This window comes from Methyloglobulus sp., assembly GCF_964779595.1.
On the sequence record NZ_CBAROL010000018.1, the window covers coordinates 1 to 43,245 of the forward strand.

The 43,245-nt window shown below is 46.4% G+C and carries 38 protein-coding genes and 1 riboswitch; of the genes, 16 read left to right on the forward strand and 22 right to left on the reverse strand.

What is annotated here, in order from left to right:
- Window positions 1–675: 675 nt before the first annotated feature.
- The 12 genes from AC1YY3_RS08045 to rpsB form a co-directional block, all read right to left on the reverse strand.
- Window positions 676–900 (reverse strand): hypothetical protein, encoded by a 225-nt coding sequence (locus AC1YY3_RS08045; protein WP_481823369.1) that lies wholly within the window; start codon window positions 898–900, stop codon window positions 676–678.
- 114 nt (window positions 901–1,014) lie between these two features.
- Window positions 1,015–1,884 carry a hypothetical protein gene (locus AC1YY3_RS08050; protein ID WP_481823368.1) on the reverse strand — a complete coding sequence of 290 codons (870 nt, stop codon included), beginning with the start codon at window positions 1,882–1,884 and terminating at the stop codon, window positions 1,015–1,017.
- Between the two features lie 57 nt (window positions 1,885–1,941).
- Complete coding sequence (locus tag AC1YY3_RS08055) at window positions 1,942–2,145, reverse strand: hypothetical protein (RefSeq protein WP_481823367.1); 204 nt, start codon at window positions 2,143–2,145, stop codon at window positions 1,942–1,944.
- 197 nt (window positions 2,146–2,342) lie between these two features.
- Window positions 2,343–3,065: a DsbC family protein gene (locus tag AC1YY3_RS08060; RefSeq protein WP_481823366.1), complete on the reverse strand. Its 723-nt coding sequence runs from the start codon at window positions 3,063–3,065 to the stop codon at window positions 2,343–2,345.
- 149 nt (window positions 3,066–3,214) lie between these two features.
- A complete protein-coding gene (gene rseP, locus AC1YY3_RS08065; protein ID WP_481823365.1) occupies window positions 3,215–4,576 on the reverse strand; it encodes an RIP metalloprotease RseP in 1,362 nt (453 codons plus the stop codon).
- Window positions 4,576–5,760: a 1-deoxy-D-xylulose-5-phosphate reductoisomerase gene (gene ispC / locus AC1YY3_RS08070; protein ID WP_481823364.1), complete on the reverse strand. Its 1,185-nt coding sequence runs from the start codon at window positions 5,758–5,760 to the stop codon at window positions 4,576–4,578. The genes rseP and ispC overlap by 1 nt, the downstream gene beginning before the upstream one ends.
- Window positions 5,757–6,734: a phosphatidate cytidylyltransferase gene (locus AC1YY3_RS08075; protein ID WP_481823363.1), complete on the reverse strand. Its 978-nt coding sequence runs from the start codon at window positions 6,732–6,734 to the stop codon at window positions 5,757–5,759. The genes ispC and AC1YY3_RS08075 overlap by 4 nt, the downstream gene beginning before the upstream one ends.
- Window positions 6,735–6,751: 17 nt before the next feature.
- Complete coding sequence (locus AC1YY3_RS08080; RefSeq protein ID WP_481823362.1) at window positions 6,752–7,519, reverse strand: isoprenyl transferase; 768 nt, start codon at window positions 7,517–7,519, stop codon at window positions 6,752–6,754.
- Window positions 7,520–7,531: 12 nt separating this feature from the next.
- Window positions 7,532–8,089, reverse strand: coding sequence for a ribosome recycling factor (gene frr, locus AC1YY3_RS08085; RefSeq protein ID WP_481823361.1), 558 nt, complete (start codon window positions 8,087–8,089; stop codon window positions 7,532–7,534).
- 1 nt (window position 8,090) lies between these two features.
- Entirely contained in the window at window positions 8,091–8,813 is a 723-nt protein-coding gene (gene pyrH / locus AC1YY3_RS08090; protein WP_481823360.1) for a UMP kinase, read from the reverse strand.
- Between the two features lie 80 nt (window positions 8,814–8,893).
- Window positions 8,894–9,817, reverse strand: a complete 924-nt coding sequence (gene tsf, locus AC1YY3_RS08095; RefSeq protein ID WP_481823359.1) for a translation elongation factor Ts — start codon at window positions 9,815–9,817, stop codon at window positions 8,894–8,896.
- A gap of 114 nt (window positions 9,818–9,931) precedes the next feature.
- The gene (rpsB, locus tag AC1YY3_RS08100; RefSeq protein WP_481823358.1) at window positions 9,932–10,672 is read right to left on the reverse strand and encodes a 30S ribosomal protein S2; all 741 of its coding nucleotides are present in this window, start codon (window positions 10,670–10,672) and stop codon (window positions 9,932–9,934) included.
- Between the two features lie 311 nt (window positions 10,673–10,983).
- On the opposite strand from rpsB, the gene map reads away from it, so the two are divergent.
- A complete protein-coding gene (gene map / locus AC1YY3_RS08105; RefSeq protein ID WP_481823357.1) occupies window positions 10,984–11,757 on the forward strand; it encodes a type I methionyl aminopeptidase in 774 nt (257 codons plus the stop codon).
- The gene (gene glnD / locus AC1YY3_RS08110) at window positions 11,754–14,417 is read left to right on the forward strand and encodes a [protein-PII] uridylyltransferase (RefSeq protein ID WP_481823356.1); all 2,664 of its coding nucleotides are present in this window, start codon (window positions 11,754–11,756) and stop codon (window positions 14,415–14,417) included. The genes map and glnD overlap by 4 nt, the downstream gene beginning before the upstream one ends.
- Before the next feature lie 193 nt (window positions 14,418–14,610).
- Here glnD and AC1YY3_RS08115 read toward each other — a convergent pair whose 3' ends face one another.
- Window positions 14,611–15,726, reverse strand: coding sequence for a LuxR C-terminal-related transcriptional regulator (locus AC1YY3_RS08115; RefSeq protein ID WP_481823355.1), 1,116 nt, complete (start codon window positions 15,724–15,726; stop codon window positions 14,611–14,613).
- 305 nt (window positions 15,727–16,031) lie between these two features.
- On the opposite strand from AC1YY3_RS08115, the gene AC1YY3_RS08120 reads away from it, so the two are divergent.
- The 3 genes from AC1YY3_RS08120 to AC1YY3_RS08130 all read left to right on the forward strand — a co-directional run bounded on the left by AC1YY3_RS08120 (window position 16,032) and on the right by AC1YY3_RS08130 (window position 19,034).
- Window positions 16,032–16,868 carry a hypothetical protein gene (locus AC1YY3_RS08120; RefSeq protein ID WP_481823354.1) on the forward strand — a complete coding sequence of 279 codons (837 nt, stop codon included), beginning with the start codon at window positions 16,032–16,034 and terminating at the stop codon, window positions 16,866–16,868.
- 128 nt (window positions 16,869–16,996) lie between these two features.
- Window positions 16,997–18,151 carry an NHL repeat-containing protein gene (locus AC1YY3_RS08125; protein ID WP_481823353.1) on the forward strand — a complete coding sequence of 385 codons (1,155 nt, stop codon included), beginning with the start codon at window positions 16,997–16,999 and terminating at the stop codon, window positions 18,149–18,151.
- A gap of 676 nt (window positions 18,152–18,827) precedes the next feature.
- Window positions 18,828–19,034 (forward strand): hypothetical protein, encoded by a 207-nt coding sequence (locus tag AC1YY3_RS08130; protein ID WP_481823352.1) that lies wholly within the window; start codon window positions 18,828–18,830, stop codon window positions 19,032–19,034.
- Here AC1YY3_RS08130 and AC1YY3_RS08135 read toward each other — a convergent pair.
- Complete coding sequence (locus AC1YY3_RS08135) at window positions 19,029–19,208, reverse strand: hypothetical protein (RefSeq protein ID WP_481823351.1); 180 nt, start codon at window positions 19,206–19,208, stop codon at window positions 19,029–19,031. The genes AC1YY3_RS08130 and AC1YY3_RS08135 overlap by 6 nt on opposite strands.
- 49 nt (window positions 19,209–19,257) lie before the next feature.
- Window positions 19,258–20,475 (reverse strand): FAD-dependent monooxygenase, encoded by a 1,218-nt coding sequence (locus tag AC1YY3_RS08140; protein ID WP_481823350.1) that lies wholly within the window; start codon window positions 20,473–20,475, stop codon window positions 19,258–19,260.
- A 338-nt stretch (window positions 20,476–20,813) separates the two neighbouring features.
- On the opposite strand from AC1YY3_RS08140, the gene gltB reads away from it, so the two are divergent.
- From gltB to mutM, 3 genes are all read left to right on the forward strand, one after another.
- A complete protein-coding gene (gene gltB, locus AC1YY3_RS08145; protein ID WP_481823349.1) occupies window positions 20,814–25,433 on the forward strand; it encodes a glutamate synthase large subunit in 4,620 nt (1,539 codons plus the stop codon).
- A 27-nt stretch (window positions 25,434–25,460) separates the two neighbouring features.
- On the forward strand, window positions 25,461–26,903 hold the full coding sequence (locus AC1YY3_RS08150; protein WP_481823348.1) for a glutamate synthase subunit beta: 1,443 nt from the start codon (window positions 25,461–25,463) through the stop codon (window positions 26,901–26,903).
- Window positions 26,904–27,048: 145 nt separating this feature from the next.
- Window positions 27,049–27,864, forward strand: a complete 816-nt coding sequence (mutM, locus tag AC1YY3_RS08155; protein WP_481823347.1) for a bifunctional DNA-formamidopyrimidine glycosylase/DNA-(apurinic or apyrimidinic site) lyase — start codon at window positions 27,049–27,051, stop codon at window positions 27,862–27,864.
- A gap of 14 nt (window positions 27,865–27,878) precedes the next feature.
- On the opposite strand, the gene AC1YY3_RS08160 is transcribed toward mutM, so the two are convergent.
- Window positions 27,879–28,094: a hypothetical protein gene (locus AC1YY3_RS08160; RefSeq protein ID WP_482194404.1), complete on the reverse strand. Its 216-nt coding sequence runs from the start codon at window positions 28,092–28,094 to the stop codon at window positions 27,879–27,881.
- A riboswitch (cobalamin riboswitch) is annotated at window positions 28,059–28,281 on the forward strand. Its footprint overlaps the gene before it by 36 nt.
- Window positions 28,282–28,389: 108 nt before the next feature.
- On the opposite strand from AC1YY3_RS08160, the gene AC1YY3_RS08165 reads away from it, so the two are divergent.
- The 5 genes from AC1YY3_RS08165 (at window position 28,390) to AC1YY3_RS08185 (ending at window position 32,277) form a co-directional block, all read left to right on the forward strand.
- Entirely contained in the window at window positions 28,390–30,237 is a 1,848-nt protein-coding gene (locus AC1YY3_RS08165) for a TonB-dependent receptor domain-containing protein (RefSeq protein WP_481823346.1), read from the forward strand.
- Window positions 30,238–30,375: 138 nt separating this feature from the next.
- The gene (locus AC1YY3_RS08170) at window positions 30,376–30,618 is read left to right on the forward strand and encodes an addiction module antitoxin (protein ID WP_482194405.1); all 243 of its coding nucleotides are present in this window, start codon (window positions 30,376–30,378) and stop codon (window positions 30,616–30,618) included.
- The gene (locus AC1YY3_RS08175) at window positions 30,618–30,890 is read left to right on the forward strand and encodes a type II toxin-antitoxin system RelE/ParE family toxin (RefSeq protein WP_481823344.1); all 273 of its coding nucleotides are present in this window, start codon (window positions 30,618–30,620) and stop codon (window positions 30,888–30,890) included. Before AC1YY3_RS08170 ends, AC1YY3_RS08175 begins: the two co-directional genes overlap by 1 nt.
- A gap of 17 nt (window positions 30,891–30,907) precedes the next feature.
- Entirely contained in the window at window positions 30,908–31,477 is a 570-nt protein-coding gene (locus AC1YY3_RS08180; protein ID WP_481823343.1) for a hypothetical protein, read from the forward strand.
- A 209-nt stretch (window positions 31,478–31,686) separates the two neighbouring features.
- The gene (locus AC1YY3_RS08185; RefSeq protein WP_481823342.1) at window positions 31,687–32,277 is read left to right on the forward strand and encodes a DedA family protein; all 591 of its coding nucleotides are present in this window, start codon (window positions 31,687–31,689) and stop codon (window positions 32,275–32,277) included.
- 32 nt (window positions 32,278–32,309) lie between these two features.
- Here the strand turns inward: AC1YY3_RS08185 and AC1YY3_RS08190 are convergent, their stop codons facing one another.
- From AC1YY3_RS08190 to AC1YY3_RS08210, 5 genes are all read right to left on the reverse strand, one after another.
- Window positions 32,310–33,821, reverse strand: coding sequence for a phytoene desaturase family protein (locus AC1YY3_RS08190; protein WP_481823341.1), 1,512 nt, complete (start codon window positions 33,819–33,821; stop codon window positions 32,310–32,312).
- Entirely contained in the window at window positions 33,822–35,477 is a 1,656-nt protein-coding gene (locus tag AC1YY3_RS08195; RefSeq protein WP_481823340.1) for an aldehyde dehydrogenase family protein, read from the reverse strand.
- The gene (locus AC1YY3_RS08200; RefSeq protein WP_481823339.1) at window positions 35,420–36,943 is read right to left on the reverse strand and encodes a phytoene desaturase family protein; all 1,524 of its coding nucleotides are present in this window, start codon (window positions 36,941–36,943) and stop codon (window positions 35,420–35,422) included. The genes AC1YY3_RS08195 and AC1YY3_RS08200 overlap by 58 nt, the downstream gene beginning before the upstream one ends.
- 157 nt (window positions 36,944–37,100) lie before the next feature.
- The gene (locus tag AC1YY3_RS08205; protein WP_481823338.1) at window positions 37,101–37,625 is read right to left on the reverse strand and encodes a methyltransferase family protein; all 525 of its coding nucleotides are present in this window, start codon (window positions 37,623–37,625) and stop codon (window positions 37,101–37,103) included.
- Window positions 37,626–37,714: 89 nt separating this feature from the next.
- Window positions 37,715–38,179: a hypothetical protein gene (locus AC1YY3_RS08210; protein ID WP_481823337.1), complete on the reverse strand. Its 465-nt coding sequence runs from the start codon at window positions 38,177–38,179 to the stop codon at window positions 37,715–37,717.
- Window positions 38,180–38,313: 134 nt separating this feature from the next.
- On the opposite strand from AC1YY3_RS08210, the gene AC1YY3_RS08215 reads away from it, so the two are divergent.
- Window positions 38,314–39,012 (forward strand): ABC transporter ATP-binding protein, encoded by a 699-nt coding sequence (locus AC1YY3_RS08215; protein ID WP_481823336.1) that lies wholly within the window; start codon window positions 38,314–38,316, stop codon window positions 39,010–39,012.
- Window positions 39,013–39,016: 4 nt separating this feature from the next.
- Complete coding sequence (locus tag AC1YY3_RS08220; protein WP_481823335.1) at window positions 39,017–41,434, forward strand: ABC transporter permease; 2,418 nt, start codon at window positions 39,017–39,019, stop codon at window positions 41,432–41,434.
- A 62-nt stretch (window positions 41,435–41,496) separates the two neighbouring features.
- Here the strand turns inward: AC1YY3_RS08220 and mtnA are convergent, their stop codons facing one another.
- Window positions 41,497–42,531 (reverse strand): S-methyl-5-thioribose-1-phosphate isomerase, encoded by a 1,035-nt coding sequence (mtnA, locus tag AC1YY3_RS08225; RefSeq protein WP_481823334.1) that lies wholly within the window; start codon window positions 42,529–42,531, stop codon window positions 41,497–41,499.
- 59 nt (window positions 42,532–42,590) lie between these two features.
- On the opposite strand from mtnA, the gene AC1YY3_RS08230 reads away from it, so the two are divergent.
- Window positions 42,591–43,245 (forward strand): amidohydrolase family protein (locus AC1YY3_RS08230; protein ID WP_482194406.1); only part of this gene is annotated, 655 nt, incomplete at its 3' end.

Consider the following 43,245-nt stretch of genomic DNA (forward strand, 5'->3'; position numbering starts at 1 on the left):
GTTCGAACTACAATGACGAGTACGGATAGCGGGGAGTTCAATCTACGAGACAGGCTTTAAGCCTAAGGATGGGTACGACTTCCCCGTTACCCTCCCGATGATCAACCGGGGATTCTGACCTTTTGAGAGCTCAGAATCAAGATATAAGGGTGGGTTGGTAAACCCAGCAATCATGGCCTCCGTTGGGCTATGTGCTGGGTTTCCACTAAGGCTTCAACCAACTAATGAGCTGCCCACAGTTAAGAAATACGGAGTCAAAAAACATGTTTTTTGATTCCTTACAAACAGCGAATGCCGGAGTGCAAACCTAGGTTTGTGTTCCAGGTGATAGGGGGTCTCAATGCTTAACTGTGGGCAGTGACATCCAGCGTGGTGGGAATGAGTTTTGTACCGCTCCAGCGGTACGGGACGCAGAGCGTCCCTATCGGCATTCCCACGCCGGAGCGTGGGAACGATAAAAATCTCGGTATTTGACTAATAATACCAATTTCATAAGCAGTGCATTTGTCGTTTTTGGTGCATGGAATGCACCTGACAACCTGTAGGCTGGGTTGGTAAACCCAGCAATCATGGCCTCCGTTGGGCTATGTGCTGGGTTTCCACTAAGGCTTCAACCAACCAATGAGCTGCCCACAGTTAAGAAATACGGAGTCAAAAAACATGTTTTTTGATTCCTTACAAACAGCGAATGCCGGAGTGCAAACCTAGGTTTGTACTCCAGGCGGAAGAGGTCTCAACGCTTAACTGTGGGCAGTGGCGCTCCGGCGTGGAAATGCGTTTTGTACCGCTCCAGCGGTATGGGACGCAGAGCGTCTCTATCGGCATTTCCACGCCGGAGCGTGGGAACGAAAAATAACCATTTTTGGTTTGTAGGCTGGGGCAGCAATGATTCCGTAGCATTGTCTGCACTCCCACCATCCGTGGTGGTCGTTGGTTAACTCAGCAATCATGGTCTCCTGGACTATGTGCTGGGTTTCCCCTAAGGCTTCAACCCAGCCTACAGAACTACAGAGCTTAACGATGAACTCTACATTTTTCCGGCGTAACTGTCTTAATACTGTATTGGTCATATCGCGCTCTGTAGTTAGCTTTATGGAGGGTAGCTGTGTCAGGTGCGGCATACACTACCATGCCTCCTCGCCGTACAAAGTTACCCGTGAAGCCAGAAACAAAAGGAAAAGAACCCAAGCAGTCATCGTCTACAAAGAAAGTCATTTTACGAGTGGCAAAATTGGTCTCCACTGCCAGATTATGCCATTCGCCTAGCTCGATGCGTTTGCTGGCTAGAAAAACCGGAACATTATCGTTGCCAGTAGCCCCGTAGACATGCCCATCTGACGAAATCGTAATTTCACCGTTGCCCGTTGTATCTCCGCCATTAGTAGAGGCAATGTCTGCACCTCTGCTCCCGAAGCTGGCTGAGAAGAAGTTATTGCCACTAGTCAGCCGACCATCCACCCGAACATGCGCCGAAACGCGCACGGTCTTCGTTCCTCTCGTATCATAGTCAACCGTCTTCCGGTAAGAGCCTATGGCATCGTAATATCCTCCTGTGACTGAGTTAACAAAGTCCTGATGTATCAAATTTGCACCTGACACCAGCACTGACTGTTGCCCTTGGCGCGGCCTGTTAGTGGAAATGACTGCGGCGGTAGGGCTGAGGAGGCCTTCAGGAGTGCCTCCGACAACCCAGCCATCTTGACTCGGCAACGTCAGATTAGCCACAAACGGCGGATTCTCAAACCCCGTCTGGTAAATCGGGGCAGCCTGCGCGGTATTTGCCATGCCCAGTGAACCGAGCACACCCGCCAACGCAAGCGCGGCAAGGCTACGGCACTTGTGCTTGTCAGTGCCTGTTAGATTTGTTTTTATATTGATATTCATAGTATTAGCTCCCAAAATTATTAGTGTAATTAGTACATTTCGGTTATTTGTTTGTTTCTATGATTTGTTTTTTCCTCCTGTGACTACGGCATCAACATAACAAACAATCGTGTTGCTTACACCCACCCTAGGGGGGATATTGGGTGCAATTGGCAATAATTGGTTTAACTCTGCCCCCAATTGGCGCAAAATATTGATCGGATGGGTAAAAGCTGGGCTTCGTGCCCCAGCCTTGCCTACGCAATATGATAATTGCCACATTGCTCCCTCTCCTGCTGGAGAGGGTTGGGGTGAGGAGAATCAGGAATGTCGTGGTTTTTTAATCCCCTCATCCCAGCCTTCTCCCTCAAGGGGGAAGGGGTTAATCTGAAGTAGGCTGGGTTGGAGTTTACGGAAACCCAGCAGGGGCGGCGGCGGTAAACGCTGGGTTTCGTGCCTCAACTAAGCCTGAAAAAACTCTATCGTGCAGTTTTCTCGCTTTGCAATGCCTGAACCAATTCCTTAGCCGGCAAATAACCCGGATAGATATTGCCATGTTCGGTGACAATCATGGGGGTGCCTTTCACGTCAAATTCGGCAGCCAATTGCATGTGCTTATCAATTGGATTGGTGCAGGTTTTCTTTTCCAGCTTCTGGTCTTTTTTCGCTTCTGTTAACGCCGCGTTGCGGTCTTTAGCACACCAGACTGAGACGGCTTTATCGTAAGAATCTGAACCTTTGCCAGCTCTTGGGAAGAACAGATATTGGATGGTGATGCCTTCCGCTAGGTATTGGTCGATTTCGGAATGCAGTTTACGACAATAACCACAATCAATGTCCGTGAAGATAGACACCTTGTATTTGCCTATTTTGGGTTTGAACACAATCATATTGTCCACGCCCATTCTTTCTAATGCCGATTTACGGGTTGCACCCAGTTTTTGCTCTGTCAGATCCGTGCGGTTTGCCACATCAACCAAGCGCCCTTGCAGCAAATACTTGCCGTCTTCGGATACGTAATAGATGCTGGAGCCTAGTACAACTTCGTATACGCCTTTGATTTCAGACGGTTTGATGGATTCGATTTTTGCGGTCGGCATGGATTTGCCTAATGACTGCTTGATTGCCGCTTCGTCTGCGTTGGCAAAAGGAAGCATCAAGATTAACAGCAATAATCCGGTGATCTGGGTGATTTTTTTCATAGAGTTTCTCAGGTGAAAAGTGAAATGATTAGAGGCTAGGAGTTATTGGCTTGCAATTCGTTCAGATAATGACGATAAAATTTTGCACATATACGATCTAATTTTAAGTCCTTCAACATCAGAGCGAAAGGTAACTAATTCGGGGTTTTTTAATCAAACAAGCGTTGTACATCAACAACTACTGCCGTTACCATCAGCAGCATTAACAATGCCATACCAATTTGCTGGAAAAAAATTTGTATTTTTTCTGAAACTGGACTGCCTTTGATGGCTTCGACACCAAAAAACAGCAAATGACCACCATCGAGTACAGGTATGGGCAATAAATTTAGTACACCTAAACTTACGCTGACCAATGCCATGAATCTAATGAAATACACCAGCCCCATGCTGGCTGACTGTCCAGCAATTTGAGCAATGCTGATGGGTCCGCTCAAATTCTTGACAGATGCCTTGCCGATAAGCATTTTGCCCATCATCTTCAAAGTCATTATGGAATAATCATAAGTCGTTTTGAATGCTTCTGGTATAGCATCAAACGGTGATAAGGAATATTCGACCGTCATGGATTTCATCAAGCCTTCCGGCATAACGACGGAAGCTCCAATTTTACCTTCAGTTTCCTCGCCATTTTGCTCACTTTTTGGCGTTATCGGCAAGGTTAAGCGTATTCCTTGGCGTTCTACGATTACGCTGATCGTAATATCAGGGCGTTTTTTTACGTAATCTACCCATTGCATCCAATCGACTATCGGTTTGCCGTCTGCACTGATGATTAAATCGTCTTTTTTTAGGCCAGCAGCTAAGGCTGCGCCATTAGGAAGTACTTCATTGAGAATTGGCTTTATCTTCGGTGACCACGGCTTGAAACCTAAACGGTCGAAGAGCTTCTCGGAATCTTGTGTATCGTTTTCAGTAAATGTCAGAACTCGCTCATTCTGTTCATCAGCAAGGTTTTTTACCTTAACCTTAATGCTTGGATCGCCATCCATTGCAGAGGTAACGATAGTACCCATTGCCTCCGTCCAGGTTTTGGTGGCTTTTTCATTAACGGAAATGATCTCTTCGCCTTCAACAAATCCCGCTGTCGCAGCAAACGTGCCTTGTTTTACTTCACCTAACACAGGTTTCAGACCCGTTTCGCCCAGTACCAACACACCCCAAAACAGGGCGATTGCTAGTATCAGATTGAATGTCGGGCCTGCCGCGACTATCGCAGTCCTGACCCATAACGATTGGCGATTGAAGGCAAAAGGCAGGTCTTCCTGTTTGACTGCGCCCTCGCGTTCATCGACCATCTTAACGTAGCCTCCTAAGGGGATTGCGGATAAGACATATTCGGTATCATTGGGCGTTTTTTGGTGAGACCATAGCACTTTGCCAAAACCCACGGAAAACCGTAATACCTTTACCCCAGTTTTACGCGCAACCCAGAAGTGTCCGAATTCATGAAATGAAACCAGAATGCCTACGGCGACGATGAAAAAAAACAGGGTATGCAAAAAATCCATCAACTAACCATATCAGCAATAATCTGTTTGGCAACAACCCTAGCTTGTTGGTCGTGATCCAATATAACCGCCAAGGTGTCCGCTACTGCAACGGCGATAATATCCATACATTGCTCGATAATAACGGGAATATCAGTGAATTTTACCCGTCTATCCAGGAAGGCTTCGACGGCTATCTCATTTGCGGCATTGAGTACGGTAGGCATTGTCCCGCCTGCATTGATCGCTTTGTAGGCCAAGCGCAGACACGGGAAACGCTCAAGATTCGGCTCTTCAAAATCCATCCGTCGGACATCAAAGATATTAAGCGGCTTGGCACCTGAATCAAAGCGTTCCGGCCACGCCATTGCATGGGCGATGGGTATCCGCATGTCGGGATTGCCCATTTGCGCTAGCACAGTGCCATCGACATAATCGACCATGGAATGGATGACGCTTTGGGGATGGATAACGACTTGTATCTGGTCTGGCGACATATTGAACAACAAGCAGGCTTCGATCATTTCCAGACCTTTGTTCATCATGGTCGCCGAATCCACGGAGATTTTTTTGCCCATATCCCAGTTGGGGTGGGCAACGGCTTGTTCGGGCGTGACATCAGCCATAAGCTCTACCGGCATTTCGCGAAACGGTCCGCCCGATGCGGTCAACAGGATGCGCCTGACCTGTTTGCCGTCCGTGCCTGTTTGATAATGGGCTGGCATACATTGGAAGATGGCGTTATGTTCGCTATCAATGGGCAACAAATGTGCGCCTGATGCCGTAACCGCGTCCATGAAAATATCGCCGGACATGACCAAGGCTTCTTTATTGGCGAGTAGCACGGTTTTTCCGGCTTTTGCGGCGGCAAGACTGGGCAACAAACCCGCCGCGCCGACGATTGCAGCCATCACCGAATCCACCTCGTCCAGGGTAGCAACTTCTTCCAGTGCTTTTGCACCTGTCAGTACTTTAATATCGGCTACGGCAGAATTGCTGATTTTATTCTGAAATTCCTCAGCTTTGCCCTCGTCTACAACTACCGCATACTGAGGATGGTGTACGAGGCATTGTTCGAATAAATCATCAACGTTCGTGTTTGCCGTTAACGCTACAATTTTGTAAAGCTGCGGATGTCGCGCTGCAACATCCAGAGTGCTTACGCCGATTGAACCCGTTGCTCCCAAGATGCAAAGCCCCTTCATCCAGCCGCACCCGTGGCTTGAGCATCTTCAATTATTCTGTAAATCAAGTAGATACCGGCGTAGAAAAACGGTGTTGCGGCAATCAGGCTGTCTATCCTATCAAGAATTCCGCCATGTCCAGGCAATATTGAACCGCTTTCTTTCACACCACTTTGACGTTTGACCACGCTAAAGAATAAGTCACCGAATATTGAAATTAATACCGTCAATATCGACAGTAATACCACGTCAGAAGCGTTCATCAGTGGGAAGCCGTAAATCAGGCATAATAAAACGCCACAGACTAGACCTGCCACCAATGCACCATAAAAACCCGCCATGGTTTTGCCTGGGCTAATTTCAGGCGCTAGCTTTGCTTTGCCGAACTTTTTTCCGACGAAATAAGCGGCAATATCGGCTGCCCAGATCAGCACCAAGAAATACATCGTCATTTCTGCGCCGTAAAGAATTCTGAGACGGACTAAAAACAACCACGCAGACAGCAAAATAAACCAACCAATTAATGCCTTGTTACGCGGCTTTAATTCCAACTGAAGTACGCCTGTAGGCGAGTGTTTGATGAGTATCATAACCAACACCCAAAAAATCACCGCTGGAATCACAAACCACTCTAATACGCCCGAATATAACCTAACATCCGGTATATTAAGGTATTCCATGAACGTGCTAATGGATGTCCAACCCACTTTTTTGACGTATTGATAAATGTCTTGCTGTCCAGTTTCGATGACATATTGCAAGCCTTCAAGAAATTGTGTCCAGAAATGTAACCATAACATCGGCACAATTAGGCTTAGTAGAAATAAGTATTTCTTGTAAGGCGGGTTAATGCCAATAAGATGCGCCCATTCCCATGCGGCCATCAAAATAATAATGCCAAACACCAAAGTGAAATATTCCCCTGGCAATTGAAATACTGCCATGACGACTAAAGGCACCAAAATGGCGGCCGTAATTACGCGCTGTAATAACATTTTTTTATTGTCTAAGGTTAAAGTGAAGCGGATTTATTGAGTATTTGCTCACCCGTATGTCCAAAGCGCCGCTGGCGACCTTTAAAACTACTGATGGCATCGTCTAATGAATTCTGGTCAAAATCCGGCCAGAGTGTTTCTGTAAAATAGAGTTCTGTATACGCTAATTGCCATAGCAAAAAGTTACTTACCCGTTTCTCCCCCCCAGTTCTTATAAAAAGGTCAGGGTCTGGCAAGCCAGCGGTAGATAGGTGTTCGCTTATTAATGGTGAACTAATGGGTTGTTTGCTTAATTCTCCCGCCGCCATTTTATCAACAACTTTCTGAAACGCCTGGCACATATCCCAATGACCACCATAGTTAGCAGCAATCACTACAGTTAATGCTTGGTTGTTTTTTGTTTGCGCTTCCCATTCTGCCATTTTAGCTTGCAAAATATCGGGGAAAGCCGATCTATCGCCGATAAACCGCAAACAAATGCCATTTTTATCGAGCGTGTTGATTTCACTTTGCAGCGTTTCAACAAACAGCGACATTAACAAGGTGACTTCTTCTTTGGGGCGACGCCAGTTTTCGCTGCTAAAGGCGAACAAGGTTAGCACCTCAACTCCTAATTCAGCGCAGTGTTCAACGATTTTTCTGACCGCTTTAACACCCGCTTGATGACCGAACGCACGCGGCATAAATCTTTTTTGTGCCCATCTGCCATTGCCGTCCATAATAATCGCTACATGGCGCGGAATACCATTTTCGGTTGCCAAACTAGGATTATCAGCAGCAGCCATTGGTCTTCCTTGCTAAATCGACAACAGGTCGGCTTCTTTGGCTTCCAACAATTTCTCGACTTCTTTGACGTACTGATCGGTTAATTTTTGAATTTTTTCTTCACCACTATGGGCTTCATCTTCCGAAATCAGTTTTTCTTTCATTGCTTCCTTAATTTCTGCATTGGCATCACGACGAATATTTCGGATAGCAACGCGACCATTCTCGGCTTCATTTTTAACGACTTTTACCAGAGTCCGGCGGCGTTCTTCAGTAAGCGAAGGCAATGGGATACGAATCACCATGCCATTAGTGGCAGGATTCAAGCCCAAATCGGATTTTAATATAGCTTTTTCTATCGCCTGAACCATCGCTTTTTCCCAAGGCGTAATGGTCAATGTCCGCGCATCTTCTACCGCTATATTAGCAACTTGCGACAAAGCCGATTCGTTACCGTAGTACGAGACGGTAATTTGATCCAGCAAACTGGGGTGCGCGCGCCCCGTCCTGATTTTGGAAAACTCATGTTTCATGGCTTCAATACTTTTACCCATCCGAGTAGCCGCACTCTGTTGAATATCACTAATCATCTTACGTTCCTCGTTCAATAAGCGAACCTATCTCTTCGCCCAACATCAATCTTTTTATTGCGCCCTGTTCAAAAATATTCATCACCCGCATGGGGACGTTATTGTCTCTGCATAATACCAATGCCGTTGTATCCATAACGTTAAGTCGTTGATCCAACGCCTCATCATACGTTAAGCGCGGGTAAAAAATCGCATCTTTGACTTTTTCAGGATCGGCGGAATACACCCCTTTAACTTTAGTCGCTTTAATCATCAATTCCGCGTTAATTTCGATAGCCCTAAGACTGGCGGCGGAATCGGTGGTAAAAAACGGGTTGCCTGTACCCGCCGCAAAAATGACCACCCGACCTTTTTCCAAATGGCGCACGGCGCGGCGGCGGATGTAATCTTCACACACCTGATTGATTTTCAACGCCGACATAACTCTGACTTGCTGACCCAAATGTTCAATCGCATCTTGCATCGCCAAGGCGTTAATCACAGTTGCCAGCATACCCATTTGGTCGCCAGTTACGCGATCCAAACCTTCAGCAGCTTTTTGAGCGCCACGTAGAATGTTGCCGCCGCCCATAACCAAGCCCACCTGAATGCCCATGCTGGATAACTCTATGATTTCCAAAGCCAAGCGCTTGAGTATATCGGCATCAATGCTACCGCCAGCTTCACTCATTAACGCTTCACCGCTCAATTTCAGCAATATTCTTTGGCAGATCAATTTTGTCATAACATTTTCAGATGAATGTTTTGTGGTTTAGGATAAATTAACGTATTCAAGTGAACGGATCATGTTCTTAAAATCAACTATCAGTTACTATCGTCATCGTCAGTTGACTTTGCCTCTTCACTGGCTCTTACTTGCTCCATTACTTCATCAGCAAAATTGCCTTCTTTTTTCTCGATGCCTTCACCGACTTCAAAGCGGGCAAAACCGACGACTGAATTGCCTTTAGATGCCACTAATTTGGCGATTGTTAGCTTGTCGTCTTTAATAAATGGTTGACCTAACAAGGTAATTTCACCAAAAAACTTACTGATCCGGCCAGCCACCATTTTTTCAATAATGTCGGCAGGTTTGCCGCTTTCCGCCGCTTGCGCACGGAAAATTTCTTTTTCTTTTTCGATAGTTTCTGGTGAAACTTCGTCTTCAGACACACAAATAGGTTTACTAGCAGCGATGTGCATGGCGATGTCTTTGCCTAGCTCAGGATCGGCTGCAGTCAACTCAATAATTACCCCAATTTTGCTGCCATGTAGGTAACACGCTGTGCCACCGCTTGCGGTCTGGTATTTTTGAAAACGTCTGACGGTTATATTTTCACCTAATTTAGCAATCAGACTCCTGCGTAATTCTTCAACCGTCTGTCCATCAGCTAACGGCATAGACGATAACTCATCGTCAGTCTTAACAGATGCAGTTAACAGAGCAGTGGTGATACTGCCGACAAATTTAACGAAATCATCCGCCTTGGCAACAAAATCAGTTTCGCAGTTAACATCCGCCATAACGACTGTCTTGCCATCGTCACTGACTTTTACGCCAATAATGCCTTCAGCCGCTATACGACCTGATTTTTTATCCGCTTTGGCTAAGCCGGATTTACGCATATTTTCAATGGCTAATTCCATATCACCGTTGGTTTCAACCAAGGCTTTTTTGCATTCCATCATGCCGGAACCCGTCCGCTCACGCAGCTCCTTAACCATAACTGCACTAATTGTATTGCTCATGTTTGTAATCTCTCGTTATTCATCACTATAAAAACGCCCCCATAAGGAGGCGTTTTGAACTACATATCACCAGTCGCTTTAAGTTGCGATCTGAATAAACCGCATTAGCAAAACTTATTCTGCTATCGATTCTTCAACAAAATCATCAGCTTTAGCTGACAAGCCCAAGCCTGCCGATTTAGCATCCATGACCGTTGCAGAAACGCTTTCACAATAGAGCTTTACCGCTCTGATTGAATCGTCGTTGCCAGGAATGATGTAATCAATGCCTTCTGGTGAATTGTTGGAATCAACAACGCCAACCACGGGGATGCCTAATTTTTTTGCTTCACTGATGGCATTTTTTTCGTAACCGACATCCAGTACGAAAATAACGTCAGGAACGCCTTTCATGTCTTTAATTCCGCCTAAGCTGCGTTCAAGTTTTTCCAGTTCGCGCTCCATACCTAATGCTTCTTTTTTGCCAAAGCGTTGGTATAAAGTGCCATCTGCTTTCATGGCTTCAAGTTCTTTAAGGCGGGTAATTGATTTTTTTATGGTTTTAAAATTGGTTAACATGCCGCCTAACCAGCGGTGATTAACATAAGGCATACCGCAACGCGCCGCTTCTTCAGCAACCAGCTTACGTGCTGCTTTTTTGGTACCAACCAAAAGCACAGTGCCTTTGTTTGCTGTTACTTGACCGAGATAGTTCATCGCGTCATTAAACATTGGAAGCGTTTTTTCCAAATTGATAATATGGATTTTGTTACGGGAACCGAACAGGTAATTAGCCATTTTGGGATTCCAATAACGGGTTTGGTGTCCAAAGTGGACACCCGCTTCAAGCATTTGACGCATTGATACTGCTGACATTCATTACTCCTAAGATTATATTTCCGAAACCTTGATTTCGGGTTGGGTTAAGCCTCCGCTTATCCCGCCTGGTAACCAGCCTTAACCCAGTTAAGTCCAGCACCCTACCAAGCGTGACGATAGGCGTGAGTATTTGTTGTGTAAATCAACTCGTCTTTATACCATAAACCGCTTTTTACAACAAGCCGAACTCTGTTAAACTCAGGAGATTATTGGTACAAGGCACAGGATTTAAGGTTCAAAACAGCATGTTTTTTGCCTCATATCCTCCGCTTTGCACCCTGAACCTTGTACCTTGAAACTGTTCTTCCATGTCCATCATCATTAAAACCGAAAGTGAAATCGAGAAAATGCGTATCGCCGGAAAGCTGGCATCCGAAGTGTTGGAAATGATTGAACCACATGTTGTACCCGGCGTGACGACGGACGAGTTAAACGCCATTTGTCATGACTACATCGTGAATACCCAAGGCACTATCCCAGCTCCGCTTAATTATCGCGGCTTTCCGAAATCCATCTGCACATCTATCAACCACACGGTATGCCACGGCATTCCTAGCGATAAAAAAATAAAATCCGGCGATATTATCAATGTCGATATTACCGTGATTAAAGACGGTTATCACGGTGATACCAGCAAAATGTTTTGTGTCGGTGAAGTTAGCCCTCATGCCAAACGGCTGGTTAAAATCACGCAGGATGCCATGTATCTTGGCATTAAACAGATCAAACATGGTGCAACCTTAGGGGACATTGGCGAAGCCATACAACAATTTGCCGAAAGTAACCGTTATTCCGTCGTCAGGGAATTTTGCGGACACGGCATCGGCAAAAATTTCCATGAAGACCCTCACGTTTTACATTACGGTAAAGCTGGCGAAGGCGAAGTGCTTGAAGCCGGCATGATTATCACCGTTGAACCGATGCTTAATCTAGGTAAACGCCACGTTAAGGTTTTGGCTGACGGCTGGACAGCCGTCACCAAAGACCACAGCTTATCCGCACAATGGGAACATACCGTGCTGGTCACCAATAATGGCTACGAAATCTTGACCTTACGCCAAGAAGAAATGGATTTAGCATGAATACCGCCATTGCTTTCAACGGCTGTTCCGCGAGAGAAAAGTTGCAGGAATTCAAACAGCTTATTAAGCAAAACGATCTTAAACTACAGCAAAAATTTGACCCACACCTTTCGGTCAAAGACCTGCTCAATGAAAATTCCGATTTTATCGACGAAATACTGACCGCAAGTTGGCAGCATTTTCTTGGCAACCAAGCCGACAATCTCTGCCTAATCGCCGTTGGTGGTTATGGCAGACAAGAGCTATTTCCGCATTCCGATATTGATATTGTCATCATTTTAGATGACAAGAATGTTTCCGTTTACCAGGAAATGCTGACCAATTTCCTGACCTTCCTTTGGGATATTGGGCTAAAACCGGGGCAAAGCGTACGCACGGTTGGGCAATCGGTCATGGAAGCCCAATCCGACCAAACGATCATGACCAGCCTCATGGAAAACCGCTTGATTACTGGCAGCACAACACTGTGCCAAAAATTGAGGGCTGAAATTACGCCGGATAAAATCTGGCCTTCCGACCAATTTTTTGCGGCAAAGATGCTGGAACAACAGCTCCGCCATGCCAAATACCACGACACCGCTTATAACCTTGAACCCAATATTAAAGAAGGCCCCGGCGGCTTACGTGACATGCAAGTCATCACTTGGGTCTTCAAACGCCACTACAATTCCAAGACCTTACGGGAATTGATCCAATACGGCTTTTTGCCGGAATCCGAATACAAACAACTCATATCCGCCCTGCATGTATTGTGGCGGATACGCTACGCCTTGCACCTGCTTACAGGCCGCAGCGAAGATAGGCTGATATTCGACTACCAGCGCGATCTTGCCCAACAATTCGGTTTCAGTACGGAAAACCAGAAATACAACGAAGATGTCGAGCAATTCATGCAGTTTTATTTCAAGACCATCTTGGAGCTGCAACGCCTGAATGAAATGCTACTGCAATTGTTTAATGAACGCTTTGTCCTCGGCGAATCCAGCAAGGCAGCCGAACCACTGAACGACCATTTTGTCGTCATCAACCATTACATAGAAGCCAAAGATGATAAGGTTTTTGAACGCCAACCCTTAGCCTTGCTGGAAATCTTCCTCATCCTGCAAAAAAACACGGCACTTAAAGGCATTCGGGCGACAACTATTCGGCTTATCCGTAAGAATCTGCACCTAATTGACGATGCTTTTCGTGCAAACAAAGCGGCTAACCACTTATTTATGGAGATATTTCGGCAACCATACGGCATTACCACGCAACTTCGGCGAATGAACCGTTATGGTGTGTTGGCCGCTTATCTACCCTGTTTTGCCAACATCGTTGCCCGTATGCAATATGATTTGTTCCATATTTACACGGTGGATGAACACACACTATTCGTTATCCGCAACTTACGGCGCTTTTCGCTCGACAAGCATAAGCATGAACTACCGTTCTGCAATGATGTGTTCTCCTTAATCAACAAGCAGGAAATTCTGTTTATTGCCGCGCTATTCCATGATATTGCCAAAGGCCTAAAAGGAGACCACTCGACGATTGGCGAAGATATAGCTAGGGATTTTTGCCGCCAACACGACTTTTCGGCGTATGACACTAAGCTCGTTACTTGGCTGGTACGCAATCATCTGGTGATGTCCATGACAGCGCAGCGCAAAGACATCAGCGACCCTGACGTGATCCATGAATTTGCCCAAAAAGTCGGCAGTATTGAGTACCTAAACCATATCTACCTGCTAACTGTCGCCGACATCCGCGCAACCAGCCCGGAGCTTTGGAATGCTTGGAAAGATTCGCTACTTAAAGAGCTTTATTCAGCAACGCACAGCGCACTAAGACGGGGTTTGCAAAATCCATTAGCTTTAAAAGACCGTATTCTCGAACACAAAAAAGAAGCCCAAGATGCCTTGATTGAACTCGATTTCACTGAGTCTGTGGTCGAGCAATTATGGCAACACGTCAGCGATGACTATTTCTTGCGTTATTCTAGCGACGAAATCATCTGGCAATCATCTGCCATCGCATCAGCCAACGAGCGGGAATTGCCTTTGGTTATCCTGCGCTCACAAACCCGCCGAGGCAGTGCGGAAGTCTTTGTTTATGCTAAAAATGTGGGCGCGGTGTTTTCGTTAAGCACGGCGACATTAGACCAATTGGGTCTGACCATTCTGGATGCCCGAATTATGACCACTAACGATGATTATGTTCTGAACACCTTTCAAGTACTTGAACAATCAGGCGAACCGATCAACGACAGCTACCGGATCAAGCATATCTGCAACGTCCTGCGGACTAATTTGCAGCAGCAAAACGTAAAAGAGCAACGAAATATCCATCGTCAATCCAGGCAAGCCAAACACTTTCCTATCCCCACCAAAATCAAGTTCCACCCGGATCCGCTAAACAAACAAACTATCATGGAGCTCATTACAACCGACAGGTCCGGGCTGCTTTCCCAAGTAGGTAAAGTATTTAATAAGCAGGGCATTAACTTGCACAGTGCCAGGATCACCACCATAGGAAGCCGAGCTGAAGATATGTTTTATATCACTGACTTGCAGTTACAACCCATCTCTGATGCCAGCAAACAAGAACAATTGCGCGAGGAGCTTATCTATGTCTTGGATAACATCAAGCCTAAGAAAGCGGCCTATGCCGTCAAATAATTAGCCGCTTAGATTAATGGCTTTTTTTTATATCTAGCCATGTATCGTAAGCGAGATGCGCCAAAAAACCCACAAAACCAATCATCATCACAGCAAGCAAAATACTATTCATTTTCCAAATCCTCCAACAACCGTTTTATTTGTTTGTAACTCCAAAACGCAAAAGCCAAACTACAAAAAAAACCCATTGCCGCTACCTGACCAGTCTCGTAGTTTGATAATGGCTTTGCTTTTCCAACGCCAGCAACAAAGGCAACAACTCCTCACGCCGATAAATATTCAGCTTAGCAAATATTTTGCTGATGTGCTCTTTCGTCGTAGACAGCTTGATATTCAGGCGTTCCCCGATTTTCTCGTTGGAAACTCCCTGTGCCAACAACACGGCGACTTGTTTTTGGACGGGCGACAGCGGCAAACATTGCAGCGCACGTAAAATTTTAAGCACCAACGGTTCTTGATGCTCAATGGTCATGCTGATTAACCTGTCCTGCTCATTATTTAATCGGTTCAACCAGGAGGCACGGAAGGTGAAGCGGCCACGGTCATTGGTATGGCACCAGGACGGCGGCGCGGCGTGTTTACCTTGAAATATGGCTTGCAGGTCTCGGCACAACTGCGTCAGCTTCGATAATACCTGGTCTTCCTGGTTACGTGCATCTAGGGACAATATCGGTTGACAGGCCAGTGCCAGCAAACTCTTGGCCTCGTTGGTCAAATAAAGAATCGTTCCCTGCGTATCCATGACAATCATTCCCAACGATCCGTTGTCACTGTATTGAGTGCCATTGCCTCCGCCCCGCAGAGCATGAGCCACATAAGGCAACAATCGTGCGAGCAGCACTTGCTCGTAAGCATCGAAGGGTTTTTGTTGGCGTGAACGATGTAAGCCCAGCATACCGACTGGTTTACCATCTACCATAACGGGGGCATATAGCGCATGATGCTGGTCAAAGCGGCGATAGACCAAGTTATACAGGTCAGACATAAAAAACGTCTCATCCACTAGTTTCCAGCCTGATAACACTGGCTGTTGCCTGAACCATACCGCAGCAAGACTCAAACGTTCCGGCGTAAGATAACCGGCAAGCACTAGGGGAGTTACTTCATCTAATTCGTCAACGACAAATTCGGCAATGTGGTAAGTCGGGTTTAATTTTTCATCAACCCCAGAAAACGTGTTGCTACCAGACGGAATCACGGTTTGCACGGCGCGGAGAAACTCCGTGATCACGGTTTCCTTGTCCAGCCCAGAACAGCACAACTGACGAAGATAAGCGATGGCGTTGCTGTGTTTCGGGTTTTGCTTCATAACTTGCACTCCCCTTTTTTATTGTTATTAAGAAGCCCACTAAAACTCCCTTTTCCCTCGTGGTAATAGCTATATCCCTTGCAACTAAGTGATTTATTCCTACACTTCAATAACATAGGATTCAGTGATGCCGCACAAATCAACGCTATATGACCAAATACCCTCCACAGGTAGGGTATCAACATTGAGGTAATTATGTATCATAGAAACGTCTATAAGTGAAGGGTAATACCCACAAATCGACAAAAAGATAGTAAAGCTAGCTAACGAAGAAACAATAACTCTAACCACAAGGAGCTAATACTATGAATATCACTATAAAAACAAATCTAACTGGCACTAACAAAAACAAGTGCCGTAATCTTGCCGCGCTTGCGTTGGTTGGGGTGGTCGGAATGTTAGGCATGGCTAATACGGCGAGGGCGGAAACGGTTTACAAGACCAGTTTCGAGCAACCGATATTTCTGCCTGGCAATCAACTGTTAGGAACGGATGGGTGGTCAACGGCAATTCCACCGTTCTTAAATCTTACGGCGGCAACTATTACGGATGCTGTGGCAAAAAGCGGAAAACAATCGGTTGAGGTTCGTGGTGATGCTCTAATAGGTTCTGAGGGAATAACAGCACCTTACGATGCCGTTGGTTCGTACCGGCATCCCGTCGATTTCACAGTGACACCAGCTAATACCTTCGCCCGCGTCGATGCAGACCTACGAATTGCCACGTCGAAACCAAAAACAAACGGCGAATTTTTTTCGCAAACGATAAGCACGCGCTCAGGTGCTGGCGAAACCCTAGGCGAAATCGGCTTGTCTTCAGCCGGAAAAGTGGAGGCCTGGGATTTTGGCGCAGTTCCTGGCAGCGCACCTAAGTTCACCACGACTATCCGCCTGAATAAGTGGTACCACATCACGATGCTTCACAATTTCGTCCGCCACACAACAACGTATTACATTGACGAACATCGTCTAGGAAGGATATCCACCCCAAGCGCGTCGGGTATCCTGTTACGTAGTTCGATGGGCGTGTTCGCACGTCCAGATAATACTGCGCCCGATCTGGGGAGTTTCCGTGCGAACTACTCCGCCCGTTTCGACAACTTTAGGATAAGTGTACACAAAGATGCACCCGAAGTGGATTGAATGAGTCCATAAGCTGGGTTGAAGTCTTTGCGGAAACCCAGCATGGCGGTGTTTGCTGGATTTATCAACCCAGCCTACACACTCACAAAACATTAAATTCAACAATAACAGTAACGTGGAGATATATCATGAATAAATATAACACGAAATTACGAAGTTTAGGGGTGCTGCTAGGCATAGTTTTGCTAACGCTGGCAGCAAGTTTTAGTTTTATTACGCCCGCAAGTGCTGATGACTTTCTGTATATCGGTGATGGGGCTGACGATTCGGTAAAGCGATTCGATGCCAGAACGGGGGAGTATCTGGACAATTTTGTAGCACCCGGCAGCGGTGGGTTGGAAGGGCCGAGAGGGATGATTTTCTTAGAAGACCGCCTACTCGTCGTAAACCAGAATGTCTTTGAAGATTTTGCCGGTGAAATTCTGCGCTACCGGGATAATGGGAGTTTCCTAAATGCGTTGGTTCCCTGTAATCCGCCCCTTGATCGAAACACATGTGATCCTGATTCCCCGTTTATTCCCCGTGGCCTTATTCGCGGCTCGGAAAATACTGTCTTAGTGGCCGACTTGTTCAGCGTAGGCCCTAATTTCCAACCGCCCGGACATGTCAAGGAGATCAATGCTAAAACCGGCAAATTTCTTAGAAATTTCGATACTACCGGCTTCACCGCTCCGTTTTTTCCTCGCGGTATAGTGCGTGGTCCTGACGGCCTGATATATGTGTCGGTTATCGGTAGCCTAGAACCAACTGATCCCAATTTTGACCCTATCTCAGGCTATATCCTGCGTTTTAATCCACGCACGGGTAAATTGGTCGATACTTTTGTCAATAATCCTGCTGGTAATCCAGGCAGTGGTTGTACTCAACATCTTCACCGACCAGAAGGCTTGGTGTTTGGACCCGATAAAAAGCTCTATGTCACCGCCTTCCGTGCAGCCACGGACGACAACGACAAAATTCTTGTATTCGATAGAAATGGTAGTTGCGTAGACCAGATCAATCTCGCACTGCCTCAATCCCAAGTGGGAGCAGATGGCCGGGCATTCGCCCAAGCCCTGCTTTTTGGCCCGCAAGGCCGCCTCTTTATTCCGATCAACGGGCCTATAGCGGGTGTCAGTGGCCCGGTGACGAGTATCCACGCAGGTGAAGTCCGCCGCTACAACGTGAGGACTAAGACCTTTAGTATTTTCGTACCTTCTGCTGCAAATGGTGGCTCTTTGCAACAGCCGTGGTATTTGACCTTTGGGGAAACTAACCCTAGCACACTGAAATATGATCACTAACCTGTAAATCGGTAGCCAGTAGCCTGGATGGGGCTTGCGGAATCCGGGTTTTCGTGGCTTCGATGCCCCGTATTCCGTTACACTTCATACGGGCTACTTTTATCGTTCCTCTGCTTCGGCATCACTGCCCACAGTTAAGCGTTGAGGCAGCGTTAACTTGGAGTGCAAACCTAGGTTTGCGCGTCGGCATTCGCTATTTATAAGAGACCAAAAAACATGTTTTTTGACTCCGTATGCCTTAACTTAATGGCAGAACTATAGGATGTGCTGAACGAAGTGTGAAGCGCATCGTTCGCGATTGATGCGCCTCGTGCCTCGGCACATCCTATGCGCTGATAACGATCAACTTAGTGGACCGAACAGCGTACGCTCGGACTACACTGCCCGTTTCGACAACTTTAGGATAAGTGTACACAAAGATACACCCGAAATAGATTGAATGAGTCCATAAGCTGGGTTGAAGTCTTAGCGGAAACCCAGCATGGCGGTGTTTGCTGGATTTATCAACCCAGCCTACACACTCACAAAACATTAAATTTAACAATAACAATAATTTGGAGATATATCATGAACAAAAATAACACGAAATTACGTAGATTGGGGGTGCTGCTAGGGATGGTTTTGGTTTTTTCCTCTGCGTGACGGGGTATGTTGCCCCGTCACTCACGTTTTGCCGATGGATAGGTTTTGTGCCACGTCGAAACCCTACGAACGGGGCAACATGCCCCGTCCGGCAGAGGCGATTTCCCGTATTCCGTTACACTTCATACGGGCTACTTTTATCGTTCCCATGCTTCGGCATCACTGCCCACAGTTAAGCGTTGAGGCAGCGTTAACTTGGAGTGCAAACCTAGGTTTGCGCGTCGGCATTCGCTATTTATAAGAGACCAAAAAACATGTTTTTTGACTCCGTATGCCTTAACTTAATGGCAGTGACGCTCCAGCGTGGGAACGCATCTTGTGCCGCTAGCAGCGCATAATGCAGCAAAGTAGGGTGCGTTTTACGCACCAACATCATCGGTGTTTGAAGCAACATCACCAAATCCGACAATGCCACGATTTGTCGTTTTATGGTGCACGGAATGCACTCCTCTCGGCTTGCGCGGTTATATAATTGGCTCGCCTTTTGCCAGTTTAGGCAACTTGCCTTCCAAACCCATCGCCATCCGCATCATTTTATGTTTAGCTGGCAGAATTCGTTCAGCAAGACCCAAACCCAAATTCCGCGCAATTTTCATGGGCAGGATTTCGTTGCTGAACACCTGATAGAACACGTCCATCACTGTCATCATTTTCAGGTTTTCATTGCGGCGCATGTTTTCGTACTGTTTTAATATTTTTAACTCACTGGGATCAATGCCTTGCTTGACGGCATCGACCAGCACTTCACCCAAAGCGGCAGCATCCAGTAGGCCTATGTTAACCCCCTGCCCTGCCAATGGATTTATCATGTGCGCGGCATCGCCTACTAATACCACGCCGGGCTTGACGTAGGCTTGTGCGTGTTGGCGCTTCAAAGGGAAACTTGCCGTTGCTAATACGTTTTTAACCTGACCTAAAGCCTCTGGAAATGCCGCCATTAATTCGCTTTTTAGCTCATTAAACGGCAAGGCTTTCAATCGGCTGACCTCATCCGGCGAGTGATACCATACAATCGAGCCGTAATGCCCGTTTAACGGCAAGAATGCTTGCGGCCCTGTCGGCACAAAGCGTTGCCAGGTAATATCCTGCTGACCGTATTCGGTTTCGATATAGATGACCAAGGCGTGTTGTTTGTAATCCCAACTCGTCACGCCCAGACCAACAGCTTGCCTCACGCGAGATTGCCCACCATCTGCGGCAACCAGGATCTTTGTCGATAACACCCGACCATCATCCAAGACTATTTCCGTTGATTTGCCAATGGAATACTGAATCTTATTGATGACCACTGGCGATATAAGGGTGATATTGTCAAAATCCGCCAAACGATCAAGCAAAGCCAATTGAATCACCCTGTTTTCTACGATGTAACCTAACTGGGGATAATCAATATCATCGCTGCAAAACTCGGTGTCACCCGCCGTTTCCCACACGCGCATACGGCGGAACGGGCAAACTCTGCGGTTTTCTATACCTTGCCAAGCACCAACGGTTTCAAGAATTTTTCTGGACGCAATACTGAGCGCAGACACCCTCAAATCATGGGGTTGCTCTGGCGAAAACGGTTGTGGCGGGGCATTCTCAATCACTGCCACCTGCAAGCCACTACCGCCCAAGCTACAAGCCACCGCAGCACCGACCATGCCGCCGCCTACAATAATTACATCAAAATTTTGCTTCATGGTTTACCGATAATAAAACTTGATAATGCAGACAATCTAAATTTCCACCTAAATCGTCTAGCAACAGCCACCCAATAGCATCTTGGTAGATGGATGTATAATGGCACTAAAGATAACATAGATCATCCATCAACAATAAAAGCACTTTTCCGTATACAAATTCAACCGCCATTAAGTCCACAAACAACAAAACACTACGTGACAAAAATGCTGAGTATCCGTATAATTTAGTGGTTTTGCCGCACAGTGACCTTCGCAAAAATAATCGAAATGGGTTGCGGCACAAGGGTTTACAGGGAAGTCTTAGCCCTTAGATCAACATACTTCAGAGGTGTCCCATGAGTCAAAGTAATCTACCGCCCAGACAAGGTTTGTATGACCCGCGCAACGAACATGATGCGTGTGGCGTGGGCTTTATCGTCCATATAAAAGGGCAAAAAAGCCATGCGATTGTGCGTCAAGGATTGGATTTACTTGAGAATTTAACCCATCGCGGCGCAGTGGGTGCAGACCCTTGTGCGGGTGATGGCGCAGGAATCTTACTACAAATTCCCGATGCTTTTTTCCAAGACGAGTGCAGCAAACTCGGAATTTCCCTTCCAGCAGCCGGAGAATACGCAGTTGGCATGGTGTTTTTGCCACGCAATGAAGCTGACCGCGCTACCTGCGAAACCTTACTGACTCAATTTGTCGCCCAAGAGAAAGCCACCTTGCTCGGCTGGCGTGATGTGCCTGTTGATAACCGCGAACTCGGCTATTCGGTCAAGCCTGTCGAACCTTTCATCAGGCAGATTTTTATTGGTCAGGGCACAGATTGCGTCGATCAAGATGCCTTTGAACGCAAATTATTCATCATCCGCAAACAGGTGGAAAATGCCGTCCGTGACTTAAAATTGGACGGTGGACATGCTTTTTACATGCCGTCCCTATCTTCAAGAACAATCGTTTACAAAGGGATGCTGCTCGCCAATCAGGTAGGCGCTTTTTATCCAGATTTAAGCGATCAACGCATTACCAGTGCTTTAGCATTGGTGCATCAACGTTTTTCCACCAATACCTTCCCAACCTGGGATTTGGCGCATCCATTTCGGATGATTGCCCATAATGGCGAAATCAATACCTTGACAGGCAATGTCAATGGCATGGCAGCACGCCGCCATTCCATTTCCTCCAAGGTGTTAGGGGACGACATCCACAAGCTCTGGCCCTTAATCGCAGAAGGCCAATCTGACTCCGCATGTTTCGACAATGCGCTGGAACTATTAGTCGCTGGCGGTTATTCCATGGCTCATGCCATGATGTTGCTGATTCCCGAAGCGTGGGCTGGCAACGATTTGATGGATGAAAAACAGCGGGCTTTTTACGAATACAACGCCGCCCTGATGGAACCTTGGGATGGCCCAGCCGCCGTTGCTTTTACCGATGGTCGCCAAATCGGCGCAACCTTGGATCGAAACGGCCTGAGACCTGCCCGTTATCTGGTGACTGACGATGATTTCGTCATCATGGCATCAGAAATGGGTGTTATTGAAGTTCCACAACACAAAATCATCAAAAAATGGCGTTTGCAGCCCGGCAAAATGCTGTTGATTGACACAGAACAAGGCCGGATCATTGATGATGCCGAGCTTAAGGCTCAATTGGCCCAGGCGCATCCTTACTCGGATTGGCTGAGCAAAACCCAGATACATGTTGCCAAACTCCCTGCTGAAGTTTCCGCAATGGCACCTGATGCCCGTACTTTGCTGGACAGACAACAGGCATTCGGCTATACCCAGGAAGACATTGAATTCCTGATCAAACCAATGGCGCAAACCGGTCAGGAAGCCATCAGTTCGATGGGCATTGATGCGGCGCTGGCGGTATTGTCACAACGCCCTCGTATGCTTTACGATTATTTCAAACAGGGCTTTGCTCAAGTTACTAACCCCGCAATTGACCCGATTCGTGAAGAATTGGTGATGTCCTTGGTTTCGTTTATTGGTCCTCGGCCTAACTTGCTAGGCTTGGATGAAGGCGGGACGCACATGCGCCTTGAAGTCGAACAACCTATTTTAACCAACCAGGATCTGGAAAAGATTCGCCGTGTCGAAACCCGTACTGGCGGCGCATTCAAGACCAAAACCTTAACGTTATGTTATCCCACGGACATGGGTGCAAGCGGCATGGAAAGCGCAATTAACAGACTTTGCCTTTCGGCAAAACACGCCGTGGAAGACGGTAATAACATCCTCGCGCTTTCAGACCGCGATATGGATTCTACCCATATTGCCATACCTGCTTTATTGGCCACCTCCGCCGTTCATCATTTTTTGACGCAGGAAGGTTTGCGCACTAAAGTCGGCTTGGTGATTGAGACGGGCGAAGCACGGGAAGTACAGCATTTTGCTTTACTTGCGGGTTACGGCGCAGAAGCGATCAATCCCTATTTAGCCTTTGATACCCTTTCAAACCTGAGTGAAAACATCGCTGGCCTGAGCGAATACGAAGCGCATAAACGCTACGTGAAAGCCGTGTCTAAGGGTTTGCTCAAAGTCATGTCCAAAATGGGCATATCGACTTACCAATCTTATTGTGGCGCACAAATTTTTAATGCCATTGGATTATCAGAACCATTCTTGGAAAAATATTTCACAGGCACGACCAGCACCACCGAAGGCGCTGGACTTGCAGAAATCAGCGAAGAAACTGTGCGCCGCCATCGACTTGCATTTGGCAATGCGCCTTTGCTAAGAGAAGCCCTAGACGTGGGCGGTGAATACGCTTATCGGATTCGCGGTGAAGCGCACACTTGGACACCCGCTTCTATCAGTAAATTGCAACATGCAACCCGCAGTAACAGCCGCGAATTGTTTGATGAATTTTGTAGCCTAATCGACGAACAAAATGAGGCGCTGTTGACGCTGCGCGGCTTAATGTCCTTCAAGGAAGATACAGCCCCAATTCCTTTAGATGAAGTTGAACCCGCAGCCGCAATCGTCAAACGCTTTGCGACTGGAGCGATGTCATTTGGTTCGATTTCCTACGAAGCCCATACCAACTTGGCGATTGCCATGAACCGTATCGGTGGCAAATCGAATACAGGCGAAGGCGGTGAATTGTCAGAACGCTTCAAACCATTACCTAATGGTGATTCCATGCGTTCAGCCATTAAGCAGGTTGCGTCCGGACGTTTTGGTGTGACCACCGAATATCTGGTCAATGCCGATGACATTCAGATAAAAATCAGCCAAGGCGCTAAACCGGGTGAAGGCGGACAATTACCAGGACACAAAGTGGATGCTGTTATCGCCAAGGTGCGCCACTCCACGCAAGGGGTCGGTTTAATATCACCGCCACCGCATCACGATATTTATTCAATTGAGGATCTGGCGCAGCTAATCCACGACTTAAAAAACGTAAACCCTCAAGCCAGAATAAGCGTCAAGCTGGTGTCTGAAGTGGGTGTTGGCACGGTAGCAGCAGGTGTTTCCAAAGCCCATGCTGATCATGTCACCATCGCGGGCTATGATGGCGGCACAGGCGCAAGCCCGATGACATCTATCAAACACGCTGGCTTGCCTTGGGAAATTGGCCTTGCCGAAACCCATCAAACCCTAGTGCTTAACCAACTTCGTGGTCGTATAGCCGTACAAGTTGACGGTGGCTTACGTACTGGTCGTGATGTCATCATTGGTGCGTTATTGGGTGCTGATGAATTTGGTTTTGCAACCGCGCCGTTAATCGTTTCTGGCTGTATCATGATGCGTAAATGTCATCTCAACACCTGCCCAGTAGGCGTTGCGACGCAAGACCCTGAACTCAGAAAACGTTTTACTGGACAACCTGAACATGTGGTCAATTATTTCTTCTTGGTAGCTGAAGATGTACGCCGCTGGATGGCTAAGTTGGGTTTCCGTACCATCAATGAAATGATTGGTCGTTCAGATAAGCTGAACATGCAGCCTGCGCTTGCCCACTGGAAAGCACAGGGACTTGATTTCAGCCGTATTTTTTACAAACCAGCCGTTGCCGAAAATACGGCGGTTTACCAATGCGAAAAGCAAGATCACGGTCTGGAGAATGCTCTCGACCATGAGTTGATAAAACAAGCCAAACCTGCGTTGGAAAACGGTAAACCTGTGCAAATCAATATCCCCATCCGTAACATCAACCGCACGTTTGGTGCGATGTTGTCAGGCGAAGTCGCCAAACGCTATGGGCATAAAGGTTTACCTGATGACACTATCGCTATTCATGTCAAAGGCACTGCCGGACAAAGTTTTGGTGCATTTTTAGCCCAAGGCATCAGCATTGAGCTGGAAGGCGACGGGAACGATTACGTTGGTAAAGGTATGAGCGGTGGACGTATCGCCATCTTACCGCCTAAAGAATGCAAAATTAATCCGGCTGAAAACATCATTGTCGGCAATACCGTTTTATACGGCGCAATCAGTGGTGAATGCTATTTTAATGGTATCGCGGGTGAACGCTTTGCTGTACGCAACTCTGGCGCTATAGCTGTCGTGGAAGGCGTGGGCGATCATGGCTGCGAATACATGACGGGCGGCGTGGTAGTTGTACTGGGACAAACTGGGCGTAACTTTGCTGCCGGCATGTCCGGTGGAGTTGCTTACGTATTGGATGAACTCGGCGACTTCGACAGACGTTGCAATATGGCGATGGTCGAACTCGAACCCATTCCCGCAGAAGATGAAACGCTAGAAGCGATTGCCCATCAGGGCGGCGACATGGAAATCCATGGTCGCGTCCATATTATGTCGGACATGACCCGCAACGATGCCCAAAGGCTGAAACGCTTGATACAAAACCACAAACATTACACAGGCAGCCAACGCGCCCAGCATATCCTAGAAAACTGGGATAGCTATTTGCCGCGCTTTGTCAAAGTCATGCCAGTTGATTACCGTGAAGCGCTCAAACAAATTCAGGTATTGCAAGCAACCGCAACCGCATAAAGTCAATTTAAGTAGAAGGTATTAACAATGGGTAAACCAACTGGGTTTATGGAGATTCCGCGTGCTGAACGACGCTATAAGCCGGCGAGTGAGCGCATTCAGCATTATCGGGAATTCACACTCGTCCCTAGTGATGCGGAAATGTCCCAGCAAGGCGCGCGCTGCATGGATTGCGGCATTCCTTATTGCCATAACGGTTGTCCGGTCAACAATATCATCCCAGATTGGAATGAAATGGTGCATCGGGGTGACTGGCAAAACGCCTTGGCTATTTTGCACAGCACCAATAACTTCCCCGAATTTACTGGCCGAATTTGCCCTGCGCCTTGCGAAGCCGCCTGTACGCTTAACCTGAACGACCAACCCGTCACTATCAAGTCGATTGAATGTGCCATTATCGACAAAGGTTGGGAAATGGGCTGGGTTAAACCCCAAATTCCTTTACATAAGACTGGCAAAAGAATTGCTGTTATTGGTTCAGGTCCGTCAGGTATGGCCTGTGCTCAACAACTTGCTCGTGCTGGTCATGATGTGGTCGTCTATGAAAAAAATGACCGTATCGGCGGCTTGTTACGTTATGGCATCCCCGATTTTAAGATGGAAAAACATCTTATCGACAAACGTATTGCCCAAATGCAAGCGGAAGGCGTTAAATTCAGGCCTAACAGCCATATTGGCGCGAACATCTCATCAAAAGCGTTGCTCGCTGACTATGATGCAGTCGTGTTAGCGGTGGGTTCTGAAAAACCACGTGATCTGGAAGTGACAGGCCGTAATGAGCTAGACGGCATTCATTACGCCATGGACTTCCTTCGCCAACAAAACAAGCGCAATGCTGGCGACGTTATTCCCGAAGATATAGCTATCAGTGCGAAAGGTAAGCACGTAGTTGTCATTGGGGGTGGCGATACGGGTTCTGACTGTATCGGCACGTCAATTAGACAAGGTGCAGCATCTGTCACGCAGATAGAAATTCTTCCCAAGCCGCCCGAAAAAGAAAACAAAATGATGACGTGGCCGCTGTGGCCGAACAAATTGCGTACCTCGTCTTCTCAGGAAGAAGGTTGCCAACGGCATTGGAGTGTCAACACCAAAAGCGTTACTGGCAAAGACGGTAAAGTCACTCACCTCAACGCTATTCAAGTTGAATGGAAACAAGAAGGTGGTCAATGGAAAATGGGCGAAGCGCCTGACAGTGCGTTTACCCTGCAAGCAGATTTGGTACTCTTAGCAATGGGCTTTGTCCATCCCGTCCATGATGGTTTATTGCAAGAACTCGGTGTAGAACGTGATCCTCGCGGCAACATCAAAGCTAACGAAAAGCAATATCAAACTTCGATAGATAAGGTCTTCGCTGCTGGCGACGGACGGCGCGGACAATCACTTGTAGTATGGGCAATCCGTGAAGGCAGGCAAGCCGCCCACGCTGTGGATGAGTATTTGATGGGTTATTCGGAATTGCCTAGATAATTAGCACGTCAATAAATACCCTCTTCCCAGAACAATGCCGATTTAGTTCCTTCTCCCTTGAGGGACGACCGCCAGGGATGGCGGAAGTGGTAGCAGGTAGGGAATCTGCGCCGCTAAGATAGGATGAGAGGGATATAAATAATCCATGCCAGAACTACCCGAAGTCGAAACCACAGCTCGTGGGATCGCGCCACATATTCATGGTCAGATTGTCAAACAAGTCATTATCAGGCAACCGCAATTACGCTGGCCTGTACCGAAAACGCTGAATGAAACCTTGACTGGCTTCAGCATCAGGTCAGTCTCCAGAAGAGCTAAATACCTGTTGTTCACTACTGATGTAGGTACGGTGATTTTGCATTTAGGCATGTCCGGTAGCTTACGGATTCTTCCTGAAGATATATCTGCCGGTAAGCACGACCACATCGACTTCCTCTTCAACAATGGCACGGTGCTACGTTATAACGACCCCCGCCGCTTTGGTGCGGTGTTGTGGACAACATCTCCACCAGCAGAACACAGTTTACTCAAAGACTTAGGCCCAGAACCGCTACTGCCGGATTTTGACGGCAAGCATCTTCACCAACAGTCCAGGAATCGCAAAATGCCCGTGAAATCATTCATCATGGATAGCCATATTGTCGTCGGCGTTGGCAATATTTACGCTAATGAAGCCTTGTTTATGGCGGGAATCCATCCCTCACGCCATGCCGGGAAAATTTCGCTGGCACGTTATCAACATCTGGCTGGCTGCATCAAAACCGTATTACAGGATGCCATCCAACAAGGCGGGACAACGCTGCGGAATTTTGTCAATGAAGCCGGAAATCCCGGCTATTTTAAGCAACAGCTACGTGTGTATGGTCGTGCCGGACACCCTTGCATACACTGCCAGCAGCCTTTGAAGGAAATAAGAATCACTAACCGTTCGACAGTATTTTGTATTAATTGTCAGCATTAAACCAACTGCGGGGCCTACATAAAATTGTCCTTAAGAATGCCCTGTGAAGCCTCGACAGACTCAGGAAGAACGGTAACACGTTGATTCCATTTGTTCATAGCTTGTCGAACCATAAGTGGAATCAACTTATCCAGAGATACCATAATCCGATAAGAATACGGTTCATCGCTTGCTTTATCAACATAAATGGCTATAATCGCCACCTGCTTTAAGGTTCCGTACGGTTTCACCACCTGAGGATTAAACGGGAAGTCGGTAAGATTTAATCAAAGCCGACGCTGCCCCCGCAACGGTATGTCAGTAAAGAATCATCTTGTGCCACTGTGTTTTTGCATGGGAAGGTGATGATTCAGGCTAAATCTATTTAAGATTTAGCCACTGATAAGCCCGGAGACCTGCCTGTAAGCATATTCGGTACAGCGGAGGGCTGTGTTGCGAAGTAAGTCGATGTCTATCGGCTTGCGTCTTCGTCTGTCCTCCCCTGTGATTAAGTCACTATCATGCGCGGGCGGCGCAGAGGACAACATGAAAAAACTCTTATTCAGCTCATTATTACTTACGGGTGTTAACGCACCACTGTTACACGCACAAACCGATCCAACACAAAACATAGTCGATTTACCTGAAATGGTGGTTACCGCAACGCGGTCAGAAACCCCTAAAAAGCAGCTATCAACAGCATCCACCATATACACCCGTAAAGATATTGAGCGATTGCAGGTTAAAACTCTGCCTGAGCTTTTACGGGGTACGACAGGACTTGATATGACCCAAAGCGGCGGCTTGGGAACAACCACCAGCGTGTTTATGCGCGGCACCAATTCCGATCATGTGTTGGTATTGGTCGATGGTATCAAAGTGGGGTCTGCAACCTTGGGTTCTACGCCTTTTGAATTTGTGCCTATTGACCAGGTTGAGCGCATCGAGATTATTCGTGGTCCGCAGTCTAGCTTGTATGGTTCGGAAGCTATCGGCGGTGTTATCCAAATTTTCACCCGCAAAGGTGGTGATTCCGAAAAGCCCCAGTTTAGCCTGGATGCAGGTGGCGGCTCTTACGATACTTACCGTACTGCGGGTAATGTAAGTGGTAAATGGCGGAACAATTGGTACAGCTTAGGTGCATCTTCGATTGGTACGGAAGGCATAAATGCGCGTCGGCCTATTACAGGGCCATTCGGTTTTAGCCAACCAGATCGGGACGGCTACCAAAACACTGCCATGAATGCACGAGCGGGACATCGCTTTGACAATAATGCCGAAGTGGAAGCCAACTTTATTCGCGCTGAAGGCGATACCGAATTTGATGCCAATTTTGGCGGCGATCATTCAGAATTTATTACCCAAACTGTTGGCTTGTCAGGCAATATGTATATTGTTGATAACTGGCACACAACGCTACGTTTAGGGCAAAGCCGCGATGAGTATGATACGTTTTTTACGAACAACGCCTTCGACAGCCGTTTTAATTCCACGCGCTGGAATGCCAGTTGGTTGAATGAGGTCGCTTTAACCGATGAACATAAACTAATCCTTGGCTCGGATTATCGTCTTGATGAAGTCGAAAGCACAGTAGCGTACACTGAAAAATCACGTTATGACATAGGTGTGTTTGGTGAATACCACGGCCAATTTTTAGATAACCATTTTGTGAATGCCTCAGTGCGCTGGGACAAAAACGAACAATTTGGCAATTATGTGACCGGCAATGTCGGATGGCGGTCTAACTGGGACTACGGCATCAGCACGTTTGCCAATTTTGGCAACGCCTTTAAAGCACCGTCTTTTAATGATCTTTATTATCCTAGATATGGCAATCGAAATTTGAAGCCTGAAGAGTCCACTTCGGTTGAGGTAGGGCTTGCGGGAGACCATGATTGGGTGCAATGGGAATTACGCGCTTACCACACCAATATCGACAATCTCATTACGCCAGTACCGGACAAAAATTTTAACTACAGTGCCCAAAACGTCGGCAAATCACAAATTGACGGCTTAGAAGCTGAAATCGGCACACAATGGCAAGGCTGGAATGCCAAGTTGAACATGACCATGCTAAATCCTGAGATTAGGGAAACCAATAAACGACTGCCTCGCCGCGCCGATAAATCACTGTCTTTCGACCTATCCCGCTCATTCGGGCAGTTTGATTTGGGTGCTAATGTAATGGCACAAGACCATCGTTTTAACGATCCTGACAATAACATCAAGGTTGCAGGCTACGTCACTCTTGATTTACGTGCTGCTTACCATATCGATAAAAACTGGATGTTAAGCGCCAAACTCAATAACTTGTTGGATAAAAACTACCAAACAGTCGACACTTACAATCAGCAAGGTATGAACTACTTCCTGTCTATCCATTATAATAACTAGCACCACAGCCAAGGATGGCTTGTTTTTAACCTTTACCGTTTCACAGTAATACCTCGCCCAGCAAATTGGTATCCATTGCATACCTGATGGATACCTTATAAAATGAGCTTGTCTACTACCCAAACTAGCGAGGTTAACATGGCTAAAGAAGTGCAAATGTCGATCAAGATGGAATCGGAGCTACGCGACCAGTTTATGGTCGTTGCTGCAAACCGCCATCGCCCCGCCGCTCAGATCATCCGTGACCTGATGCGCCTTTACATTGCAGACAGCGAAACACCCAACGCATTGACCGCTGAAACGATTCGCAAGTGTCGCCTAGGTGAAGATGTGTTCAGTGCCACCAGTGCGGAAGACCTGTTCAAACAGTTGGGTATTTGATGCGGTTGCCAAAATACACCAATCAGTTTAAACGCGACGTGAAACTAGCGGAAAAACGCGGCAGGAATATGAACAAGTTGCGTGACGTTATCGGCCTGTTGTTGGCTGACCAACCTTTGCCACGCGAGCTGGATGACCATCCACTAAAAGGCGAATGGAAGCCAAGTCGTGACCTTCATATCGAACCTGATTGGGTATTAATTTACAGTGTGGATGGTGAAGTAGTTTACTTTGAACGTACCGGCACACATTCCGACCTTTTTGGTCAATAAACTTTGGAGATACTTAAATGAACAACAAATTCTGGCAACACATTCAATTTTTACCGCTTGCACTGGTGGCAATCATGGCGTTGACACGCTTCCACCACTTCGGTTCTGCCTTTTCATTGCCAGATGCCACATTGGCGGTATTTTTTCTGGCTGGTATGGCCTTTAGCGGGTTCTGGTTTTTTGCTTTGTTATTGCTTGAAGCTGGCATGATTGATTACCTGGCAATCACGCAATTTAGTGTCAGCGATTTTTGCATTTCCCCAGCCTACGTCTGTTTGATCCCGACTTACGCAGCGATGTGGTTTGCAGGCAGATACTGTTCTACATTCAAAGCCTTGCGCTTTGCTGATTCATTCAAGACATTTGGGCTGGCAACAATCGCAACAACAGTGGCATTTGTTGTCTCGAACGGCAGCTTTTATGTTTTATCCGATCGTTTTGGACAATTGTCTTGGACCCAATATCTTACCCAATCAGCCCAATACTACCCACTTTATATATGCGCGGCCTTGATTTATATAGTTATTGGATTGGCGATTGTTAAACTGTGGAAAGCTATGCACCTAGTTACCACTGTTGAATCATAACCATAATCAAGGATAACTAAAGAAAACGGACAACATTAGAAAATAACTGGCATAATTAAGCGGTTTTTTAGCGGAAGCAGCACCGTTCGGGCCGCTTGTTATTAACCTAAAACTGAATACTCAACCTTCGATAATCCGTTTACCCTAAGCTGATAGTTTTTGCGGCGATTTATGATTACAGGGCAGTTTTATACCCATATTAAGAGTTGATGGAAGAATTATTTGTCGGTTGGCTTAAGGATTACGGTTATTCAATCCTATTCCTTTGGAGCATATTAGAAGGCGAAATGGGGCTGATTATGGGCGGAATAATGGCCCATACCGGCGACATGAGTTACTTCATGGCAATCTTTGTGGCGGGTTTGGGCGGCTTCGCAGGAGACCAAATCTATTTCTACATAGGCCGCTTCAACAAAGGCTTTATCCAGCGCAAGCTCCACAGCCAACGCCGTAAATTTGCGATTGCCAATTTGCTGTTAAAAAAATACGGTTGGCCGATTATCTTCGCACAGCGATACATGTATGGCTTGCGTACTGTCATTCCGATGTCCATCGGCATCACCAAATACCCTGCCAAACAATTTGCCATCATCAACTTGCTGAGTGCCTGGGTTTGGGCGGCCATCACGATTACACCTGCTTATATCTTCGGCGCAGAAATTTTAAATGTCTTGTCAGTATCCAAAGACCATTGGTATTTCGCACTGCCTATAGCAGGGGGATTTCTTTTTGCTATCCATACTTATTTTAAGAAGTTGGAAGAACATTTTTTGCAGAAGCGGCGAGATCGTAATCGGTAGTTGTTCTTGTTGCCTAGTCTTGGCTGTTACTTCTATTTTTTTAGATCAGCCAATATCTTATCCCTTACCAATTGCCCTGACAGAGTGACCATCGGCATACCACCGCCGGGATTGACACTGCCGCCGACAAAATAAAGATTGCTGAATTGCTTACTGCGCTGCGGAATTTTAAAACCCAGATTTTTGAATCGATCCGCCACGACCCCGTAAATTGAGCCTTGATTAGAATAATAGCGCTGCTCAATATCTATTGGTGTCCAGGTTTCTTCACAGACGATATGTTTCCTTAAATCGGTCAAACCCATTCTTTCCAGCTTAATCAGAACCCGCTCACGCATTGCCGCATAATCTTCTGCTTGCAAAGGATGGTCAGGATTAAGATGGGGAATATGCGGCAATATCTTAATAATTTCACAGCCCGATGGCGCTTGGCTGGGATCGCTTTTGACAGGCGCAACCAGATAAATGGTCGGGTCTTCAGATAAGCGGTTACTTTTAAATATTGCATTAAAATGCTCGCGCGGATGATCCGAGTAAAAGAAATTATGGTGGGCAAGCTGATCGTAAATACGGTCTACGCCCAAATGCAGCACCAAGCCTGAACAGCTAGGCTCAAAACGTTGCAGTCGCTGGATTTCTTTTTCCTGGTCTTTAAATAGCTTTTTATAAGCAGGAATAGCTTCCATATTGGAGACGACAATATCCGCAGGTATGATACTGTTATCGCTTAAGCGCACCGCAGTTACGCGGCCTCCGGTATGCTGAATTTCGGCAACTTCTGCATTTACACGAATATTGACACCCAATTCCTCAGCCAATTTTTGCAGCCCTTGTGCCATGCCATACATGCCACCTTTGATGTACCAAAGGCCATAACCAAATTGAATGTAAGGCAACAAGTTCATCAAAGCGGGCGCATCGTAAGGTGATGAACCAACATACTTAATAAAGTAATTGAGGATATCAACCAGTTTAGGATCTTTGATAAACCGCCTGACACCTTGATCCATAGAGCGGAAAACATCAAAATCCAGTAGGCTACGTACTGCGCCGTAATGGTTGATTAGCTCCCAAAATGAATCTATGCCCTTCTCAAAATAGCCTTGCTCGGTAATTTCACAGAGTTTTTTCGAATAGGCCAAAAATTGCTCAAACTCTTCTGCCGTATTTGGGCCGAGTTTGTCCAATTCTTGTTTCATACGGACGGGATCTGAACTTAAATCCAGCGTAGAACCATCCTCAAAGAAGTTACGCCAGTGCGGTTCAACGGTTTGGATGGTGACGTAATCTTCCATTTTTCTGCCAGCGTGGGTAAACAGCTTTTGGAAAATATGCGGCATGGTCAGGATCGAAGGCCCTAAGTCAAAGGTAAAGCCGTCTTTTTGCAACACATTCAGCTTGCCACCGACCTTATCGTTTTTTTCCAGCAAATCAACAGTAAAGCCTTCGGTAGCCAATGAAATAGCGGCTGATAACCCACCTAGGCCAGCGCCAATCACCACGACTTTTTTATCAACCATCGGTTTATTAGGGTTGGTGTTCATTTAGTAATCCCGTCTTCTTAATAAAAATATCAACAAATTTTCCCAATGCTGCCGAGCATTGGATTGGGCATAGCCGCGAAATGCCTGTAATGCCTGCCAATTCCGTACAGTCCGTTGCCATAATGAACCATTGCCAAAGACAAAATCGATAAAGCCGCGCATTTGTAAGTAGCGTTTGTCAGAATAAGGAAACCAATTGGGTTCGTCATTAAGTTTGCTACGACTTGTCAGCCCCGAAACGGTGTAAGTGAAATTTCGCAAGCCTTCTGCACCGTGGTATCGTCCAAAACCGCTGTTCTTGACTCCACCAAAAGGCAAACCGGCATGACCGATATTTTTGATGACATCGTTAACCGCCCAATTCCCCACCTGTAATTGTCTGGCTACATGTTCAGCTTTATTAATATCGGCACTCCAAACGCTGGCATTCAAGCCATATTCGCTGTCGCTGGCAAGTTGGATGACCTGTTCTTCTGTGGTGAATGCCATGACGGGCAGCAATGCGCCAAAAGTTTCTTCTCGCATAATTTTCATATCATGCGTCACATCCCATAGCACGACGGGCTTCAAATACCGTCCGTGTAATTGTAAGGGGGCAGACGCTTTCGCACCTTTGGCTATGGCATCTTGATAATGCGCTTTAACAACAGCGTACTGATCCAGGGAAGTTAACGCACCTAAATCACCTTCTTCACCATGACCTAGAGTTAGCGTTGCCACTGCATCTTGTAGCATTTGTACAAATTGCGGGTAGCAACTGTCCTGCACATACAAACGCTCTACCGAAACACAGACTTGCCCACTATTGCTGAAAGCACCGTACAGCGCAGCGTTACAGGCACGCGTTAGGTTGGCATCATCAAACACCAGCATGGCATCTTTGCCGCCCAGCTCCAGTATGACGGGTATGGGATGCTGCGCGGCTCTCGCCATGATAGCCCGCCCTGCCCTTACCCCACCCGTGACAAATACCAAATCCGGCCTGCTGTCAATCAAGTGTTCTCCAACATCCGATCCACCGATAATGTGTTGCACCAGTCCTGTGGGTAGGTCAATGCGGCTTAATAGCTGCATGATTAACTCGCCAACCGGAATGCTTAATTCAGACGTTTTAAAAATCGCCGCATTACCACTAAAAAGCGCAGTGAATAAGGGACTTAAGGTCAACTGAAAGGGAAAATTCCAAGGCGAAATAATGGCTACCACACCATGAGGGCGACGTTCAAACTGTGCGCTGGCATTGGGGAATGCCAAAGGCGATGTGCTTAAACGACAAGGTGCAAGACTACGTGCGGCATTCTTTTCGTAAAACGTAAGCAATTCCAACACCGGATAAATTTCGCCCAGCAGGACTTCGGTTTTTACCTTGCCCGTCACGGTCATGATGGTCGAAACTATGTCATCAAGATCCGCAAGCACAATCGCTCTTAGCCGGGATAGCAACGCAACGCGTTTTGGTACGGCATACCCAGCCCAAATAATTGCCGCTAACCGAGCAGCTTCGATTTTCTGCGCTATTTCGTCTCGGCTAGTGATCGAATACGACTTAAGAATTCGTTCATCCAGCGGCGAAATGACTTGAATCGTCTCGCCCATTGTTAAACCGGAGCGGGACGGCAATCCACTTCGGAATAACTCACGCCGTATTTCTGGCAAATCAAGTTAGTGGAAATACGTGCCGATTCATAGATAGTCGGCAATCCACTACCATGGTGCGTACCACCACCCACCAGATAACAATGGTCAAGCTCCTGAAATTTATTGCGCGGTCGCCAGTACAAAAGTTGGCTGAATTTATGCGAAAGGCTGAAGGTCGCGCCCATAAACACATTTTCTTCTGCCGCCCAGGTTTTTGGGGTAATGATTTTTTCACACACAATTTGCTCGCGGATGTCAGCCATGCCCAGACGTTTCCCCAACGCATCCAACACTTGCTCGCGCATGTCGGCACAGATGTTATCCCAGTCAATACCACTTTCATTATTCGGCATCGGTACTAACACATAGAGCGCGGATTTTCCTTCCGGCGCTAGGCTTTCATCAGTAACAGAAGCATTATGTACGTAAAAGGAGAAATCTTTGGTTAAGGTCTTTTTGCGGAAAATATTGCCAATATTAGTGTTGTAATCATTAGCAAAAACAATGGAATGATGCGGTAAATCATAGCGTTTGTTCAGCCCCAGATACAGCATAAATGTCGAACAGGAATAATCCTTCTTTTTAAGCTGCTCTGCGCTATGTTGCGTTAGTACACCGGGTTTGACCAGATGCGTCATGGCATAGGCAAAATCGGCATTAACCACAACCTCATCAGCTTCCACTACCGTTCCATCCTGCAAACGTACGCCCTTTACCACCTTGTCCTCAATGACTAATGCTTCGACCGGACTGTTGGTATGAATCGCACCACCCTGCTCCGCTATCACCTTAGCCATTGCTGCGGCAATCTTATTCAACCCACCTTTGACGTGATAAATGCCATATTCATGCTCCAGATAAGCCAACATGGTAAACAAAGCGGGACACTCCCAAGGCGACATACCTAAATATTTGGACTGAAATGAAAATACCAGACGCATTTTCTCTTCTTTGAAATACTTTCCAAGATTGGAAAAAACACTGTGATTAAGTGCCAAATACGGCACAGCCTTAATCAAATCCCAGGAAAAAAAAGCTTTCAGGCTGCTGTAATCGCGCTTTATGCAGGGGTATAACTTGCGAAAACGCTCCCCTTCCTGCTTGATATAGCGATCAAAACCTGCGCTACCTTCAGGAAAAGTCCGCTGTAATTCAGCACGCATTTTGTCGCGGTCAGAATAAACATCTACCTCACGATCTGAAAACAATAAACGGTACATCGGATCGAGCTTGATAAACTCCAAATAATCTTCGCTTTGTTTACCGCAAAGCAGGAACATTTCATCCAAAATATATTTCATCAACAAAAACGTCGGCCCAGTATCGAACACAAAACCATCCAGACGAATCGGTCGATTGCGCCCACCGACTTCGGAATTTTTTTCATAGATAGTTACTTTAAAACCGCGCTGGCTTAACAGCATTCCTGCACACAAACCGCCAGGCCCCGCACCGACGATTACGATATGTTTTGTTTTTGACATGTTTAGTAGGTTAATTTTTGAATTATTATGTGGGGATTGATGACCAGCCATCAAATGTGCCTTTTGTAGACGATATAGTCAAGACAAAATACGAGTTTTAAACTCGATAAGTCATTGCATGGCAAATTTGCAATTAAGTGGCAGGTGTAAGTAACTGCTAATAAATCCACGGGAGCAATTTTTTTGTACGTAGGCAATAATCATCATAGATTTTACCAAAATGTCCAGCCAGCCACTGTTCTTCAATGCTTATCCGTTGCATTAGCACATAAGCAACGGGACAAAACAAGGCCAATAAAGCCAAACCATCACCCATAGCCAAGCCCGCAGCGAAAAAACTGATTAGCAAACCCGTATAAGCTGGATGTCGAATAAATTGATAAGGACCCTTTTCAATTAGAATATGTCTGCTTTGTGTAGCCACTGTGGTGCTGAAAAACTGCCCTAAGCTAAATACTGCATAGCACCGCAGTACGAGTCCACTTATAAAAATTACGATAGCAATCACCTGGCGATTAACGGCTTGTATCGGTAATGCTATCAAGTGCATTTGTTTAATCCACAGCGATGCAATCAAAGCAATAGCAACAACCAACCAGATTAACCGCTCAGAACGGTATTCTAGCGAACTTGTCGATACAAACTGAACCCGAGTTTTGAGTGCGATAACCGTTTCAATCATAGCCCAACTTGTGCCAAGCGTGAGCCAAAATAGCTGTATTGAGGTCATCGTCAAGCTATGAGGTTGTACGCTTGAACACAGAGTTATGCCTATGTTCTAAGATGAAGATCAATTTTATATACCCGCTTATACATATTTTGATTAATTACTTTCGATAGCTGATCTAATATTTCATTAAGATCGGACACATATTGAAATGGCTTTTGGTCTTCATCGTCTAGAAGCGTAAACAAGTACGTATCTAACTCTCTAAAACCACTTATTATTTCTTGGCTAAGAACTATCTGACTCTCATCAATAGCTTTTCTGAACGTATTTAATTTTTCGAGAACTTCATCACGATTCTGCGCTATCCAATCAGTATGGCCTAATGGAATTTTTCTAGCATAGATATTCTTAACTTCGAAGAACGAAGACCAAATTTGGTTCAAGCAAGATATACGTTGTTTGAAAACTTCATTACTACAGTGTGCTTCTCGATCAATCCACGATTTAACCCACGCAGAAAATAGAGCAATAGCTGCTCCCGCTATAAGCAGCAATAGTTCTTTCACTTAATATCTCCATTTATTATGGCATGACGTGTTGTGTGCCTTGTAAGAGAAGCACAGTATTTTGTAAAGAAGCTACATGATAGAATCTAAAGGTTTATCGCACAACTGTATTATTTATCTAATAATCTCTGCACATGCCCCACATCATAAATCTCAAAAATGTCTCTAAATCTTACATGAATGGGCAAATCAGTCAGCCCGTTTTATTCGATATTTCCTTGAACATTAGCGCAGGTGAATTTGTCGCTATTGTGGGGCCGTCTGGCAACGGCAAATCGACTTTATTGAATTTATTGACAGGAATTGATCGCCCCACGCAAGGACAAGTGGATATCTGCGGTAGCCCATTACACAAACTAAAGGAAGAGCAATTATCGGTATGGCGAGGCGCTAACGTTGGGATTGTTTTCCAATTTTTTCAATTACTGCCGTCGTTAAACTTATTGCAAAACATCATCCTGCCTATGGACTTCGTAGCAAACAAACCTAAACGCCAACGTTTGGAAAGAGCAAGGTATTTGCTGGATTTGGTGGGCTTATCCGATCAAGCACAGCAACTACCCAGCCAAGTTTCTGGCGGACAACAACAACGTGCTGCCATTGCACGGGCATTGGCAAATGACCCGCAATTGATAGTCGCCGACGAACCTACCGGGAATCTTGATTCTGAAACTGCCGATGCGGTATTTGCGTTGTTTTCAGAGCTAAATCGGCAAGGCAAGACCTTGGTGATGGTCACCCATAATGAAGCATTGGCGGAATCGGCATCACGCCGCATTGCCATTCATTCTGGGCGCATCCATGATGATTTGAAGACTGCACGGACTATCTAAGCCCTTGAATAGTTTTTGGCACAAAATCAGCGCAGACCTGCTTGCCCATAAATCCCGCACTTTGCTGGCAATAAGCAGTATTGCCATAGGCATATTCGTGGTCGGCACCCTATTGGGAATGATCGATCTTCAACTGAGCAAGATGGATGCTTCACACAAATCATCCCAGCCTTCGCACATTAATTTAATCCTTAAAACCGATGCTGATTTTACTGTCGCAGAACAAATCAAAGCGATTAGCGGTGTCGCCAATGTTGATACGCTTACGCAATTTACTGTACGATTTAAAACGCCCGATAACAAGCAATGGCAAACGGGTACGGCGATATTTCGCCCTGATTATCAGGCGCAGAAATATGACTTACTGACTTTGTTATCAGGACACTGGCCGCATGAAAACGCACTAGCAGTGGAACGCTTATCGGCAAAATCCGCAGGGATTAATTTAGGTGACGAAATCTTGTTTGAAACAGCAACTGGCCCACAGGCGTTTGCTGTCGATGGCATTATCCGTCACCCTTTTGTCAAACCGCCACCTTTTGGTGGGCAGTTGCATTTTTTTATCTCGCCTGAAACAGCCGTTGCTTTTGGTATCAATCCCCACACTTTCCGGCAATTATTGGTTCAGGTAACGCAGCCTTATAGCGAGGGAAAAGCGCGTTTGATTGCGGGCGAAATCCGCGCAAAATTAAGCGTTTTGGGATTAGGCGTTAACGCGACCTTATTACAAAACCCTGAGCAACATTGGGGTAGGCCGTTTTTTTCCGGCATAAATTTAATTTTAACGATCATGGCCTGGGCATCTTTAGCCTTAAGCTCGGTGTTAATCCTTAACACTATCGCGGCTTTGATTACCCAACAAACTGACCAGATTGGCATCATGAAATCAATTGGTGCGCGGCGTTCGACCATTGCAGGCATTTACTTGAGTGTTGTATTGATTTTAGCTTTGCTCGCCATTGCCATAGCAGTGCCTCTGAGTTTGCTAGGTGCTTATTTCAGTAGCCGCTGGTTACTGGACTTGTTCAATATCGAAATGAATGGTTTTGAATATTCATCTCGTACTTTGTGGCTGATGATCGCAGGTGGCTTGCTTGCACCCTTATTAGCTTCCTTATGGCCTATCTGGCGTGGTGCATCCATGTCGGTTCGCAAGGCTATCGCCAGTTACGGACTGGGAGTCGACTTTGCCAGTAACCGCTTCGACAGATGGCTTGAGGCTAAAATATTCAGCACCTTACCAACACTTTATGCAGTCTCCTTAGGCAATTTATTTCGCCGTAAAGCACGTTTGCTATGGACGCAAAGTGTACTGGTTATTGCTGGCGTTTTATTTATTGTAATTATCAGCTTAATAGAATCCGTCAACCTAACGTTGGATAACGAGCTGGCACGTAGTCGATTTGCCGTTCGCCTGGGTTTTAGCGCCGATCAACCTACGACTGTAGTTAAAGAGCTGATCAGTACCGTACCACAATCCACAGGCATGGAGTTTTGGAACAGGATACCTGCCGAACTAACGCAAAATGACAAGCTACTTCACCAAACGGGCAGTTTAGGCGCACAAATCATAGCCTTGCCAGTTAATACGGCGATGTACCAACCACTTATTGTCGCCGGACGCTGGTTTGAAAACAGTGATGAAAATCAAAAAGTGCTGGTACTTAATGCTGAAACCGCGGCAATTAACGGCATTCAAGTCGGCGATACCCTTAAGGTAAATCTATTTGGGCGAGTAAGTAGCGAATGGCAAGTCATCGGATTATACCGCTGGTTTATAGGCTCTGGTTATTCGGTAGAACCAGTATATGCGCCTTTAAGCACTGTCCAAACACTTACAAAGAACAACCAAAACAGCTCATTTGCTCTGGTTTCGGCTAATGTTAACTCTCTGGTTGAAGAAAACACTTATGCCGATGCCTTAAAACAAACCTTTCAGGATCAACACATTAAACTGGATTTTTACACCACCATCGCCAAACTGGAACAACGGAACTACGCCAAAAATCAATTCCGACCAATCACCAGTATGCTATTGGGATTAGCCAGCTTAATTGCCGCAGTCGGTGCAATCGGGTTGTCTGGCACGTTGGCTATCGGCGTGTTGCAACGTACACGCGAGATCGGCGTACTTCGCGCCATTGGCTCAAGCTCAGGGGCGATTTTTAAGCTGTTTATGCTGGAAGGTTTTTTTCATGGCATCATGGCTTGGCTTCTCAGCATTCCAATTGCTTATTTGCTGGCTGAACCGCTTTCCAGGAAATTGGGTGAAATTATGTTAGGCATACAGCTCGATTTTACTTTTTCCATAATTGCCGTATGGCTTTGGTTAGGGCTGGTAAGTGTGCTGGTATTGCTAGCTTCTTATTGGCCGGCACGTCATGCAACTCAGATTGCCGTACGCTCTAGCCTTAGTTACTGAGCTAGTGATTTCTGACGTTGAGTAATCGGGGACATGTTTAGTCCCGACAACCGAACAATGTGTCAGGATTTTATCAGCCCACCCACTCCACCCTCAACAGGATTCAAAACTACTCCCCGTTCAGTCACAATCGCTGTAATCAATTCCGCCGGAGTGACATCAAAAACGGGATTCCACGCGCTTACAAAAGCATTATCCTTATAACAAGCGGGTAACAATTCGCTTTGCTGGCGCTGCTCTATTTCAATTTCAGCACCGCTTTTCATGCTGCCATCGATTGTCGATGTCGGCGCGACCACCATCACTTTAACGCCATGCTGTTTAGCCAGCACAGCCAGTGAATACGTACCGATTTTATTAGCGACATCGCCATTCAGCGCAATGCGGTCAGCACCCACGATCACCCAGTCGATTACTCCCGATTTCATTAACCAAGCTGCGGCTGAATCGGCAATCAAGGTTACAGGAATTTCATCTTGCGCTAATTCCCATACGGTTAATCTGACCCCTTGCAACCAGGGGCGGGTCTCGCCAGCATATATTTTGACGGGATTCCGTGCATACACGCTTCTTATCACGCCTAACGCAGTGCCGTAACCCCCCGTTGCCAACGCTCCTGTATTGCAGTGCGTTAGGATACCTTTTGCATTCGCCAAAATATCCGCCCCCAATTCACCCATTTTGTAATTGGCGGCTATATCGTCGGTATGGATCTTTTCCGCACAAGCAAGAATGGCTGTTCGAGGATCAGTTTTCTGCTTGTCTAAAATGTCTTTCACCTGATTTAAAGCCCAAAATAAATTTACTGCTGTCGGTCGTGATTCTGCAAGCAGCTCAATATCCGCTAGAACATGCTGCCGCCAGTTATCTACCGATTGGGAATAATGCTGATAAGAAGAAAGCACTACACCATAAGCGGCGGCAATCCCTATAGCAGGTGCGCCACGTACACGCATGGTGGCGATGGCTTCGGTAACGCCTTGGGCATCGGTATATTCATCATAAAAGATTTTTTCGGGTAACTGCCGTTGATCCAGTACTTTTAAGGAATGTCCTGTCCAATGCAGGGCTTGTACGCCAGCAGGTTTATTTGTCATTTGTTTATAAGAACTCAGGCTATAAAGTTATAATTCACTATCTAAATCTGGAAACTATCATGATCGTCGATACCCTTATCCACGCCCGCTGGATTATACCCGTTGAACCCGAATCCGTAACCTATGAACACCATACGCTGGTTATTGATGGTGACCGAATTATCGATTTGCTACCTACCGAACTAGCCAAACAAAAATATCAGAGTAACAGCTGTGAAAACCTGGAACATCACGCGCTACTGCCCGGCTTAATCAACAGCCACACCCATGCTGCGATGACCTTAATGCGCGGTATTGCCGATGATTTGCCGCTGATGGACTGGCTTGCCAACCACATCTGGCCGCTCGAACAAAAATGGATGAGCGAGGCATTCGTCAAAGACGGTACTGATTTGGCGATAGCCGAAATGATCCTGGGCGGAACGACCTGTTTCAACGACATGTATTTCTTCCCAGAAATTACCGCAGCACAAGCGATACATCATGGCATTCGCGCCAGTGTCGGCCTGATTGTCATTGATTTTCCGACAGTCTGGGCTGAAAACAGCGCAGCTTATATTGAAAAAGGTTTAGCCCTGCATGAACAACTTCGCCACCACCCGTTGATTTCCACGCCGTTTGCGCCCCATGCGCCGTATACGGTATCGGACGAACCGTTACAAAGAATCAAAATTTTTGCCGACGAACTGGAATTGTCGATCCATATCCATGTTC

What these genes read in the sequence shown, in the direction of transcription:
- glnD (WP_481823356.1), top strand. Translation starts at nt 11,754, where the DNA reads ATGAATACCGCCATTGCTTTCAACGGCTGTTCCGCGAGAGAAAAGTTG.
- AC1YY3_RS08175 (WP_481823344.1), top strand. Translation starts at nt 30,618, where the DNA reads ATGCGGTTGCCAAAATACACCAATCAGTTTAAACGCGACGTGAAACTA.
- AC1YY3_RS08050 (WP_481823368.1), bottom strand. Translation starts at nt 1,884, where the DNA reads ATGAATATCAATATAAAAACAAATCTAACAGGCACTGACAAGCACAAG.
- AC1YY3_RS08215 (WP_481823336.1), top strand. Translation starts at nt 38,314, where the DNA reads ATGCCCCACATCATAAATCTCAAAAATGTCTCTAAATCTTACATGAAT.
- tsf (WP_481823359.1), bottom strand. Translation starts at nt 9,817, where the DNA reads ATGAGCAATACAATTAGTGCAGTTATGGTTAAGGAGCTGCGTGAGCGG.
- AC1YY3_RS08080 (WP_481823362.1), bottom strand. Translation starts at nt 7,519, where the DNA reads ATGGCTGCTGCTGATAATCCTAGTTTGGCAACCGAAAATGGTATTCCG.
- AC1YY3_RS08205 (WP_481823338.1), bottom strand. Translation starts at nt 37,625, where the DNA reads ATGATTGAAACGGTTATCGCACTCAAAACTCGGGTTCAGTTTGTATCG.
- AC1YY3_RS08130 (WP_481823352.1), top strand. Translation starts at nt 18,828, where the DNA reads ATGGATAGGTTTTGTGCCACGTCGAAACCCTACGAACGGGGCAACATG.
- AC1YY3_RS08055 (WP_481823367.1), bottom strand. Translation starts at nt 2,145, where the DNA reads ATGTGGCAATTATCATATTGCGTAGGCAAGGCTGGGGCACGAAGCCCA.
- mtnA (WP_481823334.1), bottom strand. Translation starts at nt 42,531, where the DNA reads ATGACAAATAAACCTGCTGGCGTACAAGCCCTGCATTGGACAGGACAT.
- AC1YY3_RS08200 (WP_481823339.1), bottom strand. Translation starts at nt 36,943, where the DNA reads ATGTCAAAAACAAAACATATCGTAATCGTCGGTGCGGGGCCTGGCGGT.
- map (WP_481823357.1), top strand. Translation starts at nt 10,984, where the DNA reads ATGTCCATCATCATTAAAACCGAAAGTGAAATCGAGAAAATGCGTATC.
- mutM (WP_481823347.1), top strand. Translation starts at nt 27,049, where the DNA reads ATGCCAGAACTACCCGAAGTCGAAACCACAGCTCGTGGGATCGCGCCA.
- AC1YY3_RS08140 (WP_481823350.1), bottom strand. Translation starts at nt 20,475, where the DNA reads ATGAAGCAAAATTTTGATGTAATTATTGTAGGCGGCGGCATGGTCGGT.
- AC1YY3_RS08190 (WP_481823341.1), bottom strand. Translation starts at nt 33,821, where the DNA reads ATGAACACCAACCCTAATAAACCGATGGTTGATAAAAAAGTCGTGGTG.
- AC1YY3_RS08185 (WP_481823342.1), top strand. Translation starts at nt 31,687, where the DNA reads ATGGAAGAATTATTTGTCGGTTGGCTTAAGGATTACGGTTATTCAATC.
- pyrH (WP_481823360.1), bottom strand. Translation starts at nt 8,813, where the DNA reads ATGACAAAATTGATCTGCCAAAGAATATTGCTGAAATTGAGCGGTGAA.
- rseP (WP_481823365.1), bottom strand. Translation starts at nt 4,576, where the DNA reads ATGGATTTTTTGCATACCCTGTTTTTTTTCATCGTCGCCGTAGGCATT.
- AC1YY3_RS08125 (WP_481823353.1), top strand. Translation starts at nt 16,997, where the DNA reads ATGAATAAATATAACACGAAATTACGAAGTTTAGGGGTGCTGCTAGGC.
- AC1YY3_RS08170 (WP_482194405.1), top strand. Translation starts at nt 30,376, where the DNA reads ATGGCTAAAGAAGTGCAAATGTCGATCAAGATGGAATCGGAGCTACGC.
- AC1YY3_RS08120 (WP_481823354.1), top strand. Translation starts at nt 16,032, where the DNA reads ATGAATATCACTATAAAAACAAATCTAACTGGCACTAACAAAAACAAG.
- ispC (WP_481823364.1), bottom strand. Translation starts at nt 5,760, where the DNA reads ATGAAGGGGCTTTGCATCTTGGGAGCAACGGGTTCAATCGGCGTAAGC.
- AC1YY3_RS08045 (WP_481823369.1), bottom strand. Translation starts at nt 900, where the DNA reads ATGCTACGGAATCATTGCTGCCCCAGCCTACAAACCAAAAATGGTTAT.
- frr (WP_481823361.1), bottom strand. Translation starts at nt 8,089, where the DNA reads ATGATTAGTGATATTCAACAGAGTGCGGCTACTCGGATGGGTAAAAGT.
- AC1YY3_RS08075 (WP_481823363.1), bottom strand. Translation starts at nt 6,734, where the DNA reads ATGTTATTACAGCGCGTAATTACGGCCGCCATTTTGGTGCCTTTAGTC.
- AC1YY3_RS08060 (WP_481823366.1), bottom strand. Translation starts at nt 3,065, where the DNA reads ATGAAAAAAATCACCCAGATCACCGGATTATTGCTGTTAATCTTGATG.
- AC1YY3_RS08150 (WP_481823348.1), top strand. Translation starts at nt 25,461, where the DNA reads ATGGGTAAACCAACTGGGTTTATGGAGATTCCGCGTGCTGAACGACGC.
- gltB (WP_481823349.1), top strand. Translation starts at nt 20,814, where the DNA reads ATGAGTCAAAGTAATCTACCGCCCAGACAAGGTTTGTATGACCCGCGC.
- AC1YY3_RS08180 (WP_481823343.1), top strand. Translation starts at nt 30,908, where the DNA reads ATGAACAACAAATTCTGGCAACACATTCAATTTTTACCGCTTGCACTG.
- rpsB (WP_481823358.1), bottom strand. Translation starts at nt 10,672, where the DNA reads ATGTCAGCAGTATCAATGCGTCAAATGCTTGAAGCGGGTGTCCACTTT.
- AC1YY3_RS08165 (WP_481823346.1), top strand. Translation starts at nt 28,390, where the DNA reads ATGAAAAAACTCTTATTCAGCTCATTATTACTTACGGGTGTTAACGCA.
- AC1YY3_RS08115 (WP_481823355.1), bottom strand. Translation starts at nt 15,726, where the DNA reads ATGAAGCAAAACCCGAAACACAGCAACGCCATCGCTTATCTTCGTCAG.